Here is a 56,080-nt window from a genome sequence, read left to right as displayed (position 1 = left end):
CCGGGCCAACAAGCACCCACACAAATTATCTCTGCTCTTTCTTAAAGATCTTCACCAACCCGTCCGGTCAGTGTCGGCTCGTCGCCGAAAGGAGCGCGTATCTTACGGCTCCTGTGTCGCCTGTCAAGGGTTCGTTTGAACTCTTTTTTGCGACCCTCTCGAGCGGCGTTTCCGTCGAGAGGAGCGAGGATTTTACGCTCGCTGCAGCGCCCGTCAAGTGTTTTTTCTCATTTCGTCGGGGCTGTTTTTCGGGGCGGCGGCGTTGCCTGTGCCCCGTAAGGAGGAGCGCATCTTACGCGCTTTGGCGGGGGCGTCAACCCCCCGCGACGATGATTTTTGCTAGCCGGCGCTTGCCCACCTGGACAACCGACTCGCCATCCGGCAGAACCAGCCCGCGATCATCGACCCGCTCACCGTCGATCTTCACTGCGCCCGCCTTGATGTGACGGAACCCCTCGGAATTCGACTGGATCAGCCCGGCGCGGTTGAGCGCCTCGACGATCGCGACCCCGGACTCGAGATGCACCTCGGGCATGTCGTCCGGCAGCTGCTTTTTCTGGAAACGGGCCACGAACGCATCGCGTGCCTTCTCGCCCGCGCCCTGGCCGTGAAACCGGTCGACCAGCTCGATCGCCAGCTCGAACTTGATGTCGCGGGGGTTGCGCCCGCCCGCCATCTCCTCGCGCAGGCGCGCGATCTCTTCAAGGGGACGGAACGACAGCAACTCGAAGTACCGCCACATCAGGTCATCGGAAATCGACATCAACTTGCCGAACTGCTCGTCGGCCGGCTCCTCGATCCCGATGTAGTTGTTGAGCGACTTGGACATCTTGTTGACGCCATCCAGCCCCTCCAGGATCGGCACGGTCATGACGACCTGGGGTTTCTGGCCGTACTGCTTCTGCAGCTCGCGCCCGACCAGCAGGTTGAACTTCTGATCGGTCCCGCCGAGTTCGACGTCGGCCTCGAGCTCCACCGAGTCATACCCCTGCACCAGCGGGTAGAGGAACTCGTGGACCGCGATCGACCGGTTCTCGCGGTAACGCTTGGAGAAGTCGTCGCGCTCGAGCATCCGGGCGACCGTGTAGCGGCTGGCCAGCTGGATCAGGTCGGCGGCGCTCTTCTTGCCCATCCACTCGGAGTTGAAGACGATGCGCGTCTTGTCCGGATCGAGGATGCGGAAGATCTGGCGCTCGTAGGTGCGGGCGTTTTCGCGCACCGCCTCGGGCGTCAAGGTCGGACGGGTGGCGTTCTTGCCGGTCGGGTCGCCGATCATGCCGGTGAAATCGCCGATCAGGAAGATGACCTCGTGCCCGCGCTCCTGAAACTGGCGCAGCTTGTTGATCAGCACCGTGTGGCCGAGGTGGAGATCCGGGGCGGTCGGATCAAAGCCGGCCTTGATCCGCAGCGGCCGACCCTCGGCCAGCCGCTCCACCAGTTCCTCGCGGACCAGCACCTCGTCGGTCCCCCGACACAACTCCGCCAGCATCTGCGCTTGCTCCTGAGACACGGTTCACCCTTCCAAGAATTACGTTGAATGGCTGCAGAAAGGCGGTTATGTTACCGGTTTTACACCATATTTTTCTGCCAGGTTTATACATCGATGCAACAGCGCCCTCTATTCAAGCAAAAGCGCAGGCCCACTCGCCTGATTCGGCGCACCCTCCTGGTCGGCCTGGGCGTGTTCGCGCTCGGCGCCGTCGTCTGGCAACTGCTTCCCGGTCAGGCGTCGAAAGACACGAACGCCGGCGACTCGGCGACAACCCAGTCCGACGAGATCCCGCTGACACTCGAGGCGATCGACACACCGGAGTCCACGAGCAAGAGCACGCCGGTCGACACCACGCCACGCACCGCGGGCAGCACGACCGACCGACCGCCGGCCTTCGCCCGCTCGGTCAGCCTCGACAGCCGACCGAACTTCCACATCCCCGGCCAGAAGGAATCCCTTCAGGCGATCGAGACGCCGGAATCCAATCGCGCCGCGGTTGGTGATCGCGACGAGCCCCCCGCCACTGACACCGGGGAACAGGCGGCCACCCCGTCGCTGGAGGAAACGACCATCACGGTGGACTCCGGCGACACCTTGTCGACCATCTTCGAGAAGGCCGGCCTCGGTTACAGCGACGTGCTCAAGGTGCTCGACCTGGGTGACGAAGCCCGCCGACTCGAACGCATCCGCCCCGGCGACAAGCTCGTGCTGATCACCGATGACGCCGAGCAGTTTGCCGGCCTCAAGTACGACCTCAGCAGCGAGAGCGAGCTCTCGATTTTCCGCCGGGACGGTGACCAGCTGGTGGCCGAGATCACCGACCTGCCCAGCGAGACGCGCCTCGTTTCCGCCGGCGGCACGATCAAGGGGTCGCTCTACCAGTCCGCGATCGCCACGGGCGTGCCCCCGGCGCAGATCATGCAGCTGGCCGAGGTCTTCGGCTGGAAGGTGGACTTCCTGCGGGACGTCCGCGACGGCGACCAGTTCCGCCTGATCTACGAGGTGCGCGAACGCGATGGAGAGCGCCTCGGTACCGGCCATATCGTGGCCGCCGAATTCACCAACCGCGGCGAAAAGGTCCAGGCCGTGCGCTACACCTCGCCCGACGGCACCACCGGCTACTACGAGCCCGATGGCAGCAGCCTCGAGCGTGGCTTCCTGCGCTACCCGGTCGAGTTCTCGCGCATCAGCTCGAACTTCAACCCCAAGCGACTGCACCCGATTCACAACACGGTCCGGCCGCACAACGGCGTCGATCTCGCCGCGCCGACGGGCACGCCGGTGAAGTCGGCCGCCTCCGGGCGCGTGACCTTCGTCGGCTGGAAGCACGGCTACGGCAAGGTCGTGCAGGTGCGCCACGACGCCAAGCACGAAACCCTCTACGCCCACTTGTCCGGCTTCAAGGGCAACCTCAAGCGGGGCGTCAGCGTCGACAAGGGCGCAACCATTGGCTTTGTCGGCATGACGGGCGCCGCCACCGGCCCGCACCTCCACTACGAGTTCAAGGTGCATGGCAAGGCCCTCGACCCCCTCAAGGTCGACCTGCCGGAGGCCAACCCCATCGCCTCCGAGCACCGCAAGGACTTCATCGCGCGCACGCGCGGCTCCCTCGAGGAGCTGGCCCGCATCGAGATCGACGTCGACGGAGAGCAGCCGGTGCACCTGGCCCAGAACGAGGCCACTCGCGACGCACGTGACGACTGACCCGAACCGCAACCGGTCCGATGACGGCAGCGAGCTGTTTATCGGCGCGATGACCGGCACCAGCATCGACGCGCTGGACCTGTGCCTCTGCGATTTCTCCGCCACCCCGCCACGCCTGATCGCGCACCACCAGGAGCCACTGGGCGCCACCTTGACCGCCCAGCTGACACAGCTGGCCCGCGGGGAAAGACAGGAACCAAGCGAATCACCGGCGGTCGATGCCATCGACCTGTTCGGCATGGCGGATCGTCGCCTTGCCGAGACCACGGCGACCGGTGCGGCCCGTCTGCTGGACCAGGCGGGGGTCGCGGCCACCTCGGTTCGAGCCATCGGCTCGCATGGCCAAACCGTGCGTCACCGTCCGGACTGGCGTGATCAGGCCTTTACCCTGCAACTGGGCGACCCCAGCCGCATCGCCGAGCTGACCGGCATCACCGTGGCCGCCGATTTCCGCCGCCGCGACATGGCCGCCGGCGGGCAGGGCGCCCCGCTGGCCCCGCCGGCGCATGCCGCCCTGTTCCCGCCCGGTCCCGAGGGGCGGGTCGTGGTCAACCTCGGCGGGATCGCCAATGCCTCGATCCTCCTGCCCGACCAAGCCCCCCTCGGTTTCGACACCGGCCCGGCCAATACCCTGATGGATGCCTGGCATGCCCTCCACCGGGGCAGCTCCTTCGATCACAACGGACGCTGGGCGGCCAGTGGGCAGGTCGACGAGACCCTGCTCGAGACCCTGCTCGCCGATCCCTTCTTCGCCGCAGCGGCCCCGAAATCGACCGGCCCGGAACACTTCCACCTCGATTGGCTGGGCGCTCGCGGGGGTGAGCGCCTCGCGGCCCTGCCGGCCGGAGACGTGCAGGCGACCCTGCTGGAACTGACCGTGGAAAGCCTCGCCGAGGCGATCGCGCCATGGCTCGGGGAGCGTCCGTCCATGCCGGTCACCCTGTGCGGTGGCGGTGCCTACAACCAGCAACTGGTCGCGCGGCTACGCGAGCGCCTCGGGACCACGGTGGAGAGCAGCGCGGCGCTGGGGATTGCGCCGGAATGCGTCGAGGGCGCGGCCTTTGCCTGGCTCGCCCGGCAACTGCTCGCCGGGCAGCCCGGCAATGCCCCCAGCGTCACGGGGGCGGACGGGCCGCGGATACTGGGTGGGATCTACCCCGCCTGATGGCGGGGCCTGCCGATCAGCGGGCGCCGATCGGACGGTAGTCGCGCGGGCTTTCGCCGACGTAGACCTGGGTGGGGCGGTAGATGCGGTTGTTCGCGATCTGCTCCTTCCAGTGCGCCAGCCAGCCGGCGGTACGCGAAATCGCGAAGATCGGCGTGAACTGGTCGCGCGGGATACCAAGCTCGGCGTACAGCAGCCCGGAATAGAAATCGACGTTCGGGTAGACGCCCTTGCCGGCCAGGTGCTCGGCGGCCTGGGCCTCGAGTTCGCGGGCGATCTCGTAGAGCGGCGACAGCTGACCACCGCGGTGCTCGCGCAGCTGCTCGAGCAGCCCCTGCAGGATGTCGGCACGCGGGTCCTTGACCTTGTACTCGCGGTGACCGAAACCCCAGATCACCTCCTTGTTGGCCAGCTTCTCCTCCAACCACGGGGTGACATTCTCGACCGAGCCGATCTCGTCAAGCATCGCCAGCACGCGCTGGTTGGCACCGCCGTGCAGCGGGCCGGCCAGCGTACCGATCGCCGAGGCCACCACCAGGTTGGGCGGCGCAAGTGTCGAACCGCAGACCAGCGAGGCGAAGGTCGAGGCATTGAGCGTGTGCTCGGCGTGCAGGATCAGGCAGGCGTCCATGATGCGCGCCTCGATCGGGTCGGGCTCGCGCTCGGTCATCATGTACAGGAAGTTCTCCGCGTAGGAGAGATCGGCGCGCGGGGCGACCGGGTCGTCACCCTTGCGGATGTGCTCCCACATGGCCACCAGCGTCGACATGCTCGAGAGGATCTTGACGATCATCTGCTCGACGAACTCGGAATCGGCGTTGACGCCGTTGGCCGTCATGCGCTCCTGGCCCGGGTAGAACATGCCGAGGCTGGCGACGCAGGTCTGCAGCGCCTCCATGGGGTGCCCGTCGATGGGCAGGAACTTCATGATGTCGCGCACGTTGTACTTCACGCGGCGGTTGCGACGCAGCTCGGCGTCGAATTCCGCGAGCTCGAGCGCGGTGGGCAGATCCCCGTGGATCAGCACCCACGCGGTTTCCTCGAACGTGCTCTGGCGAGCCAGATCCACGATGCGATAGCCACGATAGGTCAGGAGCCCGGCCTGACCATCCAGATACGAAATGGCAGACTGCGCCGCCGGCACACCCTGCAAACCCGGTACGAAATCCATCGACAACGCCTTGTAGTAACCCTGACAAACGCGACACGCGGGCAACCGCCCGCGTATCGACATCACCAAATCAGATCGAGAACGACGATCCGCAGCCGCAGGTGGTCGCGGCGTTGGGGTTGCGAATCACGAACTGCGCGCCGGAGACGTCTTCCTTGTAGTCGATCTCGGCACCTTCGAGGTACTGAATGCTCATCGGGTCGACCAGCAGGGTCACGCCCGAACGCTCCACGGCCGTGTCGTCCGGCTGAGCGGTCTCCTCGAACATGAAACCGTACTGGAAACCGGAGCAACCACCGCCCGTGATGAACACGCGCAGCTTGAGATCCGGGTTGCCCTCTTCCTCGATCAGCGACTGAACCTTGTTCGCCGCGTTCTCGGTAAAGACCAGCGGCGTTGCCTCGGTGGCCGGCTCGGCGACCATGGTGTCGGTTGCGTCAACCATCGCGTTCACCTCAATCGATTGCGCGTCCGCCCGGCAGAAATGCTGTGCCAAGCGGCAAACTCACAGTCTATCAGACCATTGGCGAATGCACGCGAGCCGCCCAACCCGCTCAAGGGGAGAGGGCAACCAGCTCCAGCCCAGCCGACTCGTCGCAGCCGAGCATCAGGTTCATGTTCTGCACCGCCTGCCCGGCCGCGCCCTTGACCAGGTTGTCGATCACGCTGGAGACCACGAGCATGGGGCCGTCGAGCGGCCGGTGCACGGCCATGCGGCAGATATTGTTGCCGCGCACGCTGCGCGTTTCCGGGTGGCTGTTCGGCGGCATCACGTCGACGAACGGCTCCTCGGCGTAGTAGCGCTCGTAGAGGCGCTGCACGTTCTCGCCCGGCTCGCCGACGAGCGGCAGGTAGACGGTCGACTCGATCCCGCGGACCATCGGCACCAGGTGCGGCACGAAGGTCAGCCCGATCTCGCGCTCGGCGATGGTGGTCAGGGTCTGGCGAATCTCCGGCTGGTGGCGGTGACCGGCGGCGGCGTAGGTGCGCACGCTCTCACCGGCCTCGGCCATCAGGGTGTGCACGGCCGCCGAGCGCCCGGCACCGCTGGCGCCCGACTTGGTGTCCGCGACGATCCGCTCGTGATCGACCCACTCCAGCCCCATCAGCGGCAACACGGCCAGCGTGGTGGCGGTGACGTGGCAACCGGGATTGGCGACCAGCTGGGCGCCCCGGATCTCGTCGCGGTAGAGCTCCGGCAGCCCGTAGACGGCCTGCTCGACCCAGTCGGGCGAGGCATGCTCCATGCCGTACCAGCGCGACCAGACATCGAGGTCCTTGAGGCGATAGTCGGCGGCAAGATCGATCACCCGTACCCCCTGCTCGAGCAAGGCCGGCGCCTCCTGCATGGCGATACCGTTGGGCGTAGCGAAGAACACCAGGTCGCAACCGGCCAGATCCGCCTCGCCCGGCTCGCTGAAGACGAGATCCGTGTGCCCACGCAGGCTGGGGTAGAGGTCATCGACGCGGCGACCGGCCTCGCCACGCGAAGTCATCGCCACCACCTCGACCTCCGGGTGGTGGGCCAGCAGGCGCATCAGCTCGACACCGGTGTAGCCGGTGCCCCCGACGATTCCGATCTTCTTCATGTCTTCGACTCGACTCCTCTCGCGTGGATACCCGGGCAACGCCGCCGCGGCAGGCGGCGTTCGAACCCGGTCGACAATCGTGGCATATTAGCAGGGCCGTCGCTGCGGACCATCCAGCGCGGGAGCCCGCTCACCGCATTTCTTCTTTCCCCGGGAGGCCCGGCCCGTGACCGCTTTGCTCGCCCGCATCCAGGACTGGTTCGGCCGCCCGCTGAACCGGTTCATCGAGCGTCTGCGGCTGCGCCTGGCCCAACCGGATGCCCTGTTGCAGGTCACCCTGCTCGGCCTGATCGCCGGGTTGCTGGCCGCCCTGCTGGTGGTCGCCTTCCGGCTGGCACTCGAGGGGCTGCAGGTCTACGGGCTGGGACTCCCGGGCGCGGAGCGCTACGAGTCTCTCCCGGCCGAATGGCGACTGCTGCTGCCGATCCTCGGCGCACTGGTCCTCGGCCTTGCCTTCCACCTCTTGCCGTTCGGCATGCGCAACGTCGGCGTCGGCCACGTCATCATCCGCTTTCACCGTTTCGGCGCCGACATGCCCTGGCAGAACGCCGTGGTGCAGTTCGTCGCCGGCATCTGGGGCCTGCTGATCGGCCTGACCGGTGGGCGGGAAGGCCCCGGCATCCACCTGGGCGCCTTCTCCGGCAGCCTGCTGGGCCACAGCCTGGGGCTGCCGAACAACAGCGTGCGCACGCTCTCGGGTTGCGGGGTGGCCGCGGCGATCTCGGCGGCCTTCAACACCCCATTGGCCGGCGTAATCTTCGCCCTCGAGGTGGTAATCAAGCAGTACACGCTGGCGAGCTTCCTGCCGGTGATCCTCGCCTCCTCGATGGGCGCCCTGCTGGCCACGACCGTCTTCGGGCCGGAAACCCTGTTCACCATCGAGATCCACCACCAGATGTCGTTCTGGGAGGTGCCCACGCTGCTGGCATTGGGACTGATCATCGGCGCGATGGCCGCCGGCTATATCCAGATCGTCGAGGGCACCATCGCCCGCAGCTGGGACTGGCCGGTCTGGGCGCGCTTCACCGCCGCGGGCGTGGCCACCGGCATCATCGGCTTCTGGGTGCCGGAAATCCTGGGCATCGGCCACGACACCACGGACCTGGTCGCCGCCGCCGAGCTGACCCTGGGCGCCCTGTTGATCATCGCGGTGGCCAAGTGGCTGCTGGCCAGCGTGACCGTGGGTCTCGGCCTGCCGATCGGCACCATCGCCCCGGTGCTGATGATCGGCGCCGTGGTCGGCGGGACGCTCGGCAGCCTGCTCTACCGGCTCGACCAGATCCCGCTGAACGACGTGGCCTTCTACACGGTACTGGGCATGGGCGCGATGATGGGCGCCACGCTCCAGGCGCCGCTGGCCGCCCTGGCCGCGGTACTGGAACTGACCAGTGACACCGGCGCGATCCTGCCCGCCATGATCACCATCGTCGTCTCCGGCCTGGTCAGCCGCATGGTGTTCGGCAAGTCCGGTCTCTACGACGCGATCCTGCGCGCCAACGACCAACAGATGCCGGGGCCGTCGTTATGGTTCAACGGCGACAACATCGGTGTCTCGAGCATCATCGAGCGCCGTGTCGCCGAGGTGAACTGCCCCTGCAACCTCGCCCGCTTCGAGCAGGCGCTCGAGGAAAAGCCCGCCTGGCTGGTGATCCGCGACGAGCACCGCCAGGCGATGGGCGTGATCCGGTACGCCGCGGCGAGGGCCGCCTTCGACCACGTCTTCAACCAGGCCCTGTTCGACGCGCAGGCCCGCGCCGAGGCCGAACAGGCGGCCCGCGATTCCGAGGTCCAAGTCGAGGCCGAAGCCGGGGCCGACGAGGCACCGGAATCGACGGCCTCACCTGCCCACGACTCGAGCGAGGCAGGCGAGCGCGTCGAGCCAAGCGACACCACGGAAACGGCCAGCGAGGAACAGGCCGAGCCGGGCATCGACATGGAGGCGCTGGCCGACCAGGTGCGCGAGGAGGTCCTCGTCGACCCGGCCGAGATCAGCGGTTTCTACCGGGCCGCCGATGTCGAGGTGGGCTACACGCTGACCCAGGCCCAGCGCGTGATGCGTGAGGAGGACGTCGGCGTGCTGGTGGCCCGACGCATGCTCGGCTCGCCGCAGGCCCGCACGCTAGGCGTGATGACCGCCGCCATGCTCGAGCAGGCGATCGTCGAACGTTGACGCCATCCGCCACGAGGCGGAAACTTTCGCGCCACGGATGGGTCCTTTCTTGTTGCACCCGACGTGCACCCATGGCCAGACGAGGGTTCGAGATGACGCCACTGACCGAGAATCACCACCCGACGGACGCGACCGACAACGCCCCGGCCGACCGCTCGCGCCGCCGGCTGCTGCTGGGCGGCACCGGCGCGCTGCTGACCCTGGGACTGGGCGGCTGCCTGTCGGACAGCGGCCTGCCGCTGGAGGGCGTGACCGTGCAGGACCGCGACGGCCAGCCGGTCGAGCTGGCATCGATCAAGGGCAAGCCGACCCTGATCACCTTCTGGGCGACCACCTGCCCCGGCTGCGTCAAGGAAATCCCGCACATCCAGGAACTGCACGACAAGTACGCCGAGCGCGGCGTGAACGTCGTGGGCCTGGCGATGAGCTACGACCCGCTCGACCAGATCAACAAGATGGTCGAGGAGCGCGACATGACCTACACCATCTGGCAGGACAAAGACGGGCGCGGCGCGGAGGTCTTCGGGCCGGTGCGCGTCACCCCGACGACCTTCATCCTCGATGCCCAGGCGCGCATCAAGTTCCAGAAGATCGGCGTGTTCGACGTCGACCGGGTCGAACGCACCCTCGACGGTCTGCTCGAGTCGGCCTGATCCGCCTCGGCCGACACGCCCCGACGCCCCGCGAGCCGGGGCGTTTTTCGTTACACTGACCGTCTTTGCGCGCCGCTCGTATCGCGGCGAACACCATTGAGGGGAGCCCGTTTCCAGGTCATGAACATCTCCATCAAGACCCCCGAGGAAATCGAGAAGATCCGCATCGCCAGCCAGCTGGCCGCCGAGATACTGGTGCTGCTGCGCGAGCACGTGCGGGCCGGCGTGACCACCGGCGAGCTCAACGAGATCGCCCACAAGCACATCACCGAGGTCCAGGGCGGCACGCCGGCGACGCTCGGCTACCACGGCTTCCCTGCCTCGATCTGTACCTCGCTCAACCACCAGGTTTGCCACGGCATCCCCGGCGACAAGACCCTGCGCGACGGCGACATCCTCAACATCGACGTCACCGTGATCAAGGACGGCTGGTACGGCGACACCTCGGCGATGTACACGGTCGGCAAGCCCTCGGTGCGCGCCCAGCGACTGATCGACGTCACCCATGAGGCGATGATGAAGGGCATCGAGACGGTCCGTCCCGACGCCACCCTCGGCGACATCGGCCACGCCATCCAGACCCACGCGGAATCCTCCGGCTTTTCCGTGGTGCGCGAGTACTGCGGCCACGGCATCGGGCGAAACTTCCACGAGGACCCGCAGGTGGTCCACTACGGCAACCCGGGGGAAGGCGTGCGCCTCAAGGAAGGCATGGTCTTCACCATCGAGCCGATGATCAACGCCGGCAAGAAGGAGATTAAGCTCCTTGGCGATGGCTGGACGGTAGTCACCAAGGACCACTCGCTCTCGGCGCAATGGGAACACACGGTCGCCGTGACCAAGGACGGGTTCGACATCCTCAGCCTGCCGCCCGCCTGATTCCATGCAATCGACAGGGCAATCGAGCGGGCATCCGGCGCCCGACGGTCGATTCGGCGACCAGACCACCTTCCCGGCCGACCGGCCGCTGGCCCGCCAGCTCGAAACGCTAAACGCCCACTGGGCCGAGGCACTGGCCGACGAGGCTAGCGCCCGTGGCTTCATCCAGGAGGTCACCGCCCGGGTCGACAGCGCCCTGCGGACCCTGTGGCAGGACAAGCTCGCCGACACCCCCTGCGCCCTGGTCGCGGTCGGCGGCTACGGCCGCGGCGAGATGTTCGTCCACTCGGACATCGACATCATGGTGCTCACCGCCGACCACGCCTATGACGAGGCAGTGCAGGCGTTCCTCTACACCCTCTGGGACACCGGCCTGTCGATCGGCTACGCCGTGCGCAGCGTCGAGGAATGCCTCGAGGCGGCCACCGACCCGACCGTCTACACCAGCCTGATCGAGATGCGGCTGATCGCCGGCGACGAGGGACTGGTCACGCGCCTGGATGCGGCCATCCGCAGCGAGGCGGTATTCGACCCGGCCTGGTTCTTCGCCGCCAAGCTCGACGAGCAGCAGGCGCGCTACGAATCGCACGACAACGTCGGCACCAAGATCGAGCCGCACATCAAGGAAGGCCCGGGCGGCCTGCGCGACCTGCACACCATCCGCTGGCTGGCCAACCGCATCGACGGGGCACCCAACCTGGCGGCGATGCACCGGGCCGAACTGCTGCGCGACGACGAGTACCGCGCCCTCGAGCACGCCGAATCGCTGCTGTTCCGCATCCGGATTGGCCTGCATGGCCTGGCCGAGCGCGCCGAGGAACGGCTGCTCCTGACCCACCAGAAGACCCTGGCCGGCGCGTTCGGCTACCAGGGGCAGCAGGATGGCAACCTCGCGGTCGAGCGCTTCATGCAGCGTTTCTTCCGCGCCACCATCGAGGTCGAACGCCTCAACCAGTTGCTGATCCAGCGCTGGCGTGAGCGCCTGCACCCGGAGATCCTCGAGCCGATCCAGCGGCTCAACCCGCGCTTCATCCGCCGCGGCCGGCTGATCGAGACCCGCGACGCGCAGGTGTTCATGCGCTCGCCCACGGCCATCCTCGAGCTGTTCCTGCTGCTCGCCGAGCACCCGGAACTCGAGGGCATGACCGCCGCGACCGCCCGCCAGCTGCGCGCCAACCTGTCGGTGATCGACGCCGGCTTTCGCGCCAACCGCCACGCAAAGCAGTTGTTCATGCGCCTGTTGCGTGCCGAACGCGGCGTCTACCTCGCCCTGCGCAACATGAACCTGACCGGCGTGCTCGCCGCCTACATCCCCAACTTCGGCCCGATCGTCGGCCTGATGCAGTTCGACCTGTTCCACGCCTACACGGTCGACACCCACACCCTGCTGGTGATCCGCAACCTGCGCCGGCCCGCCCTGCCCGAGTACCGCGACGAGAACCCGATCGCCGCGGACGCCTTCGCCCGCATCCCGCGACCGGAAGTGCTGTATCTGGCCGGCCTGTTCCACGACATCGCCAAGGGCCGGGGCGGCGATCACGCCGAGCTGGGCGCGTTCGATGCCCGGGACTTCGCCCGGGCCCACGGCCTGGCCCGCGAGGACATCGACCTGGTCGGCTGGCTGGTCGAACAGCATCTGCTGCTCTCGTTCACCGCCCAGCGCCAGGACATCGAGGACCCGGAGGTCATCCGGCGCTTCGCCGAGCAGGTCGGCAGCCCGGAACGGCTCGACTACCTCTACCTGCTGACGGTCGCCGACATCCGCGCCACCAACCCGCAGTTGTGGAATTCCTGGCGCGACACCCTGCTCAAGCGCCTGTTCGAACTCACCCACCAGCACTTCGCCGAGGGCGTGCGTTCCTCCGCGCAGATCGTGCGTGAGACCCGCCGGGATGCCAATCGGCAGGGCTCGAGCGAGGGGATGGATGCCGGCAAGCTGGCCGCCTGGCTGTCGGGAATGCCGGAGGAGTACTTCCTCAGAAACGAGATCGACAACATCCTGCGCCACTCGCGGGTGGCGATCGATGCCGACCTGCCGGCACTGACCATCAACGACGACCCGCAGCACCAGGCCACCCAGATCCTGATCCTCGCCCAGAACCACCCGGCGCTGTTCGCCCACGTGGTCGCCGGCATCGACCGGGAAGGCCTGAACGTCCAGTCGGCCAACATCACGGTGATCCCGCGTCCGCTGGTGGTCGAGAGCGGGCTCAACGCCATCGACGGCGAGGGCAACCGCGAACAGCTGCCCGAGTCCGAGCTGATCCTGCTGGAATTCTTCGTCCTCGATCGCCAGGGGCACGCCGTCGACGACCCCGGCGCGATCGAGGCGCTGCACGAACGGCTCGAAGGGGTGATCCACCGACCCGAGCGCGCGCTGTCCGTCACCCGCCGGCGCACCCCGGCCCAGCTCTCGAGCCTGGACGTGGATACCGAGGTGGAATTCATCGCCGACGTCGCCCGGGCGCGCACCATGATCCAGGTGCTGACCAAGGACCGGCCGGGCCTGCTCGCGGATCTCTCCGACACGCTCTGGCGCATGGGCGCGATCCTGCTGCACGCCCGGATCGCCACCCTGGGCGAACGCGCCGAGGACGCCTTCTTCGTGGTCGACCAGTACGGCCACCCGATCAACGACCGCGAGCACCAGCAGGCGATCGCCGACGCCCTGATCCACGCGGCCAAGGGCCGCGGCGCGGACGAGGAGCATTGAGGTGACCCCGATCGACCACAACCTGCCCGCCAACCAGCCGCCCGGGGATTGGGCGCTGATCGGCGAGCGTCGCGATTTCCTGGTGGTAGCCAAGCCGGAGCGGATGCTGTCGGTACCCGGCATCGGGCCGGACAAGCAGGACTGCCTGATCACGCGCGTGCAGACCGAGTTCCCCGAGGCGCGCATCGTCCATCGCCTCGACTGGGACACCTCGGGCCTGCTGGTGCTGGCGCGCAACGCCCGCGCGCACTCGTTCCTCTCCAAGGCCTTCGCCGCGCGGGCGGTCAACAAGACCTACGTGGCACTCATCGACGCGCCGCTCGAGCCGGCCGAGGGCCTGATCGACCTGCCGATCGGCAAGGACCCCGACCGTCGGCCGCGCTACCGGATCGACCCCGAGGGCGGGCGCCCCTCGCAGACGCGCTACCGCATCGCCGAGACCGGCGATGCGGCCGTGCGGGTAATCCTCGAACCGATCACCGGCCGCTCACACCAGCTGCGCGTGCACCTGCTGGCCCGGGGACGCCCCATTCAGGGCGACTCGCTCTATCACCCCGACGCGGGACGCCACGAACGACTGATGCTGCATGCCATGCGGCTCGCCTTTCCCGATCCGGAACATCCGGAGGCGCCCAAGGCGGTGTTCGAGCTCGACGCCCCGTTCTGACGCCCCGCCTGGACCAACCCCGCTGGCCATCAGCCAGTACCGACCAATTCGACGGCGTTACCATCCAGGTCGCGGAAGAACAGGGCATCCCGCCCCGAGCGCGAGCGGGTGAAACGCATGCCGCGCGCCTCGAGTCGCTCGGCGAACGGTGCGGTCTCGGCCACGCGCAGGGCAACATGCCGGTCGCGCCCGCCATGTTCCGGGCGCCCCTCGCGAGGGTCGGGATTGGGCAGCTCGAGCAGGTGCAGGGCCTGCCCGCCGCCCAGTGACAGCCATGCCCCCGGAAAACCCAGGTCCGGCCGCGGCAACGCCGCCAACCCAAGCACCTCGGTATAGAAGTCGCGCGCCTGGCGGGCATCACGAACCATGAGGCTCACGTGATCCACTCCCCGCACCTCGGGACGCGTGTCGGATCGATTGTCGGCATCAGTCATGGCAGGCTCCGGGGTCGGTTCTCGCAGCGATTGGATCGGCCACCTATAATGCCCGGTCGCATCTCGCCCCGTCACCACCCAACCGAACGGCTTACGGCATGAACCCCGATCTCGACCGACTCCACCCCTACCCCTTCGAGAAACTCGCCGAGCTCAAGGCCGGCGCCGAGCCGCCGGTCGATCGCAAGCACATCCCGCTCTCGATCGGCGAGCCGCGCCACGCCCCACCGGCGATCGTGCTCGACACCCTGCGCGAGGCCCTGCCGCAAATCGCCCGCTACCCGGCGACCAAGGGCGAACCCGCGCTGCGCGAGGCGATGGCCGGCTGGCTGACACGACGCTTCCGACTGGGCGACGGGCTGCTCGACCCCGAGACCAACGTGCTGCCGGTCGCCGGCACCCGCGAGGCGCTGTTCGCCATCGCCCAGGCGGTGGTCGACCGGGACACCGGCGACCAGCCGCCGGTGGTGCTCATGCCGAACCCCTTCTACCAGATCTACGAGGGCGCCGCCCTGCTGGCCGGCGCCGAGCCCTACTACTACCCGACCCTGCCGGAAAACGGCTTCCTGCCGGACTTCGATGCGATCCCCGAGACCATCTGGCAACGCGCCCAGCTGCTCTACGTCTGCTCGCCGGGAAACCCCAGCGGCGCGGTGATCGATGCCCCGCGTTATCGCGACCTGCTGGCCCGCGCCCGGCGCCACGACGTGGTGGTCGCAGCCGACGAATGCTACTCCGAGATCTACTTCGGCGAGCACGAGCCACCCACCGGCCTGCTCGAGGTCGCCGGTGAACGCGGCGGCGAAACGCCGTTCGAGAACGTGATCGTCTTCCACAGCCTCTCCAAGCGTTCCAATCTGCCGGGCCTGCGCTCGGGCCTGGTCGCCGGCGACGCGGCACTCCTCAAGCGGTTCCTGCGCTACCGCACCTACCAGGGCTGTGCCCTGCCCCTGCCGACGCAACTGGCCTCGATCACCGCCTGGAACGACGAGGACCACGTACGCGCCAACCGCGGCTTCTACCGCGAGAAATTCGACGCGGTGCTCGACATCCTCGAGCCGGTCGCCGGCATCGACGTGCGCCGCCCGGATGCCGGGTTCTACCTCTGGGCCGGAGTGAACGGCGACGAACGCGACTTCGCCCGTCGCCTGTTCGCGGAGCAGAACGTCACCGTGCTGCCCGGGCGGTTTCTCTCGCGCGAGACGGACGGGGTGAATCCCGGGGCGGGCTTCGTGCGGATGGCGTTGGTCGCCGAGCTGGACGACTGCGTCGAGGCGGCGGAGCGGATTCGGGCGATGCTTTACTGATTCGTCTTGGCGGACCTGACCAACCCTCGTCAGGGTTTCGCACGCCGGTCTGCCGACGTGGCACTGAGCACTGCCGTGCTCGGCGTGCGAGTCGATTTTCTTGCTTGTCCAAGAAAACCGACGAAAAGAAGACACCCCGATGCCTTGGCCCTTCGGGCCTGATCGACTCGGATTGCATCCGAGCCGATCAGCCTCGCGAACGAGGGATTGCGGACGGGTCGGTTCGACGCGACATCCTGTCGCGGCGAACCTCGGGCTCGCGTCCATGCGAGCCCGACCCTGCAACCCCTCGCTCGCGAGGCAAGGCACAAGGGGCTCGACCCTCCGATCCAGCTTGGGAACCGACCTCCAAGCTCCGCCGCTCTCTCGGCATTCAGGCAACTCCACCAGATGGCAAGGCGACGCCCCCTTGCGTCCTGCCTCGCGACCGGTGGATGACTCGGGGTCGGAGCGACAGGGAGGTCGCTCCGAAGCTCGCCGTGACAGGAAGTCACGTCGAGCCGGCCCCGAAGGCAGCCGCCGGTCGCGAGGCTTCGAGTCCGGACACCGTCCGGGCTCGAAGGCCCGCAGGGCCAGGACGCCGGGGTGCCCTTCTTTTCGCCCCTTTTCTTGGGCAAGCAAGAAAAGGGGCTCGCACGCCAGGCAAGGCGGCCGATCTTGGCCGCTCCACGAGACAGGCGTGCGAAACCTCTCCCGCTTCCCAAAACGGACATCCCACCGGCACGACATCAACCCCATCAACAATCTGTTGTTACAATAACCACCAGTTGATTACCCCGTTTCCCGGCCGACCCACAGAGGTCGGCCGCTCGTTTTTCCAAATCATTTCAGGAGCATCCGATGGACATCTCTTCCATTCGCGACACCATCGAATCGGCCTTCGAGCGCCGCGCCGAGATCAACCCGTCCAACGCCCCGGCCGACGTCGTCGAGGCGGTCGAGACCGCGCTGGCCGGCCTGGACGACGGCTCGCTGCGCGTGGCCGAGCGCCGCGGCGTCGGCGACTGGCAGGTCAACGAGTGGCTTAAAAAAGCCGTGCTGCTGTCGTTCCGCCTGCGCAACAACGAGGTGGTCTCCGGCGGCGACCTGAACTACTTCGACAAGGTGCCGACCAAGTTCGCCGACTGGGACCAGGCCCGCTTCGAGGCCGCCGGCATGCGCGTGGTACCCAACGCCGTCGCCCGCCGCGGCAGCTTCATCGCCAAGAACACCGTCCTGATGCCGTCCTACACCAACATCGGCGCCTACGTCGACGAAGGCACCATGGTCGACACCTGGGCGACCGTCGGCTCCTGCGCCCAGATCGGCAAGAACGTCCACCTTTCCGGTGGCGTTGGCATCGGCGGCGTGCTCGAGCCGCTGCAGGCCGCCCCGACCATCATCGAGGACAACTGCTTCATCGGCGCGCGTTCCGAGGTGGTCGAGGGCGTGATCGTCGAGGAGGGCTCGGTGATCTCGATGGGCGTCTACATCGGCCAGTCGACCAAGATCTACGACCGTGAGACCGGCGAGATCCACTTCGGCCGCGTCCCGGCGGGCTCGGTGGTCGTCTCCGGCAACCTGCCCTCCAAGGACGGCAAGTACAGCCTCTACTGCGCGGTGATCGTCAAGAAGGTCGACGAGAAGACCCGCTCCAAGGTCGGCATCAACGAGCTGCTGCGCGACGTGTAACCCGGACGGGGACTCCCGCCCGACCACACCGCTATTACCGGGCCCGCCTTTCGACTAGCATCAGTCGACAGGCGGGCCTTTTTACGTGCACAGGGAGTGGGCGGATGGCGGCAGGAACGGCGACGACGATCACAAGGCGGGTGGGTGAATCCCTGCTCGCCTTCGTCGGCTGGTGGCTGGCCGCCTGGCTGGTCAGCCTGGCCTACCCGGCCGTGGCCGACTATCTGCCGATCTCGCTCATCTGGGTGGCCAACGCCCTGGCCTACGGGGCGGTGCTCAGCCTCGGGCCGCGCCTGATCCCGGCCTTCACCCTGGCCGCGCTAACCTGGAACATCGCCCGCGGTGATGCCCTGCCCGAGATCGTCATCGGCACCGGGGCATTCCTGGTGGTGATGTTGTTCGTGATCGGCTTCTCGCGCCTGCTCGAGAATCGGGTCGACCAGGACCAGGCCCGGCGCCTGCTGCGCGTGCCGATCATCGCGATCACCAGCGCGAGCGTGTTCACGCTGCTCGGGGTGTGGCAGTTCGCCGGCGGCGGCCTGCCGGCGACCGAGCTGGTGATAGCCCTGTGGCTGTCCGAGGCCACCTCGGTGCTCCTGTTCACGCCGCTGGTGCAGCAAGTCGTCACGGCCAGTACGCGGCATCACGGGCCGCCGCGGTTCCGGCCGATCACGGGCGTGATCGCCGCCTGGACCCTGACCGCGTTCCTGGTGCTCGCCGCCCTGCTACTGGTGGGCCGGCAGGACGGGACGGGCCGGGAGTGGCTGCCCTATCTCGCGCTGACGGTACCCATGCTGGCCGTCTACCTGCTGCCCACCTCGGTGACCCGCTTCGCGGTCGCCGGCTTCGTGCTCGTCTGGGTGGGGGTCCACTACGTGGTCTTCACGCGACCGGACGGGATGGTCGAGGTCAACGCGCTCCTGAACGGCCAGATGATCATCTTCACTGCCACCCTGATCGCGTTTCTCGCCATCGAGTCGGTGCTGTCCTTCGAGCTGGCCAACCATCGCCTCAAGGCCGCCCGCCTGCGCGACGGCGTGACCGACCTCTACAACGACCTCGGCCTGACCCGGCGACTGCGCGAGCTGGCCGCGCCCGGCCAGCCGCATCGCCGGCTGGCCCTGATCGGCGCGCAGATCCCCGACGTCGACGACCTCTCCGCGCTGATCGGGCTCGACGAGGTCCACCGGGTGGAACGGCTGATCGGCGAGACCCTGCGCGAGGTCCGCCCCAGTCCGGAGATCGCGGCCGGCCACCTGCAACCGGGACTGTTCGCGATGCTGGTCCCCGAGCGCGGCGAGGCCGACCGGGCAACCATGATCGCGACCCACCTGCGCGCCGCGATCGACCGCGCCGAGCGCGAGGGACAACTACCGACGGCCCGGCAGGGCGTGCGACTGGCCGTGCTGGATACCGTCACCGCCGGCGATCACCAGCACCTGACCACGGTGCTGCTGATGGCCTGCCAGAAGGACGCCGAGCGCGACGACCGCCCGTTCCACCACCATCGCGAGCCGGCGATTCACCTGATCGAGGATCACCGTCGCACCCTGGAATGGGCCCGGAACCTGCGCGAGGCCCTGGCCGGCGAGACCGCGGCGGGCGGCTTCGCGCTCTTCGCCCAGCCGATCGTCGACCGGCACGACCCCGGCGCCCACCGCATCGAGGTATTGCTGCGCTGGCGCACGCCGGACGGGCGCATCGAACCGCCCGGCACGTTCCTCGAGATCGCCGAACACTTCGGCCTGATGCCGAAGATCGACCGCTGGGTGCTCGACCACGCGCTCGCCGCCGTCGACAGCCAGACCGCCGGCATCCATCTCACCGAGATCGCGATCAACCTCTCGGGCGACTCGCTGGCCGGCGGCTGGCTGCCGTCACGGATCGAGACGCTGCTCGAGGACCATCACTGGCCGGCCGAGCGCCTCTGCCTGGAAATCACCGAGACCATGCTGATCCGCGACACGGCGCGGGCCCAGCGCAACCTCGCCGCCCTGCACGAGCTGGGCGTGGCCATCGCGATCGACGACTTCGGCACCGGGCGGGCGACCTTTTCCTACCTGCAGCACTACCCGGTCGACGAACTCAAGATCGACGGCAGCTTCGTCCGCCGACTGGCCGAGTCGAGCTTCGACCGCGAGGTGGTCAAGACCACCCGCGTGCTGGCGGATCACCTGGGCTGCCGGGTGGTGGCCGAATTCGTCGAAACCCCGCGCCAGGTCGAATTGCTCGAGGAACTGGGCGTGCACTTCCACCAGGGATACGGCGTGGCCGAGCCCATGCCGCTGGACGACTACCTGGCGGGTTTGCCATCGGACTGAGCGGCCGGCTCGCGGGCGAACACGACGAAGGGGATGGCCGGGAGGGCCCGGCCAAGCGGCGGCATTCGGAAAGGCCGTGCGGATGGCGGCGCGAGAGGGAGGGGAGCGCCGTCGTGGTCAGGAGCCGGCGCGGCGGCCCACGCCGTGGGTGACGAACCCGGGCCCCTGGTGACCCGGCCCCTCGTCGAGCAGGGCCTTGCCCTCGGCGAGGATCAGCCACTCGAGCCCGGGCAGATCCTGCGACAGGTCGCTGGCGCGCACCAGCATGTCGGCCCGTTTGGGACCACCACTCTGGTAGGCGAGCTGGCGCGGGTGGAATAGCTCGACGATCAGGAGCCCCCCGGGACGCAGCGCGGCGGCGGCGCGGCGGTAGACCTCGCGGCGTGCGGGCGGCTCGAAGTGCAGGTAGATCAGCACGACGGCATCGAAACCGTCCTCCTCCCAGTCCCACTCGGTCAGGTCCGCGCAATGCACGGCGAGACTGACATCGCGCTCGTCGGCGAGCTGACGGGCCTTCTCGCAGCCCACCGCGGAGTAGTCGACGCTGGTGACATCGAAGCCCTGCTCGGCCAGCCAGACGCCGTTGCGCCCCTCGCCGTCGCCCAGTACCAGCACGCGCCCCCCGGTCGGCAGGCGCCAGGCCTGGCTCAACAGGAACTCGTTGGGGTGGGTCCCGTAGAGGAAATCGACCTGACCGTACTTTTCGTTCCAGAATTCGGACATCGGCTGGCTCGCGCCCCTTGTGGCTAGTCGGGTCAGTCTAGCGCATGTCCCCGGGGCGAACCCGGGTCACCCCCGGGTCCACTGATCGGCCGTCACGGCCCCGGAAAGATCACGCGAAAACAGCTGCCCTCGCCCGGCGTGCTGTCGATCTCGAGCCGCGCCCCGTGGCGCAGGGCCACGTGCTTGACGATGGCCAGCCCCAGCCCGGTGCCGCCACGCGAACGCGACCGCCCCACGTCGATGCGATAGAACCGCTCGGTCAGGCGCGGGATGTGGCGCGCCTCGATGCCGATGCCCGAGTCGCACACGGAGAAGACCGCCCGCCCCTGCTCGTCGCGCCCCCAGCGCACCTCGACGCGCCCGCCGGCCGGGGTGTACTTGACCGCGTTGAACACCAGGTTGGAGAACGCCGACTGCAGCTCGCGCGGCACGCCCCACAAGGTCAGGGTCGGGTCGAGATCGGCGCGGATGTCGTGCCCCTCCTCGCCGGAGACCAGGCGCGCGTCGTTGAGGATCGGCTCAAGCAGGCGCGCCACGTTGATGGTCTCGAACCAGTCGGCGTCCGGCTGCGAGGTCTCGAGCCGCGAGAGCAGCAGCAGGTCCTCGACGATGCGCCGCATGCGGTCGGCCTGCTGGTGCATGTTCGACAGGATGCGGTGCATCTGCGGATCCTGTCCCTCGTCGGTGTCGAGCAGGGTCTCGACGTAACCGGCCAGCACGGTGAGCGGGGTGCGCAGCTCGTGCGAGACGTTGGCCACGAAGTCCTGGCGCACCCCCTGCAGCCGGTGCAACGCGGTCACGTCACGGCCGATCAGCAGGTAGCGGTCCGAGCCGTAGGGCTCGATCCGCAGGCTCAGGGTGCGGGTCTCGTCCGCCGGCGCGACCAGTTCCAGGGCCGGCCGGTCACTGCCCTGCTTGAGCCAGGCGATAAAGGCCGGGGTGCGCCAGAGATCGTCGAGCCGCAGGCCGATGTCGGAGCGGTTGAGGCCCAGCATGTCGATGGCGGCCCGGTTGAGCCACTCGATCTCGCGCTCGGTGGTGAGCACCACCATGGCATCCGGCACGGTCATCGCCGAGTGGTGATAGCGCTTGAGCAGGCCGATCAGGCGCCGCTGGCGTCGCGACCATCGCCGGCTCAGGCGTCGCTGGCGCACCTGGATCAGCCCGGGCAGCCCCCAGACACGGCGCGGCTGCGAGGTGATCGGCAAGGCGCGCGCCAGGTAGATCACCCGCCAGAGCAGCGCGGCCGTGTAGATCACCAGCGCCGTGACCGGCGCCAGCACCCAGGCGAGCCCCCAGCCGGTCACCGCACCCACCCAGGCGACCACCGAGCCCAGCGCCAGCACGGCCAGCACGAGGATGCCCTCCTCGCGCCAGGCCCGCTGGCGGGCCTCGACCAGGCGCAACTGCCGCAACTGGGCGCGACGCTCGACGCGCGTCGCCCGGGCGGCATGCTGGGGATGGGAGGATTGCGGGTCGGTCATGGACGGCTCAATGGAAGAACGGTCGGGCCAGGTCTCACCAGGTCGGCCCGGGATGCGGGCCACGCGCCTCAGCGGGGCGAGAGTCGGTAGCCCACGCCACGCACGGTCTGGATCAGGCCATCATAACCGCTGGGCGCGAGCACCTTGCGCAGGCGCAGGATGTGCACGTCGACGGTCCGTTCCTCGACGTAGGCGTTCTGCCCCCAGACACGATCGAGCAACTGGGCGCGGGTGAACACCCGGTCCGGGTGCTTCATGAAGAAGGCCAGCAGGCGAAACTCGGTCGGACCGATGTCGATCGGCTCGTCGGCGGCCGTCACGCGATAGCTTTCCTGGTCGAGCTTGAGTCCCGCCACGTCCAGCACGGGATCCTCGGTCTCCGGGGAGGCGCGGCGCAGGACGGCCTTGATCCGGGCCATCAGCTCGCGCGGCGAGAACGGCTTGGTGACGTAGTCGTCGGCCCCGGCCTCCAGCCCGCTGACCTTGTCCTCTTCCTCGCCACGCGCGGTGAGCATCACGATCGGCACGTCGCGGGTGAGCTCGTCGCGCTTGATGCGTCGGGCGAACTCGATGCCGCTGGCACCCGGCAGCATCCAGTCGAGCAGGATCAGGTCGGGCTGCTTTTCCGCCAACCGCTCGTAGGCCTCCTGCACGTCGGCGGCCTCGACCAGATCGTAGCCGGCGCGCCCCAGCGCGAAGGCAACCATCTCGCGAATCGGCTTTTCGTCCTCGACAATCAGTATGGTCTTCTGCATTCGGTCATCCCGGCCAGCGCCGGTCCTCGCAAAACAATCGATGTGAGCGGGACGTCGGGGCACCGGGCGGCACCCCGACCATCTGCCGGCATTAAACGCCGCCGCGATGACAGCAGCATGACAAGATGACAGCGTGACGGGAAGCCTACGACTACCCGACGTGACGGCGGATGGCCGCGCGTCCGGGTGCAAGGGCCAGCGCTTGCCCACGGAAAGAACTTGCTAGACTTGCCAACCCGATCAACTGAGCCTCGACAGCGACCAGGAGCCCCATGAGCAAAGCCGACCCCGACATCGTTGCCCTGGACGTGGCGCGCGCGCTGGCCGAAGACATCGGCAGCGGCGACGTCTCGGCGCAATTGATCCCGGCCGACGAGACCGCGCATGCCCGCATCATCAGTCGCGAGCCGGCGATCCTCTCCGGGGTCGACTGGGCAGATGCCGCATTCCGTCGCGTCTCGCCGGCCGTGCGGATCGAGTGGGCCGCCGCCGACGGCGACAGCCTGTTCCCGGAGCAGAGCCTGTGCCTGCTCAGCGGCCCGGCACGCGCCCTGCTGACGGCCGAGCGCGTCGCGCTCAACTTCCTGCAGACGCTCAGCGCTACGGCCACGGTCACCCGCCGGTTCGTCGAGGCGGTCGAGGGCACCGGCGCGCAGATCCTCGATACCCGCAAGACGCTGCCCGGCCTGCGTTACGCGCAGAAGAAGGCGGTGACCGACGGCGGCGGGGCCAACCATCGCATGGGTCTCTACGACATGGTGATGATCAAGGAGAACCACATCCGCGCGGCCGGCTCGATCGAACAGGCCGTTCGTGCCGCCGGGGTAGTGGCACGCGACCTGCCGCTGGAGGTCGAGGTGGAGAACCTCGAGCAGCTGGATGAGGCGCTGGGCGCCGGGGTCAAGCGGGTGCTGCTGGACAACTTTGCGCTGGATCAGCTGCGCGAGGCCGTCCGGATCACCGCCGGCCGGGCCAAGCTGGAATCCTCCGGCAATGTCTCGCTGGCGACCGTGCGCGACGTGGCCGAGACCGGGGTGGATTACATCTCCATCGGCGCACTGACCAAGCACGTCGAGGCGGTCGACCTGTCGATGCGGTTCATCGACTGATCGCGCCTCGAGCGCCGCTCAGGTCACTCGAACCCGTAATATTCCTGGTTCATCCAGGCGGTCACCGCCTCGACTTCCTCATCGAACCACGGCAGGCCGAAGTTGTTGGCACAACCCTGGACCATGGTGCGCAGACTGTCGTAGCTGCCCATGTTGCCGGCGTCCGCGCGCGCTTTGAACCACTCGTCGTTGTGCGGAACCATGTGACACTCGGAACAGTTCTCGGCAAAGAGCTCACCACCCCAGCTGATGTCGGGCTCGGCGGCGACCGGGGCGGCGAGCATCAGCCCGGCGACAAGGCCAAGCATTCGAGTCGGGTTTGCGTGCATCATCGTCTTCCTGGTTCGCATGGCATTGCCACTCCTTTTCTGCTGCAATTTCGAACGCGCGGGCCATTTCCACGGCCGCATCGAGTTTGAGTGTAGGACGCCGGCACTCATAGGAAAATCAATTTTTCCTATCCGGAACAACTATTTTCACTTGTTAGGACTATCGATGATCACCGTCTACGGCATCCCCAACTGCGACACCGTCAAGAAGGCCCGGGCCTGGCTGGCCGAACAGGGGCTGGACTACCGCTTTCACGATTTCAAGAAGGCGGGCGTACCGGAGCAGCGACTGGACGACTGGCTGGAGCGATTCGGCTGGGAGACGGTGATCAACCGCCGCGGCACGAGTTGGCGGCGCCTGCCGGCCGAGGAACGCGAGGCGATGGACACCGCGCAGGCCCGCGAGGCGGCCCTGGCCAACCCCAGCCTGATCAAGCGCCCGGTGGTGGAACACGACGGCGACACCCTGATCGGCTTTTCCGCCGACGACTGGCAGGAGGCACTGGCATGACCGACCCGACCATCGATCTCGCCCGCGATCTGATCCGCCGCCCCTCGGTCACGCCCGACGACCAGGGCTGCCAGGCGTTGATCGGCGGGCGCATCGCCCCGCTGGGCTTTGCCATCGAGTCGCTGCGCTTCGCGGAGGTCGACAACCTCTGGGCCGTGCACGGCGACCAGGGCCCGCTGTTCGTCTTCGCCGGTCACACCGACGTGGTGCCGACCGGCGAGGCCGCGCGGTGGACCTACCCGCCGTTCGGCGCCGAGATCCACGGCGGTCGACTTTATGGCCGCGGGGCGGCGGACATGAAGGGCTCGGTGGCCGCCTTCGTCACCGCCACCGAGCGCTTTCTCGCCCGGCAGCCCGAGCCGGCCTTCCGGCTGGGCTACCTGATCACCAGCGACGAGGAGGGCCCGGCCCAGCACGGCACCAAGCGCGTGATGCAGTGGCTACGCGAGAAGGGGATCTCGATTGACTGGTGCCTGGTGGGCGAGCCCTCGAGCCGCAACCGGCTGGGCGACGAGTTCAAGATCGGCCGGCGCGGCTCGATTACCGGTAATCTCGTCATCGAAGGTCGCCAGGGGCACGTCGCCTACCCGCACCTGGCCGACAACCCGGTGCATCGCGCCGCGCCGTTCCTGGCCGAGCTGGTGGCGATCGAATGGGACCAGGGCAACGCCCACTTCCCGCCCTCGACGCTGCAGATCGCGAACATCCAGGCCGGCACCGGCGCGAACAACGTCATCCCCGGCGAGCTCAATGTCCAGTTCAACCTGCGCTTCAACACCGAGACCTCGGTCGAGGCGATCCAGGCGCGGGTGGAGGAACTGCTCAAGCGCCACGGACTGGCCTATCGAATCGACTGGCAGCTCTCGGGCGTGCCGTTTCTCACCCGCGACGACGGGCCGATGGTGGGCGCGGTCGAGCGCGCCGTGGAAGGGGCGCTGGGAACGGCGCCGACGCCGTCGACCGCGGGCGGCACCTCGGACGGGCGCTTCATCGCGCCGACCGGCGCGCAGGTGATCGAGCTCGGCCCGCTCAACGCCACCATCCACCAGATCGACGAGCATGTCGCGGTCGAGGACCTCAAGACGCTGTCGACGATCTACGAACGGCTGCTCGACGAACTGGACACCGAGGCGCGGCGACTGGCCGGATAAGGCGAACAAGAAAGGACGGACCGCCCGACGAGATTGGCCGGGCGGCACGAACCGAAGGCACTTAGAGCAGGACCAGGTTGTCCCGGTGCACCAGTTCGTTTTCCTCGCGGTAACCGATGGTCTCCGCGATCGCCTGACTTGAGCAACGCACCAGCCGCGCGGCGTCGCTGCTCGGGTAGTTGACCAGTCCACGCGCGAATTCATGACCGTCGGCATCGACGATCGAGACTAGCTCGCCACGGGCGAACTGCCCGGAGACGGCCGTCACGCCGACCGGCAGCAGCGAGCGCCCCTGCTCGGCCACCGCCCGGGCGGCACCGGCATCGACCCGCAACTGACCCCGCACCCGCAAGTGCCCCGCAAGCCACTGCTTGCGCGCGGCCAGCCGATTGGTGGCGGGGTGGAAATGCGTTCCCAGCGGCTCGCCGGCGGCCAGTCGGCATAGCACGTCCGACTCGCTGCCCGCCGCCACGATGGTCGCCGCCCCGGAACGGGCTGCGCGCTTGGCGGCGAGCACCTTGGTGTACATGCCGCCCCGACCGAGACGCCCGCCCTCGGGCGAGGCCATGGTTTCGAGGGTCGGATCGCCGGCGTTCACCTCGGCCAGCAGCTTCGCCTCCGGCCGTTTGCGCGGGTCGGCCTCGAACAGGCCCTGCTGGTCGGTGAGAATCACCAGCATGTCCGCCTCGACCAGGTTGGCGACCAGCGCGGCGAGCGTGTCGTTGTCGCCGAAACGGATCTCGTCGGTGGCGACCGTGTCGTTCTCGTTGACCACCGGCACCACGCCCAGGTCGAGCAGGGTGCGCAGAGTGCTGCGGGCGTTGAGGTAGCGCTCGCGGTCGACCAGGTCCTCGTGGGTCAGGAGGATCTGCGCCGAATGGGTGTCGAAGCGGGCCAGCCCCTCGGCATAGGCCTCGACCAGGCCCATCTGCCCAACGGCGGCGGCCGCCTGCAGCTTGGGCAGCGACTCGGGACGCTCCTCCCAGCCGAGCCGCGCCATGCCCTCGGCCACCGCGCCCGAGGTGACGATGACGATCTCGCGGCCCTCGCGGCGCAGTTCGGCGAGCTGGCGGGCCCAGGCGGCGATCGCCTCGCGATCGAGACCGCGACCGTCACCCGTGACCATCGCCGAGCCGATCTTCACCACCCAGCGCTGATAGCCCCTGACCTCGTCACGCATGATCAGCCCTCCGTCGCCCCCGAACGGCCACCCGGTTCCTCGCGCTCGCGGGCCCACTCGGCCTCGAGGTATTCGAGGATCGCCCAGACCAGCGGCTGGGTGCCGGTCTTGTCGAGCGCGCTGATGGCGAACACCGGCCCGGTCAGCCCGATCTCGGTGGCAAAGCGTTGCTTGAGCGCCTCGATATTGGCCTCGCGCTCCTCGTCCGCCCAGACGTCGATCTTGTTGATCACCAGCCAGCGCGGCCGCTCGGCGAGCGACTCGTCGTACTTCTCGAGCTCGGCCTCGATCGCCGCGACGCTCTCGACCGGGTCGACCTCGTCGTAGGGCGCCACGTCGACCACGTGCAGCAGCAGGTTGGTACGCGCGAGATGCTTGAGAAAACGGATCCCCAACCCGGCGCCTTCGGCCGCGCCCTCGATCAGGCCGGGGATGTCGGCGACCACGAAGCTGCGATGCGGCTCCGGGGCGACCACACCCAGGTTGGGGTAGAGCGTCGTGAACGGGTAGTTGGCGACCTTGGGACGGGCGTGCGAGATCGCGCGGATCAGGGTCGACTTGCCGGCATTCGGCTGGCCGAGCAGGCCGACGTCCGCCAACACCTTGAGCTCGAGCCGCAGGCGACGGTCGTCGCCGGGGGTACCGTCGGTCTTCTGCCTAGGTGCGCGGTTGACCGAGCTCTTGAAGCGGGCATTGCCCAGCCCGTGCCAGCCGCCCTTGGCCACCAGCAGCTCGGCACCGGCCTCGACCACCTCGCCGATCACCTCGCCGGTGTCCTCGTCGTGGACTACCGTGCCCAGCGGCACGTGGACGTACAGGTCGCCGCCCTTCCTGCCGGTCATGTTGCGGCCCGCGCCGTTCTTGCCCCGCTCGGCCTCGTAGTGACGCTGGAAGCGGAAGTCGGCCAAGGTGTTGAGGTTGACGTCGCCGACCAGGTAGACCGAGCCGCCATCGCCGCCGTCACCCCCGTCGGGACCACCGTAGGGCACGTATTTCTCGCGGCGAAAGCTCACCACGCCATTGCCGCCGTCACCGGCTTTGACCTTGATGGTGGCTTCATCGACAAATTTCACGATACGTTCCCCGCAATTGTCCTGGACGGACCACAAACACGAAAGCCCCGCTCGCAGGCGGGGCTCGGACAGCGGTTACCGGCCAGCCACGCTGACCGCCAACTCACGTCGGGCCGGCGTTACGCCGGCTCGATGCTGACGAAACGGCGGCTCTTCGGACCCTTGGTCTCGAACTTCACCTGGCCGTCGGTCAGGGCGAACAGGGTGTAGTCGCGGCCGACGCCCACGTTGCTGCCGGCGTGGAACTTGGTGCCACGCTGACGAACGATGATGCTGCCGGCGGAGACGGCTTCGCCACCGAAACGCTTCACGCCGAGGCGCTTGCTTTCACTGTCACGACCGTTCCGGGTAGAGCCCGCTGCTTTCTTATGTGCCATGGTTCAAGTCTCCTGGTCTGGATACCGGGCGCTTAGGCGCTGATACCGGTGATCTTGAGTTCGGTGTAGGCCTGGCGATGGCCCTGACGCTTCATGTGGTGCTTGCGGCGGCGGAACTTGAGGATTTCCACCTTCTTGCCGCGACCTTGGCCGACGATCTCGGCGGTAACGCTCGCGCCATCGACGGTGGGGGTGCCCACCTTGATGTCAGAGCCGTCGCCGACCATCAAAACCTGATCCAGCGTCACGGTGCTGCCGGCTTCGCCAGAGAGCTTCTCGACGCGCACCTTGCTGCCTTGCTCGACGCGGTACTGCTTACCGCCGGTAACGACCACTGCGTACATGCTGTAAAACCCGAATGTTTATGCGTAAAAGGGCTGGCGACACAATGGCATCGCCAGCCGGCGTTGTTTGAAGGCGCGCAATCTTAGCGACCCGCGCCCCGCTCGTCAAGCCCGATCAGGGGCTTATGCCTCGACTTCCGCGGCGTCGATCACCTTGAGGCCGCTGTCGGCCTGCATTGCCTCGTACTCGTCCTCGAAGAAGAACTTCTCTTCACCGAAGGCCGGCGTCAGCTCGTTGAGCCAGGTGGCCTCCTCGTCGTACTTGGCGAAGAACGGCCGCTGGACCCAGTCCGGGTTGCGACCCTGAACGAAGCGCAGCACGAACACCTTCTCGCCATGGATCTCGGCCACGCCCTGCACCTCGACCTTGCCCGGCCCGGCGGACATGGACGGACCGCGCGCGGTGCGCGCGAGACCCGAGACGCGCTTCATCGCATCGCGGTAGATACGATGCGCCTCGGCCAGCGGCACCTCGAAGCGGTACTTCGCGCCGGTGTCGCGCTCGACGAACATGTAGTAGGGGATCATGCCCAGGCGGACCTGCTCGCGCCACATGCGCGCCCAGACCTCGCCCGAGTCGTTGATGTGCTTGATCAGCGGGCTCTGGGTACGGATCTCCGCGCCGGTCGCCCGGATGCGCTTGACCGCCTCGCGGAAGATGGGGTTCTCCATCTCCTGGTAGTGGTTGATGTGCGCCATCACCGCCACGTGCTTGCCGGACGCGACCAGCCGCTCGAACAGACCCAGCAACTCGTCGGCATCCGCATCGGTGACGAAGCGGTACGGCCAGAACGACAGCGCCTTGGTGCCGATGCGCACGGTCTGCACATGCTCGAGGCGCGGATCGAGCAGCCCCTCGAGGTAGGGCGCCAGGTGCTTGGTCTTCATCACCATCGGATCGCCGCCGGTCATCAAGAGGTCGCTCAGGTTGGGGCGCTCGGCGAGGTAGTCGAGCAGCTGGCCAGCCTCCTTGGAGGCGATCTTGAGGTCCTTGTCGCCGACGAACTGCGCCCAGCGGAAACAGAAGGTGCAGTAGCTGTGGCAGGTCTGCCCCTGGCTGGGGAAGAACAGCGCGGTCTCGCGGTACTTGTGCTGCACGCCCTCGACCGTCTCGCCGTTGACCTCGGGAAGGTTCATCTCCATCTGGCCGGCCGGGTGCGGGTTGAGCTGGTGGCGCAGTTTCCAGGCCAGCGCGGTGATCTCTTCCTTGGGCGCCTCGCGGCGGTGCAGCTCGGCCATCTGCTCGTACATCTCGGGGCTGAGCATGTCGCGCTGCGGGAAAGTCAGGGCGAAGATCGGGTCGTCGGGGGCACGGTCCCAGTCGATCAGGTTCTCGATGACGTAGTTGTTGACGCGAAACGGCAGCACGCTCGCGACCACCTTCATCTCCAACAGCGCCTCCTCGCCGAGGCGCTTCAAGGGCTCGATCTTGTCGAGGTGGCGGTCGGTAAAGACCTGCAGCTTGGGCGCCTGCCCGTCCTGCTGGGTCCCGGGAATGCTTCGCTTGGCAACAGTCGTCATAAAACCTCGTCTGGTGCGCATGGATTGGGGCCGTGCCGACCACAAGGCCGGCGAATTCTAGCCCATTTCCCGATAAAAACAACCGCTTATGCGCATGTGCGCCGTCTACTCCAACCGCCCGAGGGTGTGTTCGGGCAGGCCAGCGGCCATAGCCACAGGCCCCGGCACCCCGTTCGAGCACCTGGATAGCCGGAAGCCGACTGCCTCTGACCGATCCGGGCCACTGGATCAGCGCGTTGTTCGTCACCCTGGCCGCAGGGCTGGCCTGAGCACCGCCGCCGTCTCGTCTACTCTCAGCCCCTACGCCACTGAATATCGGCCGAGGGGGAACCGCCATGTCTCGTGCTCAACTTGCCCTGCTCGCCCTCCTGTCGTGGTTCCCGCTACTCGCCGCCTACCCCGCACTGGCCGAGCCGGTCGTCGAGACGATCACCGACCAGCTGCACCACCCCTGGGCCCTGACCTTCCTGCCCGATGGCGACCTGCTGGTCACCGAGCGGCGCGGGCAGCTCTGGCGTATCGACCCGGCGACGGGGGAGCGCCGCGCGATCGACGGCGTGCCGGAGGTCGACCACCGCAACCAGGGTGGCCTGCTCGACGTGCTCGCCCACCCGGCGCATGCCGACAACCAGTGGGTCTACCTGACCTGGGCCGGGCGCTGCGACGGCGGCAATGCCACCCACCTGGGACGCGGACGGCTGGCGGACGACCGGCTGGTCGATTTCCAGACCCTGCATGTCGCCACCCCCTGCGTCGATTCCGGCATCCACTTCGGCTCGCGGTTGGCCTTCGATCGCGACGGGTACCTATTCATGACCGTCGGCGACCGCGGCGAACGCAATCGCGCCCAGGATCTCGCCGATAACAACGGCTCGGTGCTGCGCTTTTCCGACGATGGCCGCATCCCGGCCAACAACCCGTTCGTCGACCGCCCCGATGCCGAGCCGGCCATCTTCAGCTACGGGCACCGCAATCCGCAGGGCGCGGCCACCCACCCGCAGACCGGTCGCGTCTGGATCCATGAACACGGCCCGCGCGGCGGCGACGAGATCAACATCCCGGCCGCCGGGGAAAACTTCGGCTGGCCGATCCACACCTACGGCCGGGAATACGCCGGCCCGGAAATCGCCCCCGACGAGGTCGAGGGCGTCACCGGCCCGATTCATCACTGGACGCCGTCGATCGCCCCCTCCGGCATGGCCTTCTACGATCATGCGGCCGCACCCGACTGGCAGGGCAGCCTGTTCGTCGGCGCCCTGGCCAAGCGCCACCTCGCCCGACTGCGGCTGGATGGCGAACGCGTGATCGGCGAGGAACGCTGGCTAGAGGAACGCGAATGGCGTATCCGCGATGTGGAGGTCGGGCCGAATGGCGCGCTCTGGGTGATCACCGATCATGCCGACGGTCGACTGCTGCGGCTGACGCCCGGCTGACCGCCCCATCCGCGGGAGGGCTTGCGCCCGCCAAAAGAAGCACCTATAGTCCCGACACCATGAAATTCATGCACCTGGTCACCCTGCTGCTCGCCTTCTGGGCACCGCTCAACGCGGTGACCGCCGGCGTGGCCATGCTCGATTGCCCGATGGAGGAAATGATCGAGCATGGCGCCGACTGCCCGAGCATGGGCGGCTCGATCGACGAGCCCACCGCCTCGGCCGGCTGTGACCACTGCGGCAATTGCGTGCTCCTGGGTGGCTTCTCCCTGCCGACCCAGTCCACGGTCGCCGCCATTCACCTGCCCAACGGCACCCTCGACGCCTCCCTGACCGATTCGATGGCCGCAGGGGTTCCCAACACCCCGTTCCGTCCCCCCCTCTCGGCCTGACACGGCCGAGTCGACGGGGCACCACGCCCCGCTCACCTCGGCCGACTCAGCTCTCCGCTGACCGTCTTCAACCGAGGAAACTTCCATGAACCCATCGATTCTCTCGCGGACCGCCGTGGTCCTGCTGACGATCGCCGTGCCGCTCACGCCGAGCCTGGCCGACTCATCGGCACAGGCCGGTCAACGGCTGACGCTGGACGCGGCCGAACAGGCCGCCGTGCAAAGCGACGAGGGACTGCAGGCCGCCGAACGCCGACGCGCAGGCCAGGCCGCCAGTGCCGAGGCCGCCGACGAACTGCCGGACCCGCGGCTGTCCGTCGCCCTGCAGAACGTACCCACCGACAACTACAGCCTGAGCGACTCGCCGATGACCCAGACGGTGGTGACGCTCTCGCAGAGCCTGCCGCCGGGCGACACGCTCGTCTTCCGCGGGGAAGCGGCCGAGGCGCGCATTGCCGGCGCCTCCGCCGCCCTGGCCACCGCCGACCGACAACTCAAGCGCGAGGTGCGCCGACTGTGGCTGGCCGTCTACCGCGAAGAGGCGCTCGCCCGGCTGCTCGAGCGCGAGCGCGCGCTCTACCGGGAATTGCTGGACAGCGCCCGTACCGCCTACCAGGTCAACGAGGCCAGCGGCAGCGATCTGGTCATCCTGCAATCCCGGCTGTCGCGGCTGGGCGATGCCCTCGATCGCCGTCATGGCGAGGCCGAGGCCGCCCGGGCTCGGCTGGAACGCTGGGTGGGCGATGCCGCGCGCCTGCCGCTGCCCGACACCCTTCCCGCCCGGCTGACCGACCTCCCCCGGGGGGAGATCGACCGGCAACCCGAAATCGAGCGGCTGCGCGCCGAACTCGAGGCCGCTCGCGCCCGGGTCGGCGAGGCCGAAGCGCAGTTCGCCCCGGAAATCGGCCTGCAGGTCGGCTACGGCCTGCGCGCCGGCAGCGAACCCAACACGCTGTCCGCGGGCGTCAGCGTGAGCCTGCCGATCTTCAGCGAGCGTCGCCAGTCGCCTCGACTGCGCGGGGCGCAACAGTCCGCCCAGGCCGCCCAACTCGAGCTGACCAAGCGCGCGCGCGATCTCGCCGCCCAGGCCGACGGCATCCGCGCCCGCTTGGCGGCCCTGGATCGCCGCATCACGCGTTACCAGAACGACATCATTCCCGAACTGCAACAGGTCGCCGAGATGATCCGCGGCGAGATCGGCGCCGGAAGGGGCGAGTTCGACGCCCTGATCGAGGCCGAACGCGCCGTCATCGAGGCCCGCCAGGAACTGCTCACCCTGCGCCTCGACCGCGCCGACCAACTCATCGACCTGCGCTACCTGCTGGAGCCGACCGCATGAACACCCGCACCTTCCGCATCAAGCGACTCACCCGCGTCACCCTGCTGGGCTCGGCCCTGGTCACCCCAGCGGTGCTGATGGGCGTCAACCCGGCCATCACCTCGGTGATGGCGGCCGACAACGGCAACCCGGCCGACCACGAGGGCCACGATCACGCCCAATCCGCCAGTGACGGCGGTGACTCCGTCACTCGCTGGACCTGCCCGATGCACCCGCAGATCGTCGAAGAGGAACCCGGTAGCTGCCCGATTTGCGGCATGGACCTGGTCGAGAAGGAATTCCCGGCCGAACAGACCTCTCAGGCGGCGAGCGAGAGCCAGGACCGCGCCGCGCCAGACGAGGGCCATGAGGGTCAGACTCTTGTCGAGTCGTCCGATGAAACCGGCGAGACCGTCACCCGCTACACCTGCCCGATGCATCCACAGATAGTTGAGGAGGAACCCGGTTCCTGTCCCATCTGCGGCATGGACCTGGTCGAGAAGGAATACCCCGCCCAGGAGGCTGCCGCCGAAACGAGCGACAGCGCCTCGGGCGGTGCGAGCGCCCAGGGTGGCAATAGTGCCTCGAGCGCGGCCAGCGGTGGCGAGACAGTGACCCGTTGGACCTGTCCGATGCACCCGCAGATCATCGAGGAGGAGCCCGGCTCCTGCCCCATCTGCGGCATGGATCTGGTCGAGAAGGAATACCCGGCCTCCGAGGTTGGCGCGGCCAGCGCCGAAAGTAGCGGTGGAAACGCCAGTCGTCCCAAGGCGCCAAGCTTCCCGGCCGTCTCGGTCAGCCCGATCACCGTGCAGCACATGAACGTGGTGATCGAAGAGGCCAAGAAGCGGCCGCTGGTGGAGACGATCCGCACGGTCGGCACCGTGGGCTACGACGAAGACCTGCTAGCCCACGTCCACCCGCGGGCCAAGGGCTGGGTCGAGCAGCTCAAGGTCGCCTCGGTGGGCACCACCGTAAAGAAGGGCGACGTGCTGTTCGAGTACTACTCGCCGGACATCGTCGCCGCCCAGCAGGACTACCTGGTCGCACTGCGCCGCGGCATGAGCGATCTGATCGAATCATCCCGCGCCCGGCTCGAACTGCTCGACGTACCCGAATCGGTGATCGACACGGTCCGCCAGAAAGGCAAGGTGCAGCGCACCATCCCGTTGCTCGCCCCGCAGGACGGCTACGTCGCCGAGATCAACCTGCGCGAGGGCATGTACATCCAGCCCGGCCTCGACCTCTACACCATCGCGCGGCGGGATCGCGTCTGGGTGAACGTCGACGTGCTCGAGCGGCGCATGCAGTCGGTCAGCGAGGGGCAAGAGGCCACCATGCGGGTCGACGGCATCCCCGGGCGCACGTTCGAGGGCACGGTCGATTTCGTCTACCCGGAGCTCGACCCGCAATCGCGCACCCTGCGCGTACGACTGGCCTTCGACAACGAGGACGGCCAGTTGCGACCCAACCAGTTCGCCGAGGTGACGCTCACGCCGGAGAAGACCCCGCCGGTGCTCGCCGTGCCGGCAACCGCCATCATCCCATCCCCGGGTGGAGCCCGCGTGGTGGTGCGCACCGGCGAAGGTCGCTTCCGGCCGGTGGCCGTGGAAACCGGCGCCGAGGCGGGCGGCTACACCGAGATCGTCTCGGGGCTGGAACCGGGCGAACAGGTGGTCGCCTCGGGTCAGTTCCTGATCGACTCCGAGTCCAACGTCCAGGCGGCCTTCTCGCGCCTGTCGGGCAACGAGCAGTAAGGGGGCCACATGATCGAGCGCATCATTCATGCCAGCATCCGCTTCCGGGTGCTGGTCTTGTTGCTGTCCGCCCTGCTCGCCGCAATCGGCTGGGCAGCCTGGAAGGCGACGCCGCTGGACGCCATCCCGGACTTGTCGGACACCCAGGTGATCGTCAAGACGACCTTCCCCGGCCAGTCGCCGCAGGTCGTCCAGGACCAGGTCACCTATCCGCTGACCACGCGGCTGCTGGCCGTGCCCGGCTCGACGGCGGTACGGGGCTACTCGTTCTTCGGCGACTCGTACATCTACGTCACGTTCAAGGAGGGCACCGACCTCTACTGGGCGCGCTCGCGGGTGCTGGAGTACCTCAACCAGGCCTCGGAGGATCTGCCATCGGAGGTCACGCCGAAGCTGGGGCCGGATGCGACCGGCGTCGGCTGGGTGTTCCAGTACGCGCTCAACGACCCGACCGGGCAGCATGATCTCTCCGAGCTGACCACGCTGCAGAACTGGTTCCTCAAGTTCCAGCTCGAGTCGGTCGAGGGCGTCGCCGAGGTGGCCACCGTCGGCGGCATGGTCCGCGAGTACCAGATCGTGGTCGACCCGCAGCGTCTGCGCGCCTTCAACATCTCGATCAACCGCCTGCGCGAGGCGATCTCCCAGGCGAACCGCGAGGTCGGCGGCGGCGTGATCGAGCGCGGTGGCGCCGAGTACATGATCACCAGCCGTGGTTATCTCAAATCCGCCGAGGACATCGAGCAGATTCCGGTGGGCGTGACCGACAAGGGCACCCCGATCACGGTCCGCGATCTAGGTCGGGTCGAGGTCGGGCCGGCCGAGCGCCGCGGGGTGGCCGAGCTTGACGGCAAGGGCGAGGTCGTTGGCGGCATCGTGGTGATGCGCAGCGGCGAGAACGCCCGCGAGGTGATCGCGGCGGTCAAGGAGAAGCTCGATGACGTCAAGCCGGGCCTGCCCGACGGCGTCGAGGTGCTGACCACCTACGACCGCAGCGGCGTGATCGAACGTGCCGTGGCCTTCCTCGAGACGAAGCTGATCGAGGAATTCCTGGTCGTGGCCCTCGTGAGCCTGATCTTCCTGTTCCACCTGCGTTCGGCGCTGGTGGCGATCGTCAGCCTGCCGCTGGGCATCCTGACCGCCTTCATCGTCATGAACTGGCAGGGCATCAACGCCAACATCATGTCGCTCGGCGGCATCGCCATCGCCATCGGCGCGATGGTCGACGCGGCGATCGTCATGATCGAGAACGCTCACAAGCACCTGGCACGCTACCGGGAGACGCACGGCAAGCCCCCCGAGGGCGAGGTCCACTGGGGGCTGATCGCCAAGTCGGCCAGCGAGGTCGGCCCAGCGCTGTTCTTCTCGCTGTTGGTGATCACGCTCTCGTTTGTGCCGGTATTCGCGCTGGAGGCACAGGAAGGTCGACTGTTCGCGCCGCTGGCCTATACCAAGACCTACGCGATGGCCGCGGCCGCGGGTCTCGCGGTCACGCTGATCCCGGTGCTGATGGGCTACTTCATCCGCGGGCGCATCCCGTCGGAGGAGTCCAACCCGATCAACCGCTTCTTGATCTGGGGTTACCGGCCGCTGCTGTCGAACGCGCTGCGCTTCCCCAAGACCGTGCTGGTGATCGCCTTCGTCGCTCTGTTCTCGATGGTGCTGCCGTTTGCCGGCGTAACCGGCTTTCTGGCCCCGCTCAAATGGGCCGGTGACACCGACTGGCAGGCGACGGTTACCGACTGGCAGTCGGATCTGGAGGACCAGTGGAGCGATTGGTTCGACGGCTCGCCGCGATTGGCCAGCCTTGGTAGCGGCCTGGGCTCGGAGTTCATGCCCCAGCTCGACGAAGGGGACTTGCTCTACATGCCGACTACCCTGCCGGGTCTGTCGATCGGCGAGGCCCGCATCCTCCTGCAGCAAGTCGACAAGCTGATCAGCGAGGAGCCCGAGGTCGAGCGCGTGTTCGGCAAGATCGGCCGGGCCGACACGGCCACCGACCCGGCGCCGCTGACCATGATCGAGACCAGCATCACCCTCAAGCCGCGTGACGAGTGGCGCGAGGGCGTGACGCTGGACGACCTGATCGAGCGACTGAACGAAAAGGTGGATTTCCCCAGCCTGAACAACGCCTGGGTCATGCCGATCAAGACACGGATCGACATGCAGACCACCGGCATTCAGACGCCGATCGGCATCAAGATCACCGGCTCGGACCTGGACCAGATCGAGGACGTCGGCAAGCAGGTCGAGACCGCGCTGAAGAAGCTGCCGGGCACCCGCAGCGCCTTCGCCGACCGCACCTCGGACGGGCGCTACGTCGTGATCACCCCGGACCGCGAGAAGGCCGCCCGTTTCGGCCTGAACATCGGCGACATCCAGAAGGTCATCAGCCTGGCCGTCGGCGGGGTCAAGGTAACCGACACCGTTGAAGGGCTGGAGCGCTATCCGGTCAGCCTGCGCTACCCGCAGGCCGATCGGCACTCGGTGGAAAAGCTGCGCGATTTGCCGATCGTCACGCCGGGCGGCTCATCGGTCGCACTGGGGCAGGTGGCCACCGTCGAGATCCAGTCCGGCCCACCGGTGATCAAGTCGGAGAACAGCCGACCGGCCGGCTTCGTCTTCGTCACCACCAGCGGCGTCGATCTGGGCGGTTATGTCGCCCGCGCCAAGGAGGTACTCAAGGAAGAGGTCGACCTGCCGCCGGGCTATGCGATCGAGTGGGCCGGCCAGTACCGCTACATGGAACGCGCCGCCGAGCGACTCAAGCAGGTGGTGCCCCTGACGCTCGCGATCATCTTCGTGCTGCTGTATCTCACCTTCCGTCACGGCGGAAAGGCGGTGATGATCATGGCCAGCCTGCCATTCGCCCTGATCGGCAGCTTCTGGCTGCTGTGGGCACTGGGCTACAACCTCTCGATCGCGGTGGCCGTCGGCCTGATCGCGCTGGCCGGCGTGGCCGCTGAGTTCGGCGTGGTGATGCTGATCTACCTCGACCAGGCGATCGAGCGCTACCGGCGCGAGGAGTTACTCAATACCCGGGCCGACCTCAAGGAGGCGCTGATGGAAGGCGCGGTATTGCGGGTTCGCCCCAAGGCAATGACCGTGGCGGTGATTCTCGCCGGTCTGATGCCGATCATGATCGGCCACGGCACCGGCTCCGAGGTGATGTCGCGCATCGCCGCGCCGATGGTGGGCGGCATGATCAGCGCGCCGTTCCTGTCGATGGTCGTCCTGCCGGTCATCTACTGGCTGTGGCAGCGACGCAAGCTGCCCGAAACCGCGTAGGCGCGGCCCGTTAATCGAAACCAAAAAAGGCCGGGATTTTTCCCGGCCTTTTCTTTTGCCTGCCTCGGAACGGTTCAGTCACCGGCGGCGGTATGTGCCAACCCATCGAGTGTCTTTTTCATCGTCTCCTGTACCGGCGCGGCACAATCGCCGATGCCGTGTCGCTCGACCAGGTAATCGACCCGGTTGTAGCCTACCTTGACCGTCTCGCCGTCCTGCCAGATCAGCATCTTCATCGGCAGGTCGATGGCGACGGTCGGGGCGCACTTCATCAGCTGCGTGCCGCCCTGCGGGTTGCCGAAGATCACGACTCGGGTCGGCGGCATCTCCAGGTCGACCGTCTGGGCATTGGCCTGGTGATCGACCTGGGCCATCACCGTCAGCCCCTTGCCCTCAACCGCCTCGACCAACCGCTCTTCGGTCTCGGCCACGCCGTGCTGGCTCTCGATCACATTCAGGCCGTTCGCCCCCTGGGCGGCGAACGGCAGCAGGAACGCCGCCCCGATCAGGCCGCGACCCAGCCACTGGCTACCATGTTTCATGCGTCATCTCCTCTGATGGTGATTGCCCCACCACCCTAGTCGACGACGTGACTCGCTGCCGTCAGCCTTGCGGCGATTTGCCCTCATCGGCTTCCGACAACGCCTCCGTCAATTCGGCGGCCGTCAGCGAGCGCGGCTCCTGGGTCACCGGGTCGAGCGAGGCGATGTCCTTCTCGGCGGAAACGGTCTTCAGATCGCGGAACTTGCGCGCGCTGGGCAGCACGCGGGATTCGAGCGTACCCACCGAGCTGTTGTAGGCATCCACCGCCTGGTTGAGCCGGTTGCCGACCTTGTTCCAGTGATCGGCGAGCGTGCCGATGCGCTCGTAGAGCTCCTTGCCCAGTGCGGCCACCTCGGCGGCGTTCTGCGCCATGGCTTCCTGGCGCCAGCCGTAGGAGACGGCCTTCAACAGCGCGATCAGGGTGGTGGGACTGGCGGGGATGACGCGGTTCTCGGCGCCGTACTCGATCAACCCCGGGTCCTCGGCCAGCGCCGCGGAGAAGAAGGCCTCGCCGGGGACGAACAGCACCACGAACTCGGGCGACGGGTCGAACTGGTCGAAGTAGCTCTTCTTCGCCAGCTGACCGACGTGGGCGCGCACCTGCCGGGCGTGACTGACCAGGGCGGCCTTGCGCGCGGTCTCGTCGTGCGCCTCGACGGCCTCGAGGTAGGCATCCACCGGGGCCTTGGCGTCGACCACCACCTGCCGGCCGCCCGGCAGGTGCACGATCATGTCGGGGCGCAGGCGACCGGCCTCGGTGGTCTGGCTGACCTGCTCTTCGAAGTCGCAGTGCTCGAGCATGCCGGCCATCTCGACCACGCGTTTGAGTTGCAGCTCGCCCCAGCGCCCGCGCGCCTGCGGCTGGCGCAGCGCCTTGACCAGATCGGCGGTCTCGCGGTGCAGGCGCGGCAGGTGGGTCTGCAGCAGGTCGTTGACCTGCTGGTTGAGCGCCGAGTAGGCGCTGGTGCGCGCCTGCTCGAGCCCGTCAAGCTTGGTGTCGAACTTCTCCAGGCGCTCGCGAATCGGGCCGGTGAGCTGCTCGATCGCCTTGTGGCGGGCGGTGAGATCATCCTTTGCCTGGTGCTGGAAGCGTTCGAGGTTTTCGCGGGCGAGCTTGAGGAAGGATTCGTTGTTGCGCGACAGCGCATCGGCCGACAGCCCCTTGAAGGCATCCGCCAGCTTCTCGCGCGCCTCGTCGAGGAGCTTGAGCTTCTCCTCGGCCGCCTCGCGTTCACGCTCGAGCCGTTCGGTCAGCTCGGCCTTCTCCGCCTTGAGCGTGGCGGTCATCTCCCGCTCGGCGTCCAGTGCCGCCTGCGCCTCCCGGCGGCGCATCTCGAGGGCATCGCGCATCTCCACGAGGTGCTGGCGCTCGGTTTCATGGCGGGCCGCCATGGTGCGTGCGTCCGCCAACGTCTCGCGGGCGGCAGCGAGCGATTCGGTCTCCGCCTCCAGCAGGGTCTCGAGACGCTCCTGTTCGGTGGTCAGGCGATCGCGCTCGCGCGTCTCGGCCCGCAGTCGCGCCGCCAGCCAGGCGGTCGCCACCAGCATGACCAGGGCGAACCCCGCCAGTCCCCAGGCGATCGGGTTGTCGATCAGCACGTCGATGGACGTCATGCGGTCTCTCCTTCATCCACCGGCCAGGGCGTGCCTGCCCGGCGGTGCGTGTCGATTAGTCGGCGCGCCTCGGCCACGTCCGCCCCGATCTGCTCGACCAGGGCCTCCAGCGAATCGAAGCGCCGCTCGTCGCGGATATCGGCGAGAAACTCCACCGTCGCCGACTGCCCATAGAGATCGCCGTCGAAGTCGAGCACGAACACCTCGAGGCGCGCTTCGCCGCCGTCGACGGTCGGACGGGTGCCGATATTGGCCACGCCGAAGCGCGGCCCGCCGTCGATGCCGCTCATCCGCACCAGGAAGACACCACGCAACGGCGACAGACGGCGTCGCAGCGCGATGTTCGCGGTGGGAAAACCCAGCTGGCGGCCGCGCTTGTCGCCGTGCATCACCCGCCCACAGAGAAAGAACGGATGACCGAGCAGGCGCGCGGCGCCAACCACGTCGCGGGCCTCGAGCGCCGCGCGCACCCGCGTCGAGGACACCCGCTCGCCGTCGAGGGTGACGGTCACCGCCCGCTCGACGCCGAAGCCGAGTTCCGGTCCCATCGATGCCAACAAGGCGAAATCGCCGGCGCGTTTGGCGCCGAAGCGAAAATCGTCGCCGATCACGACGTGGCGCGCACCCAGCGCCTCGACCAGCAACTCGTTGACGAAGTCTTGTGCCGACATGCTGGCCAGCTGCGCATTGAAGGGCATCAACACCAGCCGGTCGACCACGCCAAGCGCCTCGAAGGCCTGGAAGCGCTCGCGCAGGCGGGTGAGCCGCGCCACGGGCGGAACCCCATGGCGTTCGGCGAAAAACTCCCGCGGCAGCGGCTCGAAGATCACCACCGTCAGCGGCAGCCCCAGCTCGTCGGTACGCGCGGCGGCCTGCCGGATCACCGCGCGATGCCCCCGGTGCACGCCGTCGAAATTGCCGATGGTGACCACCGCGCCGGCGCTCGAGGCGGCATCGGTGGACGATGTCCCGGGTGACAGGCGGACGAGTTGCATGCGGGCTTCCTTCATTACCGTTCCGTCATTGCCATTCCGTCATTGGTGTTCGGGCGGCACCTGCCGATCGAAGGCGACCACCGATACCAGGCGGCGCGGCGTCTGCCCGAGGATCGCGGCCGCCGCGAGGAAGATGCCCACGCCCAGCGCGATCAGGCCAAGCACGGCGCCAAGCCGTTCGAACCAGGCCCAGCCGGTCCAGATCTCGGCGGCCGGGCTGACCCAGAGGAGCAGGCCGGCCATGACGAGCGCGGCAAGCGTGATGTGGCCGATAAACCGCCGCGTGCCCGCCTCCACCTGCCAGGCACCGCGCTGGCGCAGGGTCCAGCCCAGCAACAGGGCGTTGACCCAGGCGGCCATCACGGTGGTCAACGCCAGCCCCACGTGGGCAAGGTTACCGCCCAGCCAGAGGATCCACGGCAGCACCAGCAGCGCCTTGAAGACCAGATTGGCGACCACCGAGATCACCGCGATGCGCACCGGGGTGACCGTGTCCTGCCGGGCAAAGAAACCCGGGGCGAAGATCTTGATCAGCAGGAACGCCGGCAGGCCGAGCGCGTAGGCGACCATCGCCATCGACACCATCTGGGTATCGGTGGGGGTGAACGCGCCGTACTCGAACAGGGTGACCAGAATCGGTACCGACAGGCCGATCAGCCCGGCCATCGCCGGCACGCCGATCAGCAGGGTCAGGCGCAGGGCGCCGTTGACGGTGCGATTGTAATCCTCGTCGCTGCCCCGGGCGAACGCGCGCGACAGGGCGGGCAGGATGACCGTGCCGATCGCCACACCAAATACCCCCAGCGGCAGCTCGACCAGCCGGTCGGAGTAGTACAGCCAGCTCACCGAACCGGCCACCAGCAGGGAGGCGAGGATGGTGTCGACCAGCAGATTGATCTGCGTGACCGAGGCACCGAACATCGCCGGCAGCATCAGCCGCAGCGTCTTTCTTACCCCGGGGTGATGACCGAGGCGCGGGCGCGGCAGCAACCCCAACCGGGCGAGGAACGGCAACAGGAAGAACAGCTGCAGGATTCCGGCGATGAATACGCCCCAGGCCAGCGCCATCACCGGCTCGTCGAAGAACGGCGCGGCGATCAGTGTCGCGGCAATCAGGCTCAGATTGAGCCAGATGGGCGCGAGCGCCGGCATGGCGAAGCGGCCGAAGGCGTTCAGGCTGCTGGCGACGAAGGCGGTCAGCGAGATGAACAGCAGGTAGGGGAAGGTGATCGCGAGCATCGTCTCGGCCATCTCGAGCTGGGCCGGGTCGTCGGTGAAACCGGGTGCGAACAGCATCACCAGCAGCGGCGCGCCGGCGATTCCCAGCGCGACGACCACCGCGACGATCGCCGCCAGCGTGCCGAACATGTAATCGACGTAGCGCTTGAGCTCCTCGCGCGTCGAGGTCTCGCGGTACTCGGACAGTACCGGCACGAACGCCTGCTGGAAGGCGCCCTCGGCGAACAGCCGGCGCAGGAAGTTCGGAATCTTGAAGACGACGAAGAAGGCGTCCATCGCCGCGCTGGCGCCGAACACACGCGCGAGCAGCATGTCGCGGACGAAACCCAGCACCCGCGAGATCATCGTCATCCCACCGAAGGCCGCGCTGCTCTTCCAGATGCTCAACGGGTTACCTCCTCGCTCGCGCCACGAACACCCACGGCGTTTGAACCAGCACGTAGGAGCGCCTTAAGGCGCGAATTGAGGCGCGAAGCAGCCGAACCTCGAACCGCACACCGTGCCCCTTCGCGGCTAAAGCCGCTCCTACGACCAGCCGAGGCGACGAAAGTCGGAAAAGCATCGGTCCTGCTCGAAAAGCCCACCAGCGCTCGGCCGTTCCGTATGTCTCGCCGAGTATCGCAATGGAAGCCGGAAACGCCCGAAGGGTGGCGCGCAGGGACGCGCGCCATCGCGCCGTCGGGCAGGGATGCCCGTCGGCGCGGCCCGGCTGGAATGAGAAACGCAGGGGATCGCCCGCAGGGCGACGAGACATTCGGCGCGTTTCTTTTCGGCGGTTTTCTTTCGCGCGAGCAAAGAAAATCGCCCCGACCGCCGCGCACGGCGATCAAGGAGATCGCACCACGCAAGCGGCGGGCGGAAACCGCCCCCAACGCCAACAAGGGCATCAGCTCGACATCCAAAATCGGCTGTCGGCTCATCCGTGACACGTTCCCGTCAATCTTCACTCCCGTGACTGTCCAGTCCCCACAACGGCGCCACCACCTCCCAGACATTCTCCAGCACCCGCTTCTGCCCCTCGGCATTCGGGTGCAACCCGTCATCGAACATCAACTCGCGATCGTCGGCCGCTCCTTCCAGGAGGAAGGGCAGCCCCGGGAGGTCGTTCTCCTCCGCGAGTCGGGCGTACATGGCGGCGAAGGGGTCGGCGTAGGCCGGGCCGTAATTGCTCGGCAGCATGATGCCCAGCAACACCACTGCCGCGCCGTGGGCCTCGGCCCGGTCGATCAGGGTCTGCAGGTTCGCCTCGATCACGTCTAACGGCAGGCCGCGCAGGCCATCGTTGGCGCCCAGTTCCAGGAGCACCCAGTCGTAGTCACCGGTCTCGAGCACCTCGGGCAAGCGCGTCAGCCCGCCGGAGGTGGTCTCGCCACTGGCCGAGGCGTTGGTGACCTCGAAACGGCCGGGCGCACGCGTTTCCAGCCGCTCGCGCAGCAGTGCGACCCAGCCCTCGCTGGCCGGCAGCTTGTACGCGGCCGACAACGAATCGCCGAACACCAGCACCTGGGTCAGCCCCTGGGTTGGCGCGTGGCTCGGCGCAGGTGGGGTGTCGTCACCTATACTCGCGCCGACTCCGAAACACAGCAGCAACAGCCCGGCGATGCCTGCCGGCCAGCGACGTCCGAGCATTCCCCATGTCCTCATTGAAAACTCCCGCAGACGACAGCCAGCCCATCCTGACCGTCGAGGGCGTCACGCAGACCGTGCGCACGCCCGAACCGCTGACCATTGTGCATGAGGCCTCACTGCAAATCTTCCCCGGCGAGGCCGTCGCGCTGGTCGGCCCATCAGGGGCCGGCAAGTCGACGCTGCTGGCGCTGATGGCCGGGCTGGACACGCCCACCGCCGGGCGGATCACGCTGGCCGGCCAGTCGTTGGAGGACCTGGACGAAGACGGCCGAGCGGCGGTGCGCGCCGGGCATGTGGGCTTCGTGTTCCAGTCCTTCCAGCTGATCGACGGGCTCAACGCGTTGGAGAACGTCGCCCTGCCGCTGGAACTGGCGGGCGAACGCGGTGCGGAGGCTCGGGCACGCGAGGCACTGGTGGAGGTCGGCCTGGGTGAGCGACTTGCCCACATGCCCCGCCAACTCTCCGGCGGCGAGCAGCAGCGTGTCGCGCTGGCGCGCGCCTTCGTGATCGAACCGGACATCCTGTTCGCCGACGAACCCACGGGCTCGCTGGACACGGCCACCGGCGAGCACGTCATCGACCTGCTCTTCCGCCTGCGCGAACGCCACCAGACCACGCTGGTGCTGGTGACCCACGACCCGGCACTAGCCACCCGCTGCGATCGGGGCTTCGAGGTGAGTGCGGGCCGGGTCAGCGACTGGCAACCCGATCCAGATGCGCTGCGGGGTCCGAAATAATGGCCGGGGCCATGCACAACGCCCGACTGGCCTGGCAGGGCCTGGTACGCGAGGTGCAAAACGGGCTGCTCACGCCCATGCTGCTCGCCCTGCTGGTGGCCGTGTCGGCGGTGACGGCGGTGGGTTTCTTCGTCGACCGCGTCGACGGGGCGATGCGTGCACAGGCCGCCCAATTCCTGGCCGCCGACGCCCGGGTGGAATCGCCCGATCCACTCGACGAGGTCGTCGGGATCGCCCGGGAGCTGGAACTGACTACCAGCCGGCACGTCACCTTTCCCACCGTGGCACTCGCCGGGCAGCAGAGCCAGCTGGTGGGCGTCAAGGCAGTCGACGGCGCCTACCCGCTGCGCGGCGACCTGCGCATCGACGACGGCGAGACGGTGAGCACGGTCGAGCACGGCCCGCCAGCGGGGCAGGCCTGGATCGCCCGACGCGCGCTGCTCTCGCTGGACGCGGCGATCGGCGATTCGATCGCGGTGGGGCAGTCAGAGCTGACGATCGGCGCGGTGCTCGAGCGCGAGCCCGACGTGGGTAACGTCTTTGCCCAGGCCGCGCCCAGGCTGATGATCCACCGTGACGATCTGGCCGCCACCGGGCTGGTGACCGAGACCAGCCGCGTCGAACACGCCCTACTGCTGGCCAGCGATGCAAACGATCGCGACGCCCGGTTCGAGCGACTCGCCGAGCGCCTCCCCGACCGCTTGCGGCTGGAACGCCCGGAATCCAGCCAACCGGCGTTCGAGACCGCCTTCGACCGCGCCGCGCGCTTTCTGGGTCTCGCCTCGGTGGTCGCCGTGCTACTCGCCGGCGCGGCACTGGTAATCGCGGCACGACACTACAACCGCGTGCAGCAGGGGGCGGCCGCACTGATGCGTGCGCTGGGTGCCTCCTCCAAGCAGATCGGGGCGATCTACCGCTGGCGCCTGCTGATGCTGGCGCTGCTGGCGGCCATCCCGGGCATCGCGATCGGCGCGCTCACGCAGCTGCTGCTCGCTGACCTGATGGCGCAGGTACTGGAGGTCGACCTGCCACCACCGGGATTCACACCGGTGGCGCTGGGACTGGCGGTCGCGCTGGTCGCGCTGTTCGGCTTCGCCCTGCCCAGCCTGGTGCAGCTCAAGCACACCCCGCCGCTGCGGGTACTGGTCGAGCACGCGGTCGCACCCAGCCCCGCGGCGACGCTGCTGTTCGGCGCCGGCATTGCGGCGATCACGCTGCTGGTCTGGTTCCAGGCCCGCGATGCCGCGCTGACGTTGTGGGTGCTGGTCGGGCTGGGGGCGAGCCTGCTGGTCTTTCTCGCCGTCGCCTGGCTGCTGGTGACGCTGCTGCGCCGCTGGCCGGCCCGGGGCGTGGCCCGCTTCGGGCTGGCTCGGATGGCGCGCGCCCGCTGGATGTCTGCCACCCAGATCGCCGCGCTCGCGCTGGGCGTAACGGCGGTGCTGCTGCTCTCGGTGGTCCGTTCGGACCTGATCGATGCCTGGGAGCGCCAGATCCCGGCCGATGCGCCCAATATCTTCGCCATCAACATCCAGCCCGAACAGGTCGATGGCATGCGCGCCTTCCTGCAGGAGGCCGGCATCGAGAACGCCAGCTTCTACCCCATGTTGCGTGCCCGCTGGACCGAACTGGACAACGAGCCGGTGGACAAGGCGCGCTACGAGGGGCGCGCGCATCGACTGGCCACGCGGGAATTCAATCTCTCCGTGGGCGAGGAAGCCGCCGCGCACAACCGTGTCACCGCCGGCGATCTGGGCACGGAAGGCTTTTCGGTCGAAGAGGGCATCGCCGAGACGCTCGGCTGGTCGCTGGGCGACCGGCTGACCTTCACCGTGGACGGCCGGGAGGTGAGCGCCCCAATCACCTCGCTGCGTGAAGTCGACTGGGATTCCATGCGACCGAACTTCTTCGTCATCGCCAGCTCATCGCTGATGGACGGCGTGGCCACGCAGTACATCACCAGCTTTCACTTCCCCGACGGCGCGCCGGAGACGCAGGTGGCCCTGCTGCGCGAATTTCCCACGGTAACGCTGTTCGACGTCTCGCGGATCCTCGACGAGGTGCGCACGCTGATCGACCGGGCCAGCCAGGCGGTGGAGTACGTGTTCGCCTTCACGCTGGCCGCCGGACTGGTGGTGCTGCTTGCCGCCTTCGGTGCGAGCGAGCGCCAGCGCATTCATGACGCCGCCGTGCTGCGGGTGATGGGCGCGAGTCGCGGCAAGGTGATCGCCGCGCTGTGGATCGAATTCCTCGCCCTGGGACTACTGGTGGGGCTGCTGGCGGCGGTGGCCGCCATGGCCGTCGGCGCGACCTTGTCTGCGCGGGTCTTCGACCTGCCGCTGGCATTCAACCCGCTGCTCTTGCTCTGGGGGCTGGGTGCCGGGCTGCTGTTGGCCGCACTGGTGACGCCCCTGCTGGGACGGCGCATGACGCGGGTCGCGCCGGCGAAAGCATTGCGCAGCTAAAGGCGCGACGGGAAATCTCGTGGGAGCGGGCCGTGCCCGCGACGGCAGCGGCCGCGCCGGCGTCAGCCCATCCACCGATCGATCAGCCGGACGTCGGGACTCGCGCTTGCCGCGCGATTCGCGGGCAAGGCCCGCTCCCACAATGTGGCTTGATCGACGCTCAGGCGAAGAGGCCGTCAATCTCGTCCCAGAGGGCGCGGTAGGCCTGGTTGGCCGGATGGCGCGGCTCGCGGTAGACGCTGGGCTGCTGGTCCTCGCCCATCTGCTCGACGACCGAGGCGTAGGGGATTTCGCTGTCGAGTAGCTCGGGGATGTCGTGGCGATGGCGCTCGGCGAACTCGCGGTGCATGCGTCGGCGACGGTCGACCAGGGAGAGGAAGGCGCGCAGCCGTTCGGGGTTGATGTGGCGCTCGTCGAGGTGGCGCTTCAATTGGAACCAGGTGCGTTCGGACAGGTGGGTGGGCACCATCGGCACCAGCACCATGTCGGCGGCGCGCAGCACGTTGTCCGCCAGCAGCGACAGCCCCGGCGGCGCATCGATCCAGATTTCCTCGAACTGCTCGGCGAGCGGGTCGATCAGCTTGGCCAGCCGGTAACCGGCGTCCTTCTTGTCGGCGAGATGGTGCTCGATCGCCTGCTGGCCGGGTAGGGCCGGCAGCACCCAGAGGTGGTTGTGGATGGTGGGGCGCACCGAGGCGGCCAGGCCCTTGGGCTTGAGGAGCTTCTTGACCGAGCGCTCCGCACCCGCCTCCGATTGCAGGTACCAGGACGCGGCGCTCTGCGGGTCGAGGTCCCAGACCAGCACCCGCCGACCGGCGGCGGCCGACAGTGCCGCGAGATTGACCGCTGCGGCGGTCTTGCCGACCCCGCCCTTGACCGAATACAGCGCCACCGTCTGGGCCATGCCTCTCCTGCTCCTGCCTCGATTGAACGTCCAACCGAGCATAGCATCGGGCGGGCGCGGACTTTGTGACAGCCGCCCCCGACGGACATGACCGACACGCTGGTCTCTCGTCAGTGCTCGCCCAGTTCCTTGAGCTTGCGGGTGACGGTGTTGCGTCCCCAGCCGATCAATGCGGCGGCCTTCTGCTTGTGCCCGCCGGTGAAGGCCAACGCGGCCTGCAACAGGGTGCGCTCGAAGGCCGGCCCGGCGGTGGCGAGCAGGTCCTCGTCACCGGCCTTGAGCCGGGCATCGGCCCAGCGCGACAGGTCGCTGGTCCAGCGCGAGAGCAACTGGTCGTCGCCCGCGGCGGCATGCTCGCCGTCCAGCCCTTCGGTGATGGTGTCGGGCAGATCGTCGATGCTGATCTCGTTGCCCGGCGCCATCACGGTCAGCCAGCGGGCGATGTTTTCCAGCTCGCGGACGTTGCCCGGCCAGGGGTAGTCGCACAGGCGGGTCTCGGCGGCGCGGGTGAGGGTCTTGACCGGCACGCCCAGTTCCTCGGCGGCGCGGACCAGGAAAAAGCGCATCAGCTGGGGAATGTCCTCCACCCGCTCGCGCAGGGAAGGCAGCTTGAGGCGAATGACGTTAAGCCGATGGTAGAGGTCCTCGCGGAAACGCCCCTCCTTGACCAGCTCCTCGAGCCGCTGGTGGGTAGCGGCGATCACGCGCACGTCGCTCTGGATCAGCGAGGTGCCACCGACGCGGTAGAAGTGTCCGTCGGAGAGCACCCGCAGCAGGCGGGTCTGCAACTCGAGCGGCATGTCGCCGATCTCGTCGAGGAACAACGTCCCCCCCTGGGCCTGCTCGAAGCGCCCGCGCCGCTGGGCGGCCGCGCCGGTGAACGCGCCCTTCTCGTGGCCGAAGAGCTCCGATTCCAGCAGGTCCTTGGGGATGGCGGCCGTATTGAGCGCGACGAACGGCCCGTCGCGGCGCTGGCTGTGGCGGTGCAGGGCGCGGGCGACCAGTTCCTTGCCGGTGCCGGACTCGCCGTTGATCAGCACGGTCACCGACGAGCGCGCCAGTCGACCGATGGCGCGGAAGATCTCCTGCATGGCCGGGGCATTGCCGATCAGCTCCGAGCCGGACTCGGCCTCTTCCGGCACGGCGGCATGCTGCGCGCGTTCCCGCGAGGCGTCGTAGGCGCGCTCGGCCAGCCGCACCGCCTCGTCGATATCGAACGGCTTGGCGAGATAATCGAACGCCCCCTTCTCGAAGGCGCCCACCGCGCTCTCGAGATCCGAATGCGCGGTCATGATCACCACCGGGATCGCCGGGTGCTCGACGGCCAACCGGGTAAGGAAGCTCAGGCCATCCTCGCCGGGCATGCGGATGTCGGAGAAGATCACATCGGGCAGGTCACCGCGATCGAGCCGGGCCTGGGCGCTGGCCACCTCGTCGAAGGACTCCACGGCGAAGTCGGTGGTGGCCAGCGCCCGCTCGAGCACCCAGCGGATGGCCTGATCGTCGTCGATCACCCACAGGCGGGGGATGGGACGTCCGTTGTTCGGCTTGTCGGCGGCTTGCATGGTCGGGTCACTCAGTCGGAGAAAGCGATGGTTTCCGCCCCGGGGCATGCTCGCCGTCGGGGTGGATGGGCAGGATCAGGGAAAACCGTGTCAGGCCGCGCTTGGGCACGAACTCGATCATGCCCTGGTGGCGTTCGGCGATGGTCTGGGCCAAGGACAGCCCCAGCCCGCTGCCACCGGCCCGGCCGCTGACCATCGGCAGGAACAGCGTCTCGACCAGTTCGTCGGGCACACCGGGGCCGTTGTCCTCGACGTCGATGCGCACCGCCAGACGATGGCGCTTGCCGTGGATGGTGAACTGGCGGAGCACGCGGGTGCGGAAGGTCAGTCGCGGCTCGGGCGTGTTGCCCTCGCGCATGGCCTGGACGGCATTGCGGGCGAGGTTGAGCAGCACCTGCACCAACTGGTCCCGGTCGGCCCAGACGTCGGGGATCGACGGATCGTAGTCGAGCACCCAGTCGAGCGGCTTGTCGCCCGACTCGATTCGCAGCAGCTGGCGGACCTGCTCGAGCGGTTCGTGCACGTTCACCCAGTGGCAGTCCGGCCGGTCGATCGGGCCGAGCATGCGATCGATCAACCCGCGCAGGCGATCGGTCTCCTGCAGGATGATGCGGGTGTACTCGGTCAGGCGCTCGTCGGGCAGCTCGCGCTCGAGCAACTGCGCCGCACCGCGCAGGCCACCCAGCGGGTTCTTCAGTTCGTGGGCCAGCCCGCGCATCATCTGTCGGGTGGTCATCTGCAGCGAGTTGATGCGCGCGTCGCGGGAAATGCGCAGGTGGCGCTCGATGTCGTTGAATTCCAGCATCACCCGGGCGCGGGGATAGTCCGGGCGCGGGGTGATGGCGCAGTCAGCCACGCGGGTGGACTCGTGGGCCAGCACCAGCTCGATCTCGCGCAGGGTCATGACCTGCTGGGTGGCCAGCGCCTCGCGGATGGTCTCGGCGAGCAGGGGGTTGGCGGCGAAGACCGTGTCGAAGCCCGACTTGAGCGCGGCGCTGTAGCTGGTGCCGAGAAACTGCTCGGCCGCCGAGTTGAGGTAGATCGGCCGATTGCGCTCGTCGAGCACCACGATGGCGGTGTTCAAGGTGTCGGCAAGCCGGGGCTCGGATCTCGGGTTCATGCACTGCTCCACCGGGCGCGAAACGATCGACAGGGCTGACCTGCCGGACGGCTGACGATTTTGGTGCAAGTAGCGTGCCCGGCCGGAAACCGGCAGGAAGACCATGAGGAACCCCATGGTGGCGGGGTTTGGCTCGAACGCGCGACCGGGGAGACCCGTTCGGCAGGCAAACATTTGCACTACATCAGTGCATGAGAATAGCCGATCGCACCGTTATTGGGAGGGCAGCATCAGCTGGAAGCGTACCGGGGCGCTTTCCTTGACCACCTCACCGTCGCGATGGATCTGTGCCACCAACACGTGCTCGCCGGGCGTCAGCCCGTTGATCAGGTGGCGTCGACCCGTCGAGTCGCGCACGCGCGCCTCGCCGTCGACCAGGATGCGAATCCGGTCGCCGCCACGCAGGTTCGGCTGCATGACCAGCGCGACGGTGATACTGCCCTGCAGCCGGCTGGCCACCTCGCCGTCGGTGGGTTCGACGATTGCCAGGTGCTGGTAGCCGGCAGGTTCGTCGGCTGCCTCGCGCGCTGCGGCCTCCCGGCCGTCCTCCGCGTCCGCCGTCTCGCCCGATCCGGCCGGTGCGTAACTGGGGACGTCGGCGGACGGCTCGGCCCGGTCCGTCGTGGCGGACTCGTCCGTACGCGGTTCGGGCATGTCGACCGGGGTCATGGGGATCACCGGGGCATCCTCGACCTCGTGGACGGTCGCGCCCTCGACCGGCTCGTCGGTGAACACCGTTTCGCCGGCGCTGTTGGTGTACTGGTAGATCTTGGCGGCCGACAGGGGCTGGGCCAGCACCAGGAGCAGGGGCCAGAGCAGGTGGACGCGATGCGGCGATCTTCCGGTGACGACTCGCATGGGCATTCCTCGATGATTGGCGGCGAATGACGCCCCGGGGTTAGGCCCCAGGTGACCCCCGGTCAGCCCCCGGGCGGCCGGATGACGGCCCGCAGGCGATCCAGCCGGGACTCGAGCGCGGCGCGATCCGGCGCGGTGACCGTGACGTGGCCGAGCTTGCGCCCCGGACGCGGGGTCTTGCCGTAGTCGTGCCACTGGGTGCCCGGCACGGCCAGCACCGCCGCCGGGTCGGGCAGGGTGCCGACCAGGTTGAGCATGGCGACCTCGCCGATCGGGTCGGTGTCGCCCAGCGGCCAGCCGATCACCGCGCGGATGTGGTTCTCGAACTGTGAGGTGCGCGCCCCGCCCAGGCTCCAGTGGCCACTGTTGTGTACGCGCGGGGCCATCTCGTTGATCACCAGCCGGCCATCCACGACGAAGAACTCGATCGCCAGCACCCCGACGTAGTCGAGCTTGTCCATCACCAGCCGCGCGGCGCGCTCGGCATCCGCCTGCAACGGGTCGCCGGTGTGGGCGGTGGTCTGCCAGAGGATGCCGTCGCGGTGCTCGTTGGTCACCAGCGGATAGACCCGTGCCTCGCCGTTGCGACCGCGCACGGCGACGATGGAGACCTCGCGCTCGAAGTGCTGCAGCTTCTCCAGCACGGCCGGGGCGCCGGCGAGCGCCTCCCAGGCCGAGGCGGCCTCGCCGGGGTTGCCCGGGCCACCCTCGTGGGCGGCGTGGGCGGGATCGGCGATGCGCACCTGTCCCTTGCCGTCGTAGCCAAAGCGACGCGTCTTGAGGATCGAGGCACCACCGAGGTGCGCCACGCCCTGGACAATGTCGAGCACCGAGTCGACCTGCACCCAGGGGGCGACCGACAGGCCCAGCCCCTCGAAGAACTGCTTTTCCTCGACGCGGTCCTGCGCCACGGCCAGCGCCTGCGGGTTGGGCACCAGGCAGTTGCGCGCCGCGATCCGCTCGGCGGAGGCCTGCGGCACGTTCTCGAACTCGAGCGTGACGAGATCACACTCGACCGCCAGGCGCTCGAGGGCCTCGGCGTCGTCGAACTCGGCGCGCAGGTGGCGGCCGACCGAGGCGGCCGGCGGCTCCATGGCCGGGTCGAGGAAGGTAAAGCGATGCCCCATCGCCACCCCGGCCAGGCCCAGCATCTGGCCGAGCTGACCGCCGCCGATCACGCCGATGTGCAGCCCGGCCGGCTCGCCGGTGCGTCCCTCGACGCGCGGCACCTCGCACTGATCCTGAACGCCGCCCATCGGCTCAGCCCTCGCCCGGCTCGGGCTTGTCGAGGACCGTCTGCGTCTGGCGCTCGCGCCAGGCATCCAGTCGCTCGGCCAGTGCCTCGTCGTGGGTCGCGAGCGTCGCCGCGGCCAGCAGGGCGGCGTTGATGGCACCCGAACGCCCGATCGCCAGCGTGCCCACCGGCACGCCGGCCGGCATCTGCACGATCGACAGCAGCGAGTCCATCCCCGAGAGGGCCTTGGACTGCACCGGCACGCCGAACACCGGCAGGCGGGTCTTGGCCGCGACCATGCCCGGCAGGTGGGCCGCGCCGCCGGCCCCGGCGATGATCACCTTCAGCCCCCGGCCAACGGCCGCCTCGGCGTAGTCGAACAGCTTATCGGGGGTGCGGTGCGCCGAGACCACCTCCTTCTCGAAGGGGATGCCCAGTGCCTCGAGGGTCTCGCAGGCGTGGCTCATGGTCTCCCAGTCGGACTGCGACCCCATGATCACGCCGACCAACGGTTGGGCACTCATACGCCCGTCACCATGGCCGGCAGGACGTCCTGCAGCTGCGGGTGCGTGTTGGCCACGCCCACGGCCGCCACGTACAGGAAGACCAGGATGGCCAGCACCCAGGCACTGGCGCGTACGCCACGGGTCTTGCCGAAGCGCATCGCCATCAGCCCCAGCCCGATGTAGACGATCAGGCCGACGATCTTGACGGTCAGGAACTGCGGATGAACGCCATTGCCCCAGAACAGCAGCCAGGCGGCGACCAGCGCGCTGACCAGCAGCACCGTATCGACCACGTGCGGGGTGATCTTCACCCACTTCTTCTTGAGCATCGACGAGCCGGAGAGCATCCAGATGCCGCGCACGATAAAGCCGGCGAGGGAGAGCACCGCCGCCAGGGCATGCAGGTGAATCCAGAGGGAGGCGTTGGCCATGGGGTATCTTCCCGATTGAGGTGTCCGTGGTGACCGCAACAAACGAACCGTGCTGCGGAAAGGCCCAAAGCATAAATCATCGGCGCCCACCCCCCAAGATCGCTACACTGGGGCCCCCTCGAACGCCTTGAGGTGATGCCATGCAGCTACCCAACCACCTGGTCTCCCTGCCCGTGGGCGCGGTCGGCTGGCTGCTGGCGCTGGCCGGCCTCGCCTGGGCGGCACGCGCCGCGCCGTGGCCGGCGCTGCGCGCCGACCCGACCCGGATTCACCTGGTGTTGCTGTCGGCGGTGTTCCTCACGGGCATGTGGTCGCTCTCGGCCACGTTGATGCCGGGGCTGACCCTGCATTTTCTCGGCGCGGCCACGGTGACCCTGGTCATCGGCCTGGAGCTGACCCTGATCGCCGGCCTGGTCGCGGCGGTCGTCTCGGCCCTGCTCTTCGGCCACGGACTGGCGATCGCCGGCTGGACCTTCCTGCTCAGTGCCGCCCTGCCGGCGGCGATCACCTACGCCATCACGCGCGCCTCGCAACGCTTTTTGCCACCGAACTTCTTCATCTACCTGTTCATCGGCGTGTTTCTCTCCGCGGTGCTGGGCGTTATCGCCCACGGTGGCGCCACCGCGCTGCTGGTCATGGCGCTCGGGCTCTACGACGCGGACATCGTCTGGAACAACTACCTGCGCATCCTGCCGCTGCTCGCCTTCCCCGAAGGGGTGATCAACGGCATGCTGATGACGGCACTCGCCCTGGTCAGCCCGCAGCTGGTGATCTCCTTCGACGATCACCGCTACATCGACGGGCAATGACGCCCGGACCGGGGGCCTCGACCCGCCGACGCATTGCGTCCTGACGTCGTGCGCTTGCAAGATGCAACTCTCGGCGGGGTCATCAGTCGAACGGAAGTCGGGTAAGCGTTTGTTTATGAAGGCTCACGAGCGCCTGCCCGAATGGCATGGAACCTGCTTTACCCAGCCCCAGCCGAGCAGGAGTGAGCTCGGGTAATTAAATGACACGAGATATCAGGAGTTCCCCATGAAGAAACTGACCGCGATCGCATTCGCCTCCGGTCTGGCCGTTGCCTCCGCGCAGGCCATGGCCGCCGACGTCAAGGCCGGCAAGAAGCTCTACGAGCAGAGCTGCGCCTCCTGCCACGGCCAGCAGGCCCAGGGCCAGGGCATGTTCCCGGCACTGGCCGGCAAGAGCGCCGACCGCGTCGTCACCGCGCTGGGCCACTACAAGAACGGCAACCAGGACGCACTCAAGGAAATGGGTGACCTGGGCGGTTCGAACTTCGCCATCATGGCGCCGAACGCCGCCGGCCTGTCCGATGGCGACATGGAGAACCTGGGCGCCTACATCGAGAGCCTCTAAGCGCCGACACCAGGTCCCCGGGCACATGCCCGGGCAAACGAAAACCCGGACCAACTGGTCCGGGTTTTTTAATGGAATGGCCTGCTCCCACCCTATTACGCTGTTTGGAGGAACAAACCCATTCAGCAACAGAGGAGGAACAGACCTATGTCCATTGCAACGCTCGGCATCGATCTTGGCAAGACCTCAAT

The 56,080-nt window shown here is 68.0% G+C and carries 48 protein-coding genes; 22 read left to right on the top strand and 26 right to left on the bottom strand.

Translation table 11 applies throughout. The annotated features are described in order from the left end of the window. Positions 1-313 precede the first annotated feature (313 nt). Positions 314-1,489: a tyrosine--tRNA ligase gene (tyrS, locus tag FAZ79_RS07360; protein ID WP_136867337.1), complete on the bottom strand. Its 1,176-nt coding sequence runs from the start codon at positions 1,487-1,489 to the stop codon at positions 314-316. Between the two features lie 114 nt (positions 1,490-1,603). Between tyrS and FAZ79_RS11690 the strand changes: the two genes are divergently transcribed. Next, on the top strand, positions 1,604-3,196 hold the full coding sequence (locus tag FAZ79_RS11690; RefSeq protein ID WP_247709518.1) for a peptidoglycan DD-metalloendopeptidase family protein: 1,593 nt from the start codon (positions 1,604-1,606) through the stop codon (positions 3,194-3,196). Further along, positions 3,186-4,361 (top strand): anhydro-N-acetylmuramic acid kinase, encoded by a 1,176-nt coding sequence (locus FAZ79_RS07350; protein WP_282097231.1) that lies wholly within the window; start codon positions 3,186-3,188, stop codon positions 4,359-4,361. The genes FAZ79_RS11690 and FAZ79_RS07350 overlap by 11 nt, the downstream gene beginning before the upstream one ends. 16 nt (positions 4,362-4,377) lie before the next feature. Here the strand turns inward: FAZ79_RS07350 and FAZ79_RS07345 are convergent, their stop codons facing one another. From FAZ79_RS07345 to argC, 3 genes are all read right to left on the bottom strand, one after another. Then, on the bottom strand, positions 4,378-5,532 hold the full coding sequence (locus FAZ79_RS07345) for a citrate synthase (protein ID WP_136867329.1): 1,155 nt from the start codon (positions 5,530-5,532) through the stop codon (positions 4,378-4,380). Positions 5,533-5,602: 70 nt separating this feature from the next. Further along, complete coding sequence (erpA, locus tag FAZ79_RS07340; protein ID WP_197039140.1) at positions 5,603-5,977, bottom strand: iron-sulfur cluster insertion protein ErpA; 375 nt, start codon at positions 5,975-5,977, stop codon at positions 5,603-5,605. Between the two features lie 109 nt (positions 5,978-6,086). Continuing rightward, positions 6,087-7,121, bottom strand: a complete 1,035-nt coding sequence (argC, locus tag FAZ79_RS07335) for an N-acetyl-gamma-glutamyl-phosphate reductase (protein WP_136867328.1) — start codon at positions 7,119-7,121, stop codon at positions 6,087-6,089. A gap of 166 nt (positions 7,122-7,287) precedes the next feature. Between argC and FAZ79_RS07330 the strand changes: the two genes are divergently transcribed. The 5 genes from FAZ79_RS07330 (at position 7,288) to FAZ79_RS07310 (ending at position 14,203) form a co-directional block, all read left to right on the top strand. After that, the gene (locus tag FAZ79_RS07330; protein ID WP_136867327.1) at positions 7,288-9,291 is read left to right on the top strand and encodes a chloride channel protein; all 2,004 of its coding nucleotides are present in this window, start codon (positions 7,288-7,290) and stop codon (positions 9,289-9,291) included. Between the two features lie 92 nt (positions 9,292-9,383). Continuing rightward, entirely contained in the window at positions 9,384-9,944 is a 561-nt protein-coding gene (locus FAZ79_RS07325) for a TlpA disulfide reductase family protein (RefSeq protein WP_169303635.1), read from the top strand. A gap of 120 nt (positions 9,945-10,064) precedes the next feature. Further along, positions 10,065-10,823, top strand: a complete 759-nt coding sequence (gene map, locus FAZ79_RS07320) for a type I methionyl aminopeptidase (RefSeq protein ID WP_136867325.1) — start codon at positions 10,065-10,067, stop codon at positions 10,821-10,823. Between the two features lie 4 nt (positions 10,824-10,827). Next, positions 10,828-13,536: a [protein-PII] uridylyltransferase gene (gene glnD / locus FAZ79_RS07315; RefSeq protein WP_136867324.1), complete on the top strand. Its 2,709-nt coding sequence runs from the start codon at positions 10,828-10,830 to the stop codon at positions 13,534-13,536. Position 13,537: 1 nt separating this feature from the next. Beyond that, a complete protein-coding gene (locus FAZ79_RS07310; protein WP_211238817.1) occupies positions 13,538-14,203 on the top strand; it encodes an RluA family pseudouridine synthase in 666 nt (221 codons plus the stop codon). Positions 14,204-14,232: 29 nt separating this feature from the next. On the opposite strand, the gene FAZ79_RS07305 is transcribed toward FAZ79_RS07310, so the two are convergent. Then, positions 14,233-14,637, bottom strand: coding sequence for a VOC family protein (locus FAZ79_RS07305; RefSeq protein WP_136867323.1), 405 nt, complete (start codon positions 14,635-14,637; stop codon positions 14,233-14,235). A gap of 98 nt (positions 14,638-14,735) precedes the next feature. On the opposite strand from FAZ79_RS07305, the gene dapC reads away from it, so the two are divergent. The 3 genes from dapC (at position 14,736) to FAZ79_RS07290 (ending at position 19,936) form a co-directional block, all read left to right on the top strand. Beyond that, positions 14,736-15,944, top strand: a complete 1,209-nt coding sequence (gene dapC, locus FAZ79_RS07300) for a succinyldiaminopimelate transaminase (protein ID WP_136867322.1) — start codon at positions 14,736-14,738, stop codon at positions 15,942-15,944. 846 nt (positions 15,945-16,790) lie between these two features. Continuing rightward, entirely contained in the window at positions 16,791-17,615 is an 825-nt protein-coding gene (gene dapD / locus FAZ79_RS07295) for a 2,3,4,5-tetrahydropyridine-2,6-dicarboxylate N-succinyltransferase (RefSeq protein WP_169303636.1), read from the top strand. A gap of 104 nt (positions 17,616-17,719) precedes the next feature. Continuing rightward, a complete protein-coding gene (locus FAZ79_RS07290; RefSeq protein ID WP_136867320.1) occupies positions 17,720-19,936 on the top strand; it encodes an EAL domain-containing protein in 2,217 nt (738 codons plus the stop codon). A gap of 117 nt (positions 19,937-20,053) precedes the next feature. Here the strand turns inward: FAZ79_RS07290 and FAZ79_RS07285 are convergent, their stop codons facing one another. From FAZ79_RS07285 to phoB, 3 genes are all read right to left on the bottom strand, one after another. Next, the gene (locus tag FAZ79_RS07285; protein ID WP_136867319.1) at positions 20,054-20,659 is read right to left on the bottom strand and encodes a class I SAM-dependent methyltransferase; all 606 of its coding nucleotides are present in this window, start codon (positions 20,657-20,659) and stop codon (positions 20,054-20,056) included. 92 nt (positions 20,660-20,751) lie between these two features. Continuing rightward, the gene (gene phoR / locus FAZ79_RS07280) at positions 20,752-22,143 is read right to left on the bottom strand and encodes a phosphate regulon sensor histidine kinase PhoR (RefSeq protein WP_136867318.1); all 1,392 of its coding nucleotides are present in this window, start codon (positions 22,141-22,143) and stop codon (positions 20,752-20,754) included. A 68-nt stretch (positions 22,144-22,211) separates the two neighbouring features. Further along, the gene (phoB, locus tag FAZ79_RS07275) at positions 22,212-22,898 is read right to left on the bottom strand and encodes a phosphate regulon transcriptional regulator PhoB (protein ID WP_136867317.1); all 687 of its coding nucleotides are present in this window, start codon (positions 22,896-22,898) and stop codon (positions 22,212-22,214) included. A 272-nt stretch (positions 22,899-23,170) separates the two neighbouring features. Between phoB and nadC the strand changes: the two genes are divergently transcribed. After that, positions 23,171-24,007 (top strand): carboxylating nicotinate-nucleotide diphosphorylase, encoded by an 837-nt coding sequence (gene nadC / locus FAZ79_RS07270; protein ID WP_136867316.1) that lies wholly within the window; start codon positions 23,171-23,173, stop codon positions 24,005-24,007. 23 nt (positions 24,008-24,030) lie between these two features. On the opposite strand, the gene FAZ79_RS07265 is transcribed toward nadC, so the two are convergent. Then, positions 24,031-24,315 (bottom strand): cytochrome c, encoded by a 285-nt coding sequence (locus FAZ79_RS07265; protein WP_136867315.1) that lies wholly within the window; start codon positions 24,313-24,315, stop codon positions 24,031-24,033. 187 nt (positions 24,316-24,502) lie between these two features. Here FAZ79_RS07265 and FAZ79_RS07260 point away from each other — a divergent pair, with 187 nt between their 5' ends. After that, positions 24,503-24,847 carry an ArsC family reductase gene (locus FAZ79_RS07260; protein ID WP_211238816.1) on the top strand — a complete coding sequence of 115 codons (345 nt, stop codon included), beginning with the start codon at positions 24,503-24,505 and terminating at the stop codon, positions 24,845-24,847. Next, the gene (dapE, locus tag FAZ79_RS07255; protein WP_136867314.1) at positions 24,844-25,998 is read left to right on the top strand and encodes a succinyl-diaminopimelate desuccinylase; all 1,155 of its coding nucleotides are present in this window, start codon (positions 24,844-24,846) and stop codon (positions 25,996-25,998) included. Before FAZ79_RS07260 ends, dapE begins: the two co-directional genes overlap by 4 nt. Positions 25,999-26,059: 61 nt before the next feature. On the opposite strand, the gene proB is transcribed toward dapE, so the two are convergent. The 5 genes from proB to FAZ79_RS07230 all read right to left on the bottom strand — a co-directional run bounded on the left by proB (position 26,060) and on the right by FAZ79_RS07230 (position 30,493). Continuing rightward, positions 26,060-27,178 carry a glutamate 5-kinase gene (gene proB / locus FAZ79_RS07250; protein WP_136867313.1) on the bottom strand — a complete coding sequence of 373 codons (1,119 nt, stop codon included), beginning with the start codon at positions 27,176-27,178 and terminating at the stop codon, positions 26,060-26,062. A 2-nt stretch (positions 27,179-27,180) separates the two neighbouring features. After that, entirely contained in the window at positions 27,181-28,251 is a 1,071-nt protein-coding gene (gene cgtA, locus FAZ79_RS07245) for an Obg family GTPase CgtA (protein WP_136867312.1), read from the bottom strand. A gap of 119 nt (positions 28,252-28,370) precedes the next feature. After that, a complete protein-coding gene (gene rpmA, locus FAZ79_RS07240; RefSeq protein ID WP_136867311.1) occupies positions 28,371-28,628 on the bottom strand; it encodes a 50S ribosomal protein L27 in 258 nt (85 codons plus the stop codon). A 32-nt stretch (positions 28,629-28,660) separates the two neighbouring features. After that, on the bottom strand, positions 28,661-28,972 hold the full coding sequence (gene rplU, locus FAZ79_RS07235) for a 50S ribosomal protein L21 (RefSeq protein ID WP_136867310.1): 312 nt from the start codon (positions 28,970-28,972) through the stop codon (positions 28,661-28,663). Between the two features lie 123 nt (positions 28,973-29,095). Then, positions 29,096-30,493: a lysine 2,3-aminomutase gene (locus FAZ79_RS07230; protein ID WP_136867309.1), complete on the bottom strand. Its 1,398-nt coding sequence runs from the start codon at positions 30,491-30,493 to the stop codon at positions 29,096-29,098. Positions 30,494-30,828: 335 nt separating this feature from the next. Between FAZ79_RS07230 and FAZ79_RS07225 the strand changes: the two genes are divergently transcribed. The 5 genes from FAZ79_RS07225 to FAZ79_RS07205 all read left to right on the top strand — a co-directional run bounded on the left by FAZ79_RS07225 (position 30,829) and on the right by FAZ79_RS07205 (position 38,678). Further along, entirely contained in the window at positions 30,829-31,926 is a 1,098-nt protein-coding gene (locus FAZ79_RS07225; RefSeq protein WP_136867308.1) for a PQQ-dependent sugar dehydrogenase, read from the top strand. 59 nt (positions 31,927-31,985) lie between these two features. Next, the gene (locus FAZ79_RS07220; protein ID WP_136867307.1) at positions 31,986-32,318 is read left to right on the top strand and encodes a hypothetical protein; all 333 of its coding nucleotides are present in this window, start codon (positions 31,986-31,988) and stop codon (positions 32,316-32,318) included. An 85-nt stretch (positions 32,319-32,403) separates the two neighbouring features. Beyond that, entirely contained in the window at positions 32,404-33,657 is a 1,254-nt protein-coding gene (locus tag FAZ79_RS07215) for a TolC family protein (RefSeq protein ID WP_136867306.1), read from the top strand. After that, complete coding sequence (locus FAZ79_RS07210) at positions 33,654-35,393, top strand: efflux RND transporter periplasmic adaptor subunit (protein WP_136867305.1); 1,740 nt, start codon at positions 33,654-33,656, stop codon at positions 35,391-35,393. Before FAZ79_RS07215 ends, FAZ79_RS07210 begins: the two co-directional genes overlap by 4 nt. Positions 35,394-35,402: 9 nt before the next feature. Further along, complete coding sequence (locus FAZ79_RS07205) at positions 35,403-38,678, top strand: efflux RND transporter permease subunit (protein WP_136867304.1); 3,276 nt, start codon at positions 35,403-35,405, stop codon at positions 38,676-38,678. Between the two features lie 74 nt (positions 38,679-38,752). Here the strand turns inward: FAZ79_RS07205 and FAZ79_RS07200 are convergent, their stop codons facing one another. The 5 genes from FAZ79_RS07200 to FAZ79_RS07180 all read right to left on the bottom strand — a co-directional run bounded on the left by FAZ79_RS07200 (position 38,753) and on the right by FAZ79_RS07180 (position 44,698). Further along, positions 38,753-39,220: a DUF302 domain-containing protein gene (locus tag FAZ79_RS07200; protein ID WP_136867303.1), complete on the bottom strand. Its 468-nt coding sequence runs from the start codon at positions 39,218-39,220 to the stop codon at positions 38,753-38,755. Between the two features lie 61 nt (positions 39,221-39,281). Continuing rightward, the gene (rmuC, locus tag FAZ79_RS07195; protein WP_197039145.1) at positions 39,282-40,835 is read right to left on the bottom strand and encodes a DNA recombination protein RmuC; all 1,554 of its coding nucleotides are present in this window, start codon (positions 40,833-40,835) and stop codon (positions 39,282-39,284) included. Then, complete coding sequence (ribF, locus tag FAZ79_RS07190) at positions 40,832-41,830, bottom strand: bifunctional riboflavin kinase/FAD synthetase (RefSeq protein WP_136867302.1); 999 nt, start codon at positions 41,828-41,830, stop codon at positions 40,832-40,834. The genes rmuC and ribF overlap by 4 nt, the downstream gene beginning before the upstream one ends. Positions 41,831-41,869: 39 nt before the next feature. After that, positions 41,870-43,456 carry a murein biosynthesis integral membrane protein MurJ gene (murJ, locus tag FAZ79_RS07185; protein WP_136867301.1) on the bottom strand — a complete coding sequence of 529 codons (1,587 nt, stop codon included), beginning with the start codon at positions 43,454-43,456 and terminating at the stop codon, positions 41,870-41,872. Positions 43,457-44,005: 549 nt separating this feature from the next. Further along, positions 44,006-44,698 (bottom strand): arylesterase, encoded by a 693-nt coding sequence (locus FAZ79_RS07180; RefSeq protein WP_136867300.1) that lies wholly within the window; start codon positions 44,696-44,698, stop codon positions 44,006-44,008. Between the two features lie 5 nt (positions 44,699-44,703). Between FAZ79_RS07180 and FAZ79_RS07175 the strand changes: the two genes are divergently transcribed. Beyond that, on the top strand, positions 44,704-45,435 hold the full coding sequence (locus FAZ79_RS07175; RefSeq protein WP_136867299.1) for an ATP-binding cassette domain-containing protein: 732 nt from the start codon (positions 44,704-44,706) through the stop codon (positions 45,433-45,435). Next, positions 45,435-47,897, top strand: coding sequence for an FtsX-like permease family protein (locus FAZ79_RS07170; protein ID WP_136867298.1), 2,463 nt, complete (start codon positions 45,435-45,437; stop codon positions 47,895-47,897). Before FAZ79_RS07175 ends, FAZ79_RS07170 begins: the two co-directional genes overlap by 1 nt. Before the next feature lie 160 nt (positions 47,898-48,057). Here FAZ79_RS07170 and FAZ79_RS07165 read toward each other — a convergent pair whose 3' ends face one another. The 7 genes from FAZ79_RS07165 to FAZ79_RS07135 all read right to left on the bottom strand — a co-directional run bounded on the left by FAZ79_RS07165 (position 48,058) and on the right by FAZ79_RS07135 (position 54,515). After that, the gene (locus tag FAZ79_RS07165) at positions 48,058-48,801 is read right to left on the bottom strand and encodes a ParA family protein (RefSeq protein ID WP_169303634.1); all 744 of its coding nucleotides are present in this window, start codon (positions 48,799-48,801) and stop codon (positions 48,058-48,060) included. A 110-nt stretch (positions 48,802-48,911) separates the two neighbouring features. Beyond that, positions 48,912-50,366, bottom strand: coding sequence for a nitrogen regulation protein NR(I) (gene ntrC / locus FAZ79_RS07160; RefSeq protein WP_136867296.1), 1,455 nt, complete (start codon positions 50,364-50,366; stop codon positions 48,912-48,914). A gap of 7 nt (positions 50,367-50,373) precedes the next feature. After that, positions 50,374-51,486 (bottom strand): nitrogen regulation protein NR(II), encoded by a 1,113-nt coding sequence (gene glnL / locus FAZ79_RS07155; RefSeq protein ID WP_136867295.1) that lies wholly within the window; start codon positions 51,484-51,486, stop codon positions 50,374-50,376. A 213-nt stretch (positions 51,487-51,699) separates the two neighbouring features. Further along, positions 51,700-52,344: a DUF4124 domain-containing protein gene (locus FAZ79_RS07150; RefSeq protein ID WP_169303633.1), complete on the bottom strand. Its 645-nt coding sequence runs from the start codon at positions 52,342-52,344 to the stop codon at positions 51,700-51,702. A 62-nt stretch (positions 52,345-52,406) separates the two neighbouring features. After that, positions 52,407-53,600, bottom strand: a complete 1,194-nt coding sequence (locus FAZ79_RS07145) for a 5-(carboxyamino)imidazole ribonucleotide synthase (RefSeq protein ID WP_211238815.1) — start codon at positions 53,598-53,600, stop codon at positions 52,407-52,409. A 4-nt stretch (positions 53,601-53,604) separates the two neighbouring features. Beyond that, positions 53,605-54,102, bottom strand: a complete 498-nt coding sequence (purE, locus tag FAZ79_RS07140; RefSeq protein ID WP_136867293.1) for a 5-(carboxyamino)imidazole ribonucleotide mutase — start codon at positions 54,100-54,102, stop codon at positions 53,605-53,607. Next, entirely contained in the window at positions 54,099-54,515 is a 417-nt protein-coding gene (locus FAZ79_RS07135; protein WP_136867292.1) for a SirB2 family protein, read from the bottom strand. The genes purE and FAZ79_RS07135 overlap by 4 nt, the downstream gene beginning before the upstream one ends. Positions 54,516-54,655: 140 nt before the next feature. Here FAZ79_RS07135 and FAZ79_RS07130 point away from each other — a divergent pair, with 140 nt between their 5' ends. Together FAZ79_RS07130 and FAZ79_RS07125 are read left to right on the top strand one after the other, a co-directional pair. Next, positions 54,656-55,324: an energy-coupling factor ABC transporter permease gene (locus tag FAZ79_RS07130; RefSeq protein WP_136867291.1), complete on the top strand. Its 669-nt coding sequence runs from the start codon at positions 54,656-54,658 to the stop codon at positions 55,322-55,324. Between the two features lie 226 nt (positions 55,325-55,550). After that, the gene (locus FAZ79_RS07125; RefSeq protein WP_136867290.1) at positions 55,551-55,889 is read left to right on the top strand and encodes a c-type cytochrome; all 339 of its coding nucleotides are present in this window, start codon (positions 55,551-55,553) and stop codon (positions 55,887-55,889) included. The last annotated feature ends 191 nt before the right edge of the window (positions 55,890-56,080 follow it).

Source organism: Guyparkeria sp. SB14A, assembly GCF_005096345.1.
GTDB classification, from domain to species: domain Bacteria; phylum Pseudomonadota; class Gammaproteobacteria; order Halothiobacillales; family Halothiobacillaceae; genus Guyparkeria; species Guyparkeria hydrothermalis.
This window is presented reverse-complemented; position numbering and strand designations above follow the sequence as displayed.

What these genes read in the sequence shown, in the direction of transcription:
- tyrS (WP_136867337.1), bottom strand. Translation starts at nt 1,489, where the DNA reads ATGCTGGCGGAGTTGTGTCGGGGGACCGACGAGGTGCTGGTCCGCGAG.
- FAZ79_RS11690 (WP_247709518.1), top strand. Translation starts at nt 1,604, where the DNA reads ATGCAACAGCGCCCTCTATTCAAGCAAAAGCGCAGGCCCACTCGCCTG.
- FAZ79_RS07345 (WP_136867329.1), bottom strand. Translation starts at nt 5,532, where the DNA reads ATGGATTTCGTACCGGGTTTGCAGGGTGTGCCGGCGGCGCAGTCTGCC.
- erpA (WP_197039140.1), bottom strand. Translation starts at nt 5,977, where the DNA reads ATGGTTGACGCAACCGACACCATGGTCGCCGAGCCGGCCACCGAGGCA.
- argC (WP_136867328.1), bottom strand. Translation starts at nt 7,121, where the DNA reads ATGAAGAAGATCGGAATCGTCGGGGGCACCGGCTACACCGGTGTCGAG.
- FAZ79_RS07325 (WP_169303635.1), top strand. Translation starts at nt 9,384, where the DNA reads ATGACGCCACTGACCGAGAATCACCACCCGACGGACGCGACCGACAAC.
- map (WP_136867325.1), top strand. Translation starts at nt 10,065, where the DNA reads ATGAACATCTCCATCAAGACCCCCGAGGAAATCGAGAAGATCCGCATC.
- glnD (WP_136867324.1), top strand. Translation starts at nt 10,828, where the DNA reads ATGCAATCGACAGGGCAATCGAGCGGGCATCCGGCGCCCGACGGTCGA.
- FAZ79_RS07305 (WP_136867323.1), bottom strand. Translation starts at nt 14,637, where the DNA reads ATGACTGATGCCGACAATCGATCCGACACGCGTCCCGAGGTGCGGGGA.
- dapC (WP_136867322.1), top strand. Translation starts at nt 14,736, where the DNA reads ATGAACCCCGATCTCGACCGACTCCACCCCTACCCCTTCGAGAAACTC.
- FAZ79_RS07290 (WP_136867320.1), top strand. Translation starts at nt 17,720, where the DNA reads ATGGCGGCAGGAACGGCGACGACGATCACAAGGCGGGTGGGTGAATCC.
- FAZ79_RS07285 (WP_136867319.1), bottom strand. Translation starts at nt 20,659, where the DNA reads ATGTCCGAATTCTGGAACGAAAAGTACGGTCAGGTCGATTTCCTCTAC.
- phoR (WP_136867318.1), bottom strand. Translation starts at nt 22,143, where the DNA reads ATGACCGACCCGCAATCCTCCCATCCCCAGCATGCCGCCCGGGCGACG.
- phoB (WP_136867317.1), bottom strand. Translation starts at nt 22,898, where the DNA reads ATGCAGAAGACCATACTGATTGTCGAGGACGAAAAGCCGATTCGCGAG.
- nadC (WP_136867316.1), top strand. Translation starts at nt 23,171, where the DNA reads ATGAGCAAAGCCGACCCCGACATCGTTGCCCTGGACGTGGCGCGCGCG.
- FAZ79_RS07265 (WP_136867315.1), bottom strand. Translation starts at nt 24,315, where the DNA reads ATGCTTGGCCTTGTCGCCGGGCTGATGCTCGCCGCCCCGGTCGCCGCC.
- FAZ79_RS07260 (WP_211238816.1), top strand. Translation starts at nt 24,503, where the DNA reads ATGATCACCGTCTACGGCATCCCCAACTGCGACACCGTCAAGAAGGCC.
- dapE (WP_136867314.1), top strand. Translation starts at nt 24,844, where the DNA reads ATGACCGACCCGACCATCGATCTCGCCCGCGATCTGATCCGCCGCCCC.
- proB (WP_136867313.1), bottom strand. Translation starts at nt 27,178, where the DNA reads ATGCGTGACGAGGTCAGGGGCTATCAGCGCTGGGTGGTGAAGATCGGC.
- rpmA (WP_136867311.1), bottom strand. Translation starts at nt 28,628, where the DNA reads ATGGCACATAAGAAAGCAGCGGGCTCTACCCGGAACGGTCGTGACAGT.
- rplU (WP_136867310.1), bottom strand. Translation starts at nt 28,972, where the DNA reads ATGTACGCAGTGGTCGTTACCGGCGGTAAGCAGTACCGCGTCGAGCAA.
- FAZ79_RS07230 (WP_136867309.1), bottom strand. Translation starts at nt 30,493, where the DNA reads ATGACGACTGTTGCCAAGCGAAGCATTCCCGGGACCCAGCAGGACGGG.
- FAZ79_RS07225 (WP_136867308.1), top strand. Translation starts at nt 30,829, where the DNA reads ATGTCTCGTGCTCAACTTGCCCTGCTCGCCCTCCTGTCGTGGTTCCCG.
- FAZ79_RS07220 (WP_136867307.1), top strand. Translation starts at nt 31,986, where the DNA reads ATGAAATTCATGCACCTGGTCACCCTGCTGCTCGCCTTCTGGGCACCG.
- FAZ79_RS07215 (WP_136867306.1), top strand. Translation starts at nt 32,404, where the DNA reads ATGAACCCATCGATTCTCTCGCGGACCGCCGTGGTCCTGCTGACGATC.
- FAZ79_RS07210 (WP_136867305.1), top strand. Translation starts at nt 33,654, where the DNA reads ATGAACACCCGCACCTTCCGCATCAAGCGACTCACCCGCGTCACCCTG.
- FAZ79_RS07205 (WP_136867304.1), top strand. Translation starts at nt 35,403, where the DNA reads ATGATCGAGCGCATCATTCATGCCAGCATCCGCTTCCGGGTGCTGGTC.
- FAZ79_RS07200 (WP_136867303.1), bottom strand. Translation starts at nt 39,220, where the DNA reads ATGAAACATGGTAGCCAGTGGCTGGGTCGCGGCCTGATCGGGGCGGCG.
- rmuC (WP_197039145.1), bottom strand. Translation starts at nt 40,835, where the DNA reads ATGACGTCCATCGACGTGCTGATCGACAACCCGATCGCCTGGGGACTG.
- ribF (WP_136867302.1), bottom strand. Translation starts at nt 41,830, where the DNA reads ATGCAACTCGTCCGCCTGTCACCCGGGACATCGTCCACCGATGCCGCC.
- FAZ79_RS07180 (WP_136867300.1), bottom strand. Translation starts at nt 44,698, where the DNA reads ATGCTCGGACGTCGCTGGCCGGCAGGCATCGCCGGGCTGTTGCTGCTG.
- FAZ79_RS07175 (WP_136867299.1), top strand. Translation starts at nt 44,704, where the DNA reads ATGTCCTCATTGAAAACTCCCGCAGACGACAGCCAGCCCATCCTGACC.
- FAZ79_RS07170 (WP_136867298.1), top strand. Translation starts at nt 45,435, where the DNA reads ATGGCCGGGGCCATGCACAACGCCCGACTGGCCTGGCAGGGCCTGGTA.
- FAZ79_RS07165 (WP_169303634.1), bottom strand. Translation starts at nt 48,801, where the DNA reads ATGGCCCAGACGGTGGCGCTGTATTCGGTCAAGGGCGGGGTCGGCAAG.
- ntrC (WP_136867296.1), bottom strand. Translation starts at nt 50,366, where the DNA reads ATGCAAGCCGCCGACAAGCCGAACAACGGACGTCCCATCCCCCGCCTG.
- glnL (WP_136867295.1), bottom strand. Translation starts at nt 51,486, where the DNA reads ATGAACCCGAGATCCGAGCCCCGGCTTGCCGACACCTTGAACACCGCC.
- FAZ79_RS07150 (WP_169303633.1), bottom strand. Translation starts at nt 52,344, where the DNA reads ATGCGAGTCGTCACCGGAAGATCGCCGCATCGCGTCCACCTGCTCTGG.
- FAZ79_RS07145 (WP_211238815.1), bottom strand. Translation starts at nt 53,600, where the DNA reads ATGGGCGGCGTTCAGGATCAGTGCGAGGTGCCGCGCGTCGAGGGACGC.
- purE (WP_136867293.1), bottom strand. Translation starts at nt 54,102, where the DNA reads ATGAGTGCCCAACCGTTGGTCGGCGTGATCATGGGGTCGCAGTCCGAC.
- FAZ79_RS07135 (WP_136867292.1), bottom strand. Translation starts at nt 54,515, where the DNA reads ATGGCCAACGCCTCCCTCTGGATTCACCTGCATGCCCTGGCGGCGGTG.
- FAZ79_RS07130 (WP_136867291.1), top strand. Translation starts at nt 54,656, where the DNA reads ATGCAGCTACCCAACCACCTGGTCTCCCTGCCCGTGGGCGCGGTCGGC.
- FAZ79_RS07125 (WP_136867290.1), top strand. Translation starts at nt 55,551, where the DNA reads ATGAAGAAACTGACCGCGATCGCATTCGCCTCCGGTCTGGCCGTTGCC.